The 57,228-nt window shown below is 71.2% G+C and carries 54 protein-coding genes (1 of these 54 running past the window's edge); 34 read left to right on the top strand and 20 right to left on the bottom strand.

The window, feature by feature from the left end; translation table 11 throughout:
• Positions 1–41: 41 nt before the first annotated feature.
• Genes FHR82_RS39380 through FHR82_RS39360 form a run of 5 tightly spaced genes read right to left on the bottom strand, consistent with a single transcriptional unit; the run spans position 42 to position 6,018 of the window.
• Entirely contained in the window at positions 42–1,418 is a 1,377-nt protein-coding gene (locus tag FHR82_RS39380) for a cellulose binding domain-containing protein (protein WP_184815735.1), read from the bottom strand.
• Between the two features lie 51 nt (positions 1,419–1,469).
• The gene (locus FHR82_RS39375; RefSeq protein ID WP_184815734.1) at positions 1,470–2,966 is read right to left on the bottom strand and encodes a beta-N-acetylhexosaminidase; all 1,497 of its coding nucleotides are present in this window, start codon (positions 2,964–2,966) and stop codon (positions 1,470–1,472) included.
• Between the two features lie 15 nt (positions 2,967–2,981).
• The gene (locus FHR82_RS39370; RefSeq protein WP_184815733.1) at positions 2,982–3,803 is read right to left on the bottom strand and encodes a carbohydrate ABC transporter permease; all 822 of its coding nucleotides are present in this window, start codon (positions 3,801–3,803) and stop codon (positions 2,982–2,984) included.
• Entirely contained in the window at positions 3,800–4,756 is a 957-nt protein-coding gene (locus tag FHR82_RS39365; protein WP_221464842.1) for a carbohydrate ABC transporter permease, read from the bottom strand. The genes FHR82_RS39370 and FHR82_RS39365 overlap by 4 nt, the downstream gene beginning before the upstream one ends.
• A gap of 2 nt (positions 4,757–4,758) precedes the next feature.
• Positions 4,759–6,018 carry an extracellular solute-binding protein gene (locus FHR82_RS39360; RefSeq protein WP_221464841.1) on the bottom strand — a complete coding sequence of 420 codons (1,260 nt, stop codon included), beginning with the start codon at positions 6,016–6,018 and terminating at the stop codon, positions 4,759–4,761.
• Between the two features lie 179 nt (positions 6,019–6,197).
• On the opposite strand from FHR82_RS39360, the gene FHR82_RS39355 reads away from it, so the two are divergent.
• A complete protein-coding gene (locus FHR82_RS39355) occupies positions 6,198–7,019 on the top strand; it encodes a GntR family transcriptional regulator (protein ID WP_184815732.1) in 822 nt (273 codons plus the stop codon).
• 325 nt (positions 7,020–7,344) lie between these two features.
• Entirely contained in the window at positions 7,345–8,217 is an 873-nt protein-coding gene (locus FHR82_RS39350) for an alpha/beta fold hydrolase (protein WP_184815731.1), read from the top strand.
• Positions 8,218–8,223: 6 nt separating this feature from the next.
• Here the strand turns inward: FHR82_RS39350 and glpK (FHR82_RS39345) are convergent, their stop codons facing one another.
• Together glpK (FHR82_RS39345) and FHR82_RS39340 are read right to left on the bottom strand one after the other, a co-directional pair.
• Entirely contained in the window at positions 8,224–9,753 is a 1,530-nt protein-coding gene (gene glpK, locus FHR82_RS39345; protein ID WP_184815730.1) for a glycerol kinase GlpK, read from the bottom strand.
• A 39-nt stretch (positions 9,754–9,792) separates the two neighbouring features.
• Positions 9,793–10,557 (bottom strand): IclR family transcriptional regulator, encoded by a 765-nt coding sequence (locus FHR82_RS39340; RefSeq protein ID WP_184815729.1) that lies wholly within the window; start codon positions 10,555–10,557, stop codon positions 9,793–9,795.
• A gap of 333 nt (positions 10,558–10,890) precedes the next feature.
• Here FHR82_RS39340 and FHR82_RS39335 point away from each other — a divergent pair, with 333 nt between their 5' ends.
• From FHR82_RS39335 to FHR82_RS39325, 3 genes are read left to right on the top strand one after another with little or no spacing between them, the layout of a single operon-like run.
• The gene (locus tag FHR82_RS39335) at positions 10,891–11,682 is read left to right on the top strand and encodes an MIP/aquaporin family protein (protein ID WP_311771487.1); all 792 of its coding nucleotides are present in this window, start codon (positions 10,891–10,893) and stop codon (positions 11,680–11,682) included.
• A 14-nt stretch (positions 11,683–11,696) separates the two neighbouring features.
• Positions 11,697–13,211: a glycerol kinase GlpK gene (gene glpK / locus FHR82_RS39330; RefSeq protein WP_184815727.1), complete on the top strand. Its 1,515-nt coding sequence runs from the start codon at positions 11,697–11,699 to the stop codon at positions 13,209–13,211.
• A gap of 19 nt (positions 13,212–13,230) precedes the next feature.
• On the top strand, positions 13,231–14,892 hold the full coding sequence (locus tag FHR82_RS39325; protein ID WP_184815726.1) for a glycerol-3-phosphate dehydrogenase/oxidase: 1,662 nt from the start codon (positions 13,231–13,233) through the stop codon (positions 14,890–14,892).
• 10 nt (positions 14,893–14,902) lie between these two features.
• Here the strand turns inward: FHR82_RS39325 and FHR82_RS39320 are convergent, their stop codons facing one another.
• Positions 14,903–15,580 carry a GntR family transcriptional regulator gene (locus tag FHR82_RS39320; protein ID WP_225943822.1) on the bottom strand — a complete coding sequence of 226 codons (678 nt, stop codon included), beginning with the start codon at positions 15,578–15,580 and terminating at the stop codon, positions 14,903–14,905.
• Positions 15,581–15,675: 95 nt separating this feature from the next.
• Between FHR82_RS39320 and FHR82_RS39315 the strand changes: the two genes are divergently transcribed.
• From FHR82_RS39315 to FHR82_RS39300, 4 genes are read left to right on the top strand one after another with little or no spacing between them, the layout of a single operon-like run.
• Positions 15,676–16,938: an MFS transporter gene (locus FHR82_RS39315; protein WP_184815724.1), complete on the top strand. Its 1,263-nt coding sequence runs from the start codon at positions 15,676–15,678 to the stop codon at positions 16,936–16,938.
• A complete protein-coding gene (locus FHR82_RS39310; protein ID WP_184815723.1) occupies positions 16,935–17,873 on the top strand; it encodes a phosphoglycerate dehydrogenase in 939 nt (312 codons plus the stop codon). The genes FHR82_RS39315 and FHR82_RS39310 overlap by 4 nt, the downstream gene beginning before the upstream one ends.
• Entirely contained in the window at positions 17,870–19,255 is a 1,386-nt protein-coding gene (locus FHR82_RS39305) for an acyclic terpene utilization AtuA family protein (protein WP_311771486.1), read from the top strand. The genes FHR82_RS39310 and FHR82_RS39305 overlap by 4 nt, the downstream gene beginning before the upstream one ends.
• Positions 19,248–19,607, top strand: a complete 360-nt coding sequence (locus tag FHR82_RS39300) for a DUF4387 domain-containing protein (RefSeq protein WP_184815722.1) — start codon at positions 19,248–19,250, stop codon at positions 19,605–19,607. The genes FHR82_RS39305 and FHR82_RS39300 overlap by 8 nt, the downstream gene beginning before the upstream one ends.
• On the opposite strand, the gene FHR82_RS39295 is transcribed toward FHR82_RS39300, so the two are convergent.
• Positions 19,577–20,749, bottom strand: coding sequence for a PQQ-dependent sugar dehydrogenase (locus tag FHR82_RS39295; RefSeq protein WP_184815721.1), 1,173 nt, complete (start codon positions 20,747–20,749; stop codon positions 19,577–19,579). The genes FHR82_RS39300 and FHR82_RS39295 overlap by 31 nt on opposite strands.
• Before the next feature lie 224 nt (positions 20,750–20,973).
• Here FHR82_RS39295 and FHR82_RS39290 point away from each other — a divergent pair, with 224 nt between their 5' ends.
• The 11 genes from FHR82_RS39290 (at position 20,974) to FHR82_RS39240 (ending at position 30,666) form a co-directional block, all read left to right on the top strand.
• On the top strand, positions 20,974–21,117 hold the full coding sequence (locus FHR82_RS39290) for a hypothetical protein (protein ID WP_184815720.1): 144 nt from the start codon (positions 20,974–20,976) through the stop codon (positions 21,115–21,117).
• A complete protein-coding gene (locus tag FHR82_RS39285; protein ID WP_184815719.1) occupies positions 21,117–21,917 on the top strand; it encodes an N-acetylmuramoyl-L-alanine amidase in 801 nt (266 codons plus the stop codon). The genes FHR82_RS39290 and FHR82_RS39285 overlap by 1 nt, the downstream gene beginning before the upstream one ends.
• Positions 21,918–22,005: 88 nt before the next feature.
• Entirely contained in the window at positions 22,006–24,198 is a 2,193-nt protein-coding gene (locus FHR82_RS39280) for a helix-turn-helix domain-containing protein (protein ID WP_184815718.1), read from the top strand.
• A gap of 80 nt (positions 24,199–24,278) precedes the next feature.
• A complete protein-coding gene (locus tag FHR82_RS39275) occupies positions 24,279–25,364 on the top strand; it encodes a PPE domain-containing protein (RefSeq protein WP_184815717.1) in 1,086 nt (361 codons plus the stop codon).
• Positions 25,354–25,695, top strand: a complete 342-nt coding sequence (locus tag FHR82_RS39270; protein ID WP_184815716.1) for a hypothetical protein — start codon at positions 25,354–25,356, stop codon at positions 25,693–25,695. The genes FHR82_RS39275 and FHR82_RS39270 overlap by 11 nt, the downstream gene beginning before the upstream one ends.
• On the top strand, positions 25,692–26,429 hold the full coding sequence (locus tag FHR82_RS39265) for an ESX secretion-associated protein EspG (RefSeq protein WP_184815715.1): 738 nt from the start codon (positions 25,692–25,694) through the stop codon (positions 26,427–26,429). Before FHR82_RS39270 ends, FHR82_RS39265 begins: the two co-directional genes overlap by 4 nt.
• Entirely contained in the window at positions 26,419–26,817 is a 399-nt protein-coding gene (locus tag FHR82_RS39260; protein WP_184815714.1) for a YbaB/EbfC family nucleoid-associated protein, read from the top strand. Before FHR82_RS39265 ends, FHR82_RS39260 begins: the two co-directional genes overlap by 11 nt.
• On the top strand, positions 26,814–27,119 hold the full coding sequence (locus FHR82_RS39255; protein WP_184815713.1) for a WXG100 family type VII secretion target: 306 nt from the start codon (positions 26,814–26,816) through the stop codon (positions 27,117–27,119). Before FHR82_RS39260 ends, FHR82_RS39255 begins: the two co-directional genes overlap by 4 nt.
• Positions 27,116–28,495, top strand: coding sequence for a WXG100 family type VII secretion target (locus FHR82_RS39250; RefSeq protein ID WP_184815712.1), 1,380 nt, complete (start codon positions 27,116–27,118; stop codon positions 28,493–28,495). Before FHR82_RS39255 ends, FHR82_RS39250 begins: the two co-directional genes overlap by 4 nt.
• Positions 28,496–28,623: 128 nt before the next feature.
• Complete coding sequence (locus FHR82_RS39245) at positions 28,624–30,027, top strand: hypothetical protein (protein WP_221464840.1); 1,404 nt, start codon at positions 28,624–28,626, stop codon at positions 30,025–30,027.
• A 264-nt stretch (positions 30,028–30,291) separates the two neighbouring features.
• The gene (locus FHR82_RS39240; RefSeq protein WP_184815711.1) at positions 30,292–30,666 is read left to right on the top strand and encodes a hypothetical protein; all 375 of its coding nucleotides are present in this window, start codon (positions 30,292–30,294) and stop codon (positions 30,664–30,666) included.
• Positions 30,667–30,931: 265 nt separating this feature from the next.
• Here the strand turns inward: FHR82_RS39240 and FHR82_RS39235 are convergent, their stop codons facing one another.
• Positions 30,932–31,228: a hypothetical protein gene (locus FHR82_RS39235; protein WP_184815710.1), complete on the bottom strand. Its 297-nt coding sequence runs from the start codon at positions 31,226–31,228 to the stop codon at positions 30,932–30,934.
• Between the two features lie 157 nt (positions 31,229–31,385).
• Here FHR82_RS39235 and FHR82_RS39230 point away from each other — a divergent pair, with 157 nt between their 5' ends.
• From FHR82_RS39230 to FHR82_RS39215, 4 genes are all read left to right on the top strand, one after another.
• The gene (locus FHR82_RS39230) at positions 31,386–32,459 is read left to right on the top strand and encodes a FecCD family ABC transporter permease (RefSeq protein WP_184815709.1); all 1,074 of its coding nucleotides are present in this window, start codon (positions 31,386–31,388) and stop codon (positions 32,457–32,459) included.
• Position 32,460: 1 nt separating this feature from the next.
• Positions 32,461–33,261 (top strand): ABC transporter ATP-binding protein, encoded by an 801-nt coding sequence (locus tag FHR82_RS39225; RefSeq protein WP_184815708.1) that lies wholly within the window; start codon positions 32,461–32,463, stop codon positions 33,259–33,261.
• Complete coding sequence (locus FHR82_RS39220; RefSeq protein WP_184815707.1) at positions 33,245–34,225, top strand: ABC transporter substrate-binding protein; 981 nt, start codon at positions 33,245–33,247, stop codon at positions 34,223–34,225. Before FHR82_RS39225 ends, FHR82_RS39220 begins: the two co-directional genes overlap by 17 nt.
• 346 nt (positions 34,226–34,571) lie before the next feature.
• Positions 34,572–35,075 (top strand): SMI1/KNR4 family protein, encoded by a 504-nt coding sequence (locus tag FHR82_RS39215; RefSeq protein ID WP_184815706.1) that lies wholly within the window; start codon positions 34,572–34,574, stop codon positions 35,073–35,075.
• 48 nt (positions 35,076–35,123) lie between these two features.
• On the opposite strand, the gene FHR82_RS39210 is transcribed toward FHR82_RS39215, so the two are convergent.
• A complete protein-coding gene (locus tag FHR82_RS39210) occupies positions 35,124–36,374 on the bottom strand; it encodes an MFS transporter (RefSeq protein ID WP_184815705.1) in 1,251 nt (416 codons plus the stop codon).
• Between the two features lie 175 nt (positions 36,375–36,549).
• On the opposite strand from FHR82_RS39210, the gene FHR82_RS46935 reads away from it, so the two are divergent.
• Genes FHR82_RS46935 through FHR82_RS39195 form a run of 3 tightly spaced genes read left to right on the top strand, consistent with a single transcriptional unit; the run spans position 36,550 to position 39,249 of the window.
• Positions 36,550–37,341 carry a Rossmann-like domain-containing protein gene (locus FHR82_RS46935; RefSeq protein WP_184815704.1) on the top strand — a complete coding sequence of 264 codons (792 nt, stop codon included), beginning with the start codon at positions 36,550–36,552 and terminating at the stop codon, positions 37,339–37,341.
• 8 nt (positions 37,342–37,349) lie between these two features.
• Complete coding sequence (locus FHR82_RS39200) at positions 37,350–38,339, top strand: GHMP family kinase ATP-binding protein (protein ID WP_184815703.1); 990 nt, start codon at positions 37,350–37,352, stop codon at positions 38,337–38,339.
• Positions 38,251–39,249, top strand: a complete 999-nt coding sequence (locus FHR82_RS39195) for a pyridoxal-phosphate dependent enzyme (RefSeq protein ID WP_184815702.1) — start codon at positions 38,251–38,253, stop codon at positions 39,247–39,249. Before FHR82_RS39200 ends, FHR82_RS39195 begins: the two co-directional genes overlap by 89 nt.
• On the opposite strand, the gene FHR82_RS39190 is transcribed toward FHR82_RS39195, so the two are convergent.
• The gene (locus FHR82_RS39190; protein WP_184815701.1) at positions 39,250–40,029 is read right to left on the bottom strand and encodes a class I SAM-dependent methyltransferase; all 780 of its coding nucleotides are present in this window, start codon (positions 40,027–40,029) and stop codon (positions 39,250–39,252) included.
• A gap of 75 nt (positions 40,030–40,104) precedes the next feature.
• Here FHR82_RS39190 and FHR82_RS39185 point away from each other — a divergent pair, with 75 nt between their 5' ends.
• On the top strand, positions 40,105–40,443 hold the full coding sequence (locus FHR82_RS39185; RefSeq protein WP_221464839.1) for a hypothetical protein: 339 nt from the start codon (positions 40,105–40,107) through the stop codon (positions 40,441–40,443).
• Between the two features lie 10 nt (positions 40,444–40,453).
• Here the strand turns inward: FHR82_RS39185 and FHR82_RS39180 are convergent, their stop codons facing one another.
• Both FHR82_RS39180 and FHR82_RS39175 read right to left on the bottom strand, forming a co-directional pair.
• Positions 40,454–40,633, bottom strand: coding sequence for a hypothetical protein (locus FHR82_RS39180; RefSeq protein ID WP_184815700.1), 180 nt, complete (start codon positions 40,631–40,633; stop codon positions 40,454–40,456).
• Between the two features lie 366 nt (positions 40,634–40,999).
• The gene (locus tag FHR82_RS39175) at positions 41,000–41,356 is read right to left on the bottom strand and encodes a hypothetical protein (RefSeq protein WP_184815699.1); all 357 of its coding nucleotides are present in this window, start codon (positions 41,354–41,356) and stop codon (positions 41,000–41,002) included.
• Between the two features lie 107 nt (positions 41,357–41,463).
• Between FHR82_RS39175 and FHR82_RS39170 the strand changes: the two genes are divergently transcribed.
• Positions 41,464–42,108, top strand: coding sequence for a TetR/AcrR family transcriptional regulator (locus tag FHR82_RS39170; protein ID WP_184815698.1), 645 nt, complete (start codon positions 41,464–41,466; stop codon positions 42,106–42,108).
• A 26-nt stretch (positions 42,109–42,134) separates the two neighbouring features.
• Here FHR82_RS39170 and FHR82_RS39165 read toward each other — a convergent pair whose 3' ends face one another.
• The 3 genes from FHR82_RS39165 to FHR82_RS39155 form a co-directional block, all read right to left on the bottom strand.
• Positions 42,135–43,016 carry a Vgb family protein gene (locus FHR82_RS39165; protein WP_184815697.1) on the bottom strand — a complete coding sequence of 294 codons (882 nt, stop codon included), beginning with the start codon at positions 43,014–43,016 and terminating at the stop codon, positions 42,135–42,137.
• A gap of 79 nt (positions 43,017–43,095) precedes the next feature.
• Positions 43,096–43,629, bottom strand: coding sequence for a hypothetical protein (locus tag FHR82_RS39160; RefSeq protein WP_184815696.1), 534 nt, complete (start codon positions 43,627–43,629; stop codon positions 43,096–43,098).
• Positions 43,630–43,673: 44 nt separating this feature from the next.
• On the bottom strand, positions 43,674–46,934 hold the full coding sequence (locus FHR82_RS39155; RefSeq protein WP_184815695.1) for an AfsR/SARP family transcriptional regulator: 3,261 nt from the start codon (positions 46,932–46,934) through the stop codon (positions 43,674–43,676).
• Positions 46,935–47,292: 358 nt separating this feature from the next.
• Between FHR82_RS39155 and FHR82_RS47825 the strand changes: the two genes are divergently transcribed.
• The 5 genes from FHR82_RS47825 (at position 47,293) to FHR82_RS39130 (ending at position 53,144) form a co-directional block, all read left to right on the top strand.
• Entirely contained in the window at positions 47,293–48,378 is a 1,086-nt protein-coding gene (locus tag FHR82_RS47825; protein ID WP_184815694.1) for a SagB family peptide dehydrogenase, read from the top strand.
• Positions 48,379–48,414: 36 nt separating this feature from the next.
• On the top strand, positions 48,415–49,680 hold the full coding sequence (locus FHR82_RS39145; RefSeq protein ID WP_184815693.1) for an MFS transporter: 1,266 nt from the start codon (positions 48,415–48,417) through the stop codon (positions 49,678–49,680).
• A 92-nt stretch (positions 49,681–49,772) separates the two neighbouring features.
• Positions 49,773–50,912 carry a GGDEF domain-containing protein gene (locus FHR82_RS39140; protein ID WP_184815692.1) on the top strand — a complete coding sequence of 380 codons (1,140 nt, stop codon included), beginning with the start codon at positions 49,773–49,775 and terminating at the stop codon, positions 50,910–50,912.
• Positions 50,913–50,930: 18 nt separating this feature from the next.
• Positions 50,931–52,082: a GGDEF domain-containing protein gene (locus tag FHR82_RS39135; protein ID WP_184815691.1), complete on the top strand. Its 1,152-nt coding sequence runs from the start codon at positions 50,931–50,933 to the stop codon at positions 52,080–52,082.
• A gap of 222 nt (positions 52,083–52,304) precedes the next feature.
• A complete protein-coding gene (locus FHR82_RS39130; RefSeq protein WP_184815690.1) occupies positions 52,305–53,144 on the top strand; it encodes a DUF1684 domain-containing protein in 840 nt (279 codons plus the stop codon).
• Positions 53,145–53,154: 10 nt separating this feature from the next.
• Here FHR82_RS39130 and FHR82_RS39125 read toward each other — a convergent pair whose 3' ends face one another.
• The 3 genes from FHR82_RS39125 to FHR82_RS39115 form a co-directional block, all read right to left on the bottom strand.
• Positions 53,155–55,095: an aldo/keto reductase gene (locus FHR82_RS39125; protein WP_184815689.1), complete on the bottom strand. Its 1,941-nt coding sequence runs from the start codon at positions 55,093–55,095 to the stop codon at positions 53,155–53,157.
• A 388-nt stretch (positions 55,096–55,483) separates the two neighbouring features.
• Positions 55,484–56,728, bottom strand: coding sequence for a hypothetical protein (locus FHR82_RS39120; RefSeq protein ID WP_184815688.1), 1,245 nt, complete (start codon positions 56,726–56,728; stop codon positions 55,484–55,486).
• A 213-nt stretch (positions 56,729–56,941) separates the two neighbouring features.
• A protein-coding gene (locus tag FHR82_RS39115; RefSeq protein ID WP_184815687.1) for an SDR family NAD(P)-dependent oxidoreductase crosses the window boundary here: on the bottom strand, positions 56,942–57,228 show its final stretch. 466 nt of this gene lie beyond the right edge of the window; only the last 287 of its 753 coding nucleotides appear in the window; its start codon lies beyond the right edge, outside the window; it ends in the stop codon at positions 56,942–56,944.

The following is a 57,228-nucleotide window of genomic DNA, read 5'->3' as shown; positions in this document are numbered from 1 at the left end:
CCCGTGTGACACCGGAAAGGCCGGTGCCACACGGGTTGTGCTCAGCGCACGGAGTCGGCGTGCTCGACGCCCGAGGACCGGTATCCGGCGACCCGGGAGTTCACCTGGGCCGGGCTCACCACCTCGTTCTCGGCGAAGTACACCCAGTCGACCCGTTCCTGGTAGGCCCGGTCGCCGGGCTGGCCGACGAGGCCCCCGGAGATGAACCACAGGTTGAAGTTGATCGACATCGGCGTCTCCGGGTAGTACCGGTCACCGTGGTCGGCGAACAGGTTCCCGTCGACGTAGTACTTCACGCGCCCGTTCGCGACCTGGATCACCAGGTCGTGCCAGCCGCTGAAGCTGGTGCGCTGCTCGGTGTGGATGTTGTCGGCGACCCACGGCTCGTTCTGGTAGGTCTCCCACGTGGTCGAGTACAGGATGTTGGCAGGCTCGCCCCAGCCGCCGTTGGGCAGGTACTCGAAGTCGAGCTCCCCGTAGTCCGGGTCCATCGGGGCGTTCAGCGGGGTGATGGTGAAGAACGTCTGCACCACGTGGTCCCCGTCGATGCCCCGCACCGGCGCGTCGGTGAAGAACACCCGTGCGGCGTAGGTGCCCTGGAAGAACTTGCGCTGGTGGTACATCTCGGTCTGCCGCGCGCTCGACCCGTTGTTGGACGACTCGAGCTGCATGACCTTGCCCCCGCTCACCGTCGGGAAGGTGACCAGGGCCGGGTCCCACACCGCGCCCGGCACGCCGGGGCCGCCGCCGCCGGAGCGGACGGTCCACCCGCGCTGGGCGATCCGCGCGTCGCTCGACGAGGTGTAGGAGAAGTCGTCGAACAGGACCTCGCCGGTCGGGTCCGGCGGGTCGGGTGGCTCCTCGTCGTCACCGGGGCTGGTGCCCCAGATGGTCGTCCCTCCACGTTGGACGGTCACTGTGGACGAAGGGGCGTACGCCGTGCGGCTGGTGAACGAGTAGTCGTCGGTCTGGGTGATCGGGCCCCAGTTGGCGCGGTAGAAGCGCAGCTGCATGTCGCCGGTGCTCTGGCCCGGCGAGAGCGATCCCGCGCCGGAGGTGAAGCCGACCTCCAGGTAGCGGTCCGCCTTGGCCACCGGGGTGCCGAGCGGTTTGAAGGTGCCGGTGATGTTGCCGCAGCCGCGTACCGCCCACGAGCACGCGAAGCGGTAGCCGACGTCCGGGGTCTCGCCGCGGAAGTAGTACCGAAGCGTCACCTCGGAGAGCGGGACGGTGGTCGTGCCGGTGTTGGTGATGGTGAACCACGGCTCCACCTGGTCGGTGGTGGCGCCGGTGGCGCTGGTCCGGTAGTTGGCGGTCAGCGCGTCCGCGGCGGCGGAGGCCGGCGCCTGGACGAACGTGACGAGTGCGGCCGCCGCCGCGACGGCGGCGAGGACCCTTCTGGACCTTGTTCTGGACACTGCTCCTCCTGTACGTGCAGGGTGCGTACCGGGTGGGGGCTGCCTCCTCTCTCAGCTCGTCGTGGTCAGGGACGTGTGGGCGACGGACAGTGCCGCCAGCCGGGGTTCGTGCGCCGCCATCGCCGCGCGGAACGCCGTCCAGTCGGGGACGGCCGACCACAGCGCGTCGGCCAGTGCGCAGAGCCGGGGGAAGGCCAGGTACTCGACGTCCTCGGCGCGCGGCGCCTGCTCCGTCCACAGTTGACACTGGCTGCCGAGCACGGCCGGGTCGGCAGGCACCCGCTGGTGGTACACGTCCGACATGGTCACCACGCCGCCCGGCTGGCCGGGCCGTTCGCGCGCGTCCGTCGACTGTGGATAGTCGAGGTAGGTCGACCGGTACGGGGTGAGCACGACCCGGTGGCCGCGCGCGAGCGGGCCGTCGGCGCTGTCCTGCCACGGCATCACGACCACGCGGGGATCGAGCGGGGGACCGTCGCCGTCCCAGCACACCGGTACCCGGCCGTTGGCGAGGAGGAACTCGCCGACGCGGCCGAGGAACCAGGACCGCAGCGCCTGCGGCCCGGCGAGTCCCTCCTCGGCGACGCGTGCCAGTGCGGCCGGGCTGGCGGCCCACTCGGTCCACGGCACCTCGTCGCCGCCGATGTGCACGTGCTCGCCGGGGAAGACGTCCATCACCTCGCCGAGCACCGTGCGGCAGAACTCCATGGTCTCCTCGGTGACCCCGAACACCGACTCGGAGATGCCCCACCCGGTCCACACCGGCAGCCGCCGGCCCGGCTGGCTGCCCAGGTGCGGGTAGGCGGCGAGCGCGGCGCGGGCGTGCCCCGGCATCTCGATCTCCGGCACGACCCGCACCCCGCGTTCCGCCGCGTAGTCCACCAGTCCGCGCAGCTCCGCGGTCGTGTACGCGCCGCCGTGCGGGACGCCGTCGAACCGGTCACTGCCCGCCGGGCCGAGCTGTGTCTCCGACCGCAGGCCACCGATCTCGGTCAGCGCCGGGAAGGCGGCGACCGGCATCCGCCAGCCCTGGTCGTCGGTCAGGTGCAGGTGCAGGACGGAGAGCTTGTGCAGTGCGAGCAGGTCGACGAACCGGCGGAGGTACCGCACCGGCTGGAAGTGCCGTGCGACGTCGAGCATCGCGCCGCGCCACGGCAGCCGGGGCGAGTCGGTGACGTCGACGCACGGCAGGGCCCACGGGACACCGCTCACCGGTGTGTCGCCCAGCGCCTCGGCGGGCAGCAGCTGCCGGATCGTCTGCACGCCGTGCCGCAGCCCGGCGAGGCGGCGGGCGCGCAGCACCACCGCCTGCTCGCCGACGGTCAGCGCGTACCCCTCGTCGCCGAGCCCGACCAGCTGGTCGTCGAGCGCGAACAACACGGTCCCGGTGGGGGACAGGGGGAGTGGCAGCCCGGTGGCGGGGCGCAGGTACCGCCGCAGCAGCCGGGCGGCGGGTTCGGCACCCGGGGTGGCGCGGAACGCGGTGTCCTGGTCGAACACGAAGCGGCCCGCGCGCTGGATGAGACGGGCAGGTCTTGGCAGGATCACGAGAACGCCTCCGGTTCAGCCCTTGACCGCGCCGCCGGTGATGCCGGCGGTCACCTTTCCCTGCAGGACGAGGAAGATCGCCAGCACGGGCAGCATGAACAGGGTCGACGCGGCCATCGTCGCGCCCCAGTCGGTGCCGAACGTGTTGCTGAACGAGGACAGCCAGACCGGCAGGGTGCGGTCGTCCTGGTCCTTGATGATCAGCAGGTTGGCGAAGGCGAACTCGTTCCACGCGGTGATGAACCCGAACAGCGAGGTGGCCAGCAGTCCTGGTGCGAGCAGGGGCAGCACCACCCGCCGGAACGCCGCAGGCCGGTCGCACCCGTCCACCTGGGCCGCCTCCTCCAGCTCGACCGGCACGGCCGCGAGGAAGTTCCGCAGGGTGACGATCGTGAACGGCAGCGTGATCATGAAGTACACGAGCGTCAGCATCAGCAAGGTGTCGAGCATCCCCGTGTCGCGCGCGATGACGTACATCGGGATCAGCAGCGCCTCCCACGGCGTCATCTGCGCGATGAACACCATCAGGATGAAGCCGCGCCTGCCCTTCCAGCGCAGCCGCGCCACCGCGTAGGCCGCGAGCAGCGCCACCACCAGGGACAGCAGGACCGCGCCGCCAGCCACCAGCAGGCTGTTGCGCCAGAACGACCAGAAGCCCTGTGCGTGCACGGCCGTGCCGAAGTGCTCGAAGGTCAGCGCGGACGGCCAGAACGTCGGTGTCTCCGCCTGGATGTCCCGCGCCGGTTTGAACGCGGTCAGCACCATCCAGTACACCGGGAACACCGACACCACGAACACGAGCAGTGCCAGCAGGTTGCGGGTCAGCCGGCCGGTCATGTCGCGGCCTCCTCGCGGAACATGCGCCGGAAGTAGAACAGCAGCGCGAGCCCCAGCAGCAGCACCATGAGCATGGAGACCACGGCACCGAGGTCGTAGCGGTGCAGGGACTGCGCGATCTGGTACGCGTAGACCGGCAGTGTGGTCGTCGCCCGCCCCGGACCGCCTTCGCTGATCACCCAGATCTGCACGAACGCCTTGCCGACCCAGATCACCTCGAGACACGTGACGAGGCCGAACATCGGTGCCAGCACGGGGAACGTGATCGAGCGGAAGGACCGGAACCCGCCCGCGCCGTCGATGCGCGCCGCCTCGTACAGCTCGTGGGGGACCGTGGTCATCGCCGCGTACAGCGTCAGCGCGGCGAACGGCACCGACTGCCACACGATCAGCACCACGAGGATCGCGAAGGTCTGCGGTCCGTCCGCGAACCAGGTGTGGCCCCGGAACTGCTCGAAGCCCAGCGACACCAGCGCCCAGTTCACCACCCCGAGCTGGGACTGGAACATCCACTGGAACACCGTGGTCGCGGCGATCATCGGGGTGGCCCAGGTGAGCACCAGCCCGCCCAGCACGAGCAGCCGCATCACCCGGTCCAGCCGCACCACCAGCAGGGCGACGAGGGTGGACAGCACCATGATCAGCCCGACGTTGATCGCGGTGAACACGCCGGTGCGGCGGGCGACCGACCAGAACTCCGGGTCGCCGAGCACCGCGGTGTAGTTGGCGAACCCCGCGAAGCCCGCGCCGCCGCGGATCAGCTCGGCCATCCCGAACTGCTGGAACGAGATGATCACGTTGCGCAGCAACGGGTACACCAGCAGGTAGGCGGTCGCCAGCAGGGTCGGCGCGATCAGCAGGTACGGCCAGAGGACCCGGCGGCGACCGCCCGGCGCGGCGACCACGCGGCTGCTGGTCGGCCGTCGCGCCGGGGGCGCCTCGGTGAGCACCACGGCTACTGGGCGGTGTTGAGCGCCGCGGTGATCACCGCGTCCGCGTCGGCGGCCGCGGCCTTCGGGTCGGTGCCGGTGAGCACCTTGGTCAGGAACTCCTTGATCGGGTTGCGGGCCTCGACGGCCGTCCAGTTCGGCGAGTTCGGCGTGGCGTGGCCGTTGGCGGCACCCTCGGCCATCGCGGCGGCGCCGGGGTCGTCCTCGACGGCGGCGGCGAGCGAGGTCCGGTTCGGCACGTAGTTCATGGTGCGGGCCAGCTCGGTCTGCCAGCGTTCACCCGCCAGCTCCTTCACCACCGCGTAGGCGCCGTCCTGCCGGGGGGACGCCATCGGCACGATCAGGTCGGAGCCGCCGGTGAACACCGCACCCGGCTCGTCCGCGGTCTTGCCGGGGATGGGGAAGAAGCCGAGCTTGCCGTCGAGCTCCGGGTTGGCCGTCGTGACGAGCTTCGCCGCACCGGGCACGGCGATCAGCTGCGCGACGTCGCCGCGGGCGAACACGTCGGTCTGCTGCGGCTTGGCCTCGTCGGAGTCCCTCGGTCCCTTGCCCAGCGCCTGCAACTGCCGGTAGAAGTCCGCGCCCGCCAGCGCCTCCGGGGTGTTGAGCGCGCCCGCCCACCGGTCCCCGTCGCGCACGGCGAGGTCGCCGCCCTCGTCCCAGACGAAGCCCGCGAGCACGTACCAGTTCTGGCCGGGCAGGTAGATGCCCTGCGTGCCGCCCTGGTTGAGCGCGGCCGTCGCGGTGAGCCACTCGGCGCGGGTGGTCGGTGGCTGGATGCCCTTGGCCTCGAAGAGATCCGTGCGGTAGATGACCACCCGGTTGGCCGCGTAGAACGGGATGCCGTACTGGCGGTCGTCGACCGCGCCCGGCTCGGCGAGCCCGGGCAGCCAGTCCTCGCCGCCCAGCTCCCCGACCTTGTCGGACAGGTCGGTGACCCCTCCACTCGCCGCGTACTGCGCCACCTGCGTGTTGCCGACCTCGATCACGTCCGGCGGGTCGGTGCTCGCGAGTGCGCCGGTGACCTTCTCCGTGATGCCGTCCCACTCCTGGATCTGGACGGTCAGCGTGTACTCGGGGTGGTCCCGTTCGAACGCCGCCTCGAAGTCGGCCACGTACTCGTCGGTCGCGGTGTCCTTCATCAGCCACACGGTCAGGTTCTGCGGCTCGCCCGGAGTGGCGCCGGGGTCGTCGGAGCCGCATGCGGCGAGGGCGGGAATGGCCAGGGCCATGGCGAGCAGGGCAGTGGCGGTGCGGTGCGGCACGGGTCACCTCACGGGTGCTCAGGATATGACCAATTGGTAAGGTCCGGCGGTCTGGACCAAAATGGCATAGACCAATCTGGAAGTCAACAAGCAGGTAGAAGCCGATATTTAGGAAGAGTTTCACGACGGACTGGTCAAGTCGGTGAGCTGTCCTCTGGTTCGGTTGTCATACTGTCGGCATGGCCGGAGCGATCCTCAAGCGCGAGCGAGTGCGCGACTACCTGCTCGAGATGATCGAGACGCACCCGCCGGGCGCGCCGCTGCCCGCGGAGCGGATCCTCTGCCAGCGCCTGTCGGTGTCCCGGCCGACGCTGCGCTCCGCGGTCGACGAACTGGTCAACAACGGCATGCTCGTCCGCCAGCACGGGCGCGGCACGTTCGTCGCGCCTGCCAAGATCACCCAGGAGATGGTGTCGGACGACCGCACGATGGTGCTGCCGCAGGCGGCGGGCGTGTGGACGAGCAAGGTGCTGGAGTTCGCCACGATCGCCGCGGGCGCGCGCGTGGGCAGGCGGCTGGGGATCTCACCCGCGGCGGAGATCTTCTACGTCGCGCGGCAGCGGTTCGTCGACGGCACGCCGATGGCCATCGAGTACCTGCACGTCCCGGTGGCGGCGGCGCCGCGACTGTCGCTGGCGGACCTGGAGTCCGGCTGCCTGTACGAGCGGTTGAAGGACCACGGCGTGCAGGTGCACGACGCGATCCAGTCGGTGGAACCCACGGTCACCAACGACGTCGAGTCCCAACTGCTCGGGGTGCCGGTGCTCTCGCCCGCGCTCCTGTTCGAACGTCTCACCAACGACGACGCGGGCCGCACCGTCGAGTACGTGCACTCCCTCTACCGCGGCGACCGCTACCGGATCGTGTCCCGGCTCGCCCTCGGCCCGACCGCCACCACGTCCGGCTCGGCCACCGCGGACGCCCACCACCCGGGCATCCCGCCGGGCGACCTCACCGCCAGGGGGCCGGTCCGGTCGGCCACGGTCGGTGACATCCAGTGAAACAACGGAAATCCTGCGTGATCATGGACTGTGCCGGGTACCCGTGAGCACGGGAAGCTCGGGACACTGGGATCAGCCATGAACACTCACACCTTGCACAACTTCGGGAGCTACAACACCGTCGCCCGGCGACGGCAGGTCCGCGCCGCACGCAGGCGCGTGGCCGCCACTCGCGCCAGGATGGCGAAACGGTACACACCTCCAGGGTCCACATCGGACACTCCGGCCGTCGGCGCCGCGTCGCACTGACGTCTCGGCCTGACCTGTCGACCGGGTGCCGCCGCTCGCGTAGGGTCTGGGGAGCCCACGACCCGGAGAGGCGGCCATGGCGAGAGAGACCCACACCCTGCGCACCGACGGCGCCGACATCGTCTACGACGTCCACGGCCCGTTGCCTGCGCAGGACGGCCGTCCACCACTGTTCATGCTCGGCCAGCCGATGGACGCCAGCGGGTTCACCACGCTCATCTCGCACCTGCCCGACCGCACGGTCGTGACCTACGACCCGCGTGGTCTCGGTCGCAGCACCCGCAGCGACGGCCGGACCGACAACACGCCCTCGGTGCAGGCCGAGGACGTGCACGCCGTCATCGAGGCGCTCGGCGCCGGACCGGTCGAGATGTTCGGGAGCAGCGGCGGCGCGGTCACCGCGCTCGCGCTCGTCGCCGCGCACCCCGGCGACGTGACGACGCTGGTCGCGCACGAGCCGCCGATCATCCCCGTACTGCCGGACGCCGAGGCGGCGGCGCGCGCACGGGCCGGGTTCCGGGACGCCTACAACGCCAAGGGCTGGGGCGCGGGCATGGCGGCGTTCATGGGCATGACCGCGTGGCAGGGCGAGTTCACCGACGCCTACTTCGCGCAGCCCGCACCGGACCCGGCCGCGTTCGGGATGCCCACCGAGGACGACGGCAAGCGCGACGACCCGCTGCTGTCCGACGCGTCCTGGGCCGTGAGCGACTACCAGCCGGACGTGGCGGCACTGACCGCGGCGCCGACCCGCGTCGTCATCGCCGTCGGGGAGGAGACCGGCGACACCTTCACCGGGCGCACGGCCGTCGCCACCGCCGCGCTGCTCGGGCAGGAGGCGACCGTCTTCCCCAGCCATCACGGCGGGTTCCTCGGTGCCGAGTTCGGTTACGCGGGCAAGCCCCCCGAGTTCGCGGAACGGCTGCGCGAGGTCCTCGACGCAGGCTGACCCGGGTCAGAACTGTCCACTGTCGACGGTATGGCGCGGCGTGGCCCAGCCGAAGGTGAGCTCGACGGCCCGCTTCCAGTTGGCGTACTCCTCGTCCCGGTGCCGTGGGTCCATCTGCGGGGTCCACCGCGCCGCGAGATGCCAGTTCCGGCGGAGCCCGGCCAGGTCAGGCCAGTACCCGACCGCGAGCCCCGCCGCGTAGGCGGCGCCGAGGGACACCGTTTCGGCGACCATCGGCCGCATCACCGACACGTCGAGCACGTCGGCGATGATCTGCATCAGGAGGTGGTCGGCGGTCATCCCGCCGTCGACCCGCAGCACGCCGGCCCGCTCGCCGAGGTCGGCGTTCATCGCGTCGACGACCTCGCGGGTCTGCCACGCCGTCGCCTCCAGCACCGCGCGGGCCAGGTGCCCCTTGGTGATGTAGGACGTCAGGCCCACGATCAGGCCGCGTGCCTCGCTGTGCCAGTGCGGCGCGAACAACCCGGAGAACGCGGGCACGATGTAGCAGCCGCCGTTGTCCTTCACGGTCCTCGCGAGCGTCTCGATCTCGGGAGCGGAGTGGATGAGCCCCAGGTTGTCGCGGAACCACTGGACCAGTGACCCCGTGACGGCGATCGAGCCCTCCAGCGCGTAGGTCACCGGTTCGCCGCCGAGCTGGTAGCCGATCGTGGTGAGCAGCCCGTGTTCGGAGCGGATCAGCTTGGTGCCGGTGTTCATCAGCAGGAAGCTGCCGGTGCCGTAGGTGCACTTGGTCTCGCCCTCGGCGAAGCACGTCTGCCCGAACAGCGCGGCGTGCTGGTCGCCGAGCGCGGCCGCGATCTCGATGCCCGGCACGACCCGCGTGGTGCGGCCGTGGATCTCCGTCGTGGGACGGATCTCCGGCAGCATCCGGCGCGGGATGTCGAAGAAGGACAGCAGCTCGGGGTCCCACTGCTGCGTCATGATGTTCATCAGCATGGTCCGCGACGCGTTGGTCACGTCCGTGACGTGCAGCCCGCCGTTGACGCCGCCGGTGAGGTTCCAGATCAGCCAGGTGTCCATGGTGCCGAACAGGACGTCGCCGCGTTCCGCCCGGTCCCGCAGGTCCGGCACGTCGTCCAGCAGCCAGCGCAGGCTCGGCGCGGAGAAGTAGGTCGCGAGCGGCAGCCCGCACCGGTCCCTCACCTCGTCGGCGCCGGGGCGGGACGCCATCTCGGCCACCAGTTCCTCCGTGCGGATGTCCTCCCAGACGATCGCCCTGCCGACGGGTGCGCCGGTGTGCCGGTCCCACACCACGAACGTCTCGCGCTGGTTGGTGATGCCGAGCGCGACCACCTGGTCGGCGCCGATGCCCGCGTCGCGCAACGCCTGCGGCATGATCCGGTCGACGTTGCGCCAGATCTCCACGGCGTCCTGCTCGACCCAGCCCGGCCGGGGGGAGTACCGGCGGTGCTCCCGCTGGGCCACCGAGACGAGCCGGGCGTTGCTGTCGAAGACGATGCACCGGGTCGAGGTGGTGCCCTGGTCGATCGCCATCACAAACCGTTGCGCCATTGCTCTTTCGTCCTTGGTCCGGGTCTGGTTGTCCGGGTCTCAGTTGTCGGTGGCGAGCGAGCGGGACACGGCCTCCGCCGCGTGGCACACGTGGTCCACCAGCGCCTGTCTCGGCCGGTTCGCGGTCTGGCAGATCCGGTCCACCGCACCGGAGATCCCGATCGCCCCGACGACGAGACCCCCCGGCATGCGGATCGGGGCCGCGATGCCCGCCTCGCCCGGCATGTACTCCTCTGCCTCGCTCGCCCACCCCGCCGCACGCACCTCGGCGAGAACCCGTTCCAGCGCCGAGGGGCGGACGATCGTGCGGCGCGTGAGCGAGGTCAGCTCGGCGCGGCGGATCGTCGCGAGGAGCCCCGCGTCGTAGGCGAGGAGCACCTTGCCGAGCGCGGTCGCGTGCAGCGGCAGCATGCCGCCGATGCCGAGGGTCTGCATGGTGTCGTCCGGCCGGAACACGTGGTGCACGACGAGCACGGCCCCGTCGAGGTGCATGCCGATCCGGACCTCGTGGCCACTGCGGGCGGCGAGCGTGTCCGCCCAGTTGATCGACCGGGAGCGCAGCTCGTTCGCGTCCAGGTAGCTGGTGCCGAGGTGCAGCAACGCGGCGCCGAGCCGGTAGCGGCCGGTACTCTGGTCCTGCTCGACGAACTCGACCCGCTGCAACGTGCGCAGGATGCCGTGCGCGGTGCCCTTGGCCAGGCCGAGCGCGGCCGCGATCTCGGCCAGCCCGTGGTGGCCCGAACCGCGCGCCAGCAGCCGCAGCATCGCCGCGGCACGCTCGATCGACTGAATCGGACCCGGCACGCCCGGAACCTACCTAAATCGGTCGTCGTCGGCAATGTCGAACGCGTGCCAGGAGGGTGACCACCGGTCACCGGCCCTGCATCGCCAAAGTTGGTCGCCAGTTCACAGTGGATCGCCAGCACCGTTCGACAATGCCGACCGATCGCCGTTGAGGTCACACGCCCCCGCCCATAACTTCCCGGTACCCACGTGTCGGTCCGACACGCGAGCACTCCGAGCACAGTTCAAAAGTCCGGCCGACCTCCGTTCACCACGTCCCTCGCCCTGGCAAGGCGCGGTCCGTCGGCCTGTTTCGAACTGTGCTCGTCTGTTCAACGGCGAATGGAGGAAACCGTGTCTCTCGGAGAGGTGTTCGTCAGTGAAATGCTCGGTACCGGCACGCTGATACTGCTCGGTGCGGGCGTGGTGGCGAACGTGCTGCTGGCCAAGTCCAAGGGCAAGGACGGTGGCTGGTTACTCATCAACTTCGGCTGGGGGCTCGCGGTCTTCGCGGGTGTGTTCGTCGCCTACAAGTCGGGCGCGCACCTCAACCCCGCCGTGACGCTCGGCATCCTCGCGTCGGGTGCCGACACCTACGCGCCGGACGTCTCGATCTCGGTCGGCTCCACGCTGGTGTACTTCGCCGGGGAGTTCCTCGGCGCGTTCCTCGGTGCCTGCGCGGCGTTCCTGACCTACCGCAAGCACTTCGAGGCCGAGGAGGACGAGGGCAAGAAGCTCGCCGTGTTCTCCACCGGGCCGGAGATCCGCAGCCCCGGCTGGAACGTCGTCACCGAGATCTTCGGCACCTTCGTGCTGGTGTTCGTGGTGCTGGCGTTCGGCAACACCCCGCACCAGCTCGGCCCGCTCGCGGTCGCGCTGCTGGTGGTCGGCATCGGCGCCTCGCTCGGCGGCCCGACCGGGTACGCCATCAACCCAGCCCGCGACCTCGGCCCGCGCATCGCGCACGCCCTGCTGCCCGTGCAGCACAAGGCGACGGTCGCGGTCGGCGTCGGCGGTCCCGGCACCGCGCGTACGGCGGGGCCGCGGCCCCGCAAGGACTCCGACTGGGGTTACGCGTGGGTGCCGGTCGTCGGCCCGGTCATCGGCGGTGTGATCGCCGGTCTGCTCTCCCAGGTCGTGTTCTGAAAGGACTTGCCGCAATGACCCAGTACGTTCTCGCCGTCGACCAGGGCACGACCAGCACGCGGGCGATCGTCTTCGATCACTCCGGCTCGATCGTCTCGGTCGGGCAGAAGGAACACCAGCAGATCTTCCCGAAGGCCGGGTGGGTCGAGCACGACCCGAAGGAGATCAGCGAGAACACCCGGTTCGTCATCGGGCAGGCGCTGGCCAAGGCCGACCTGAACCTCGGCGACCTCGCCGCCGTCGGCATCACCAACCAGCGCGAGACGGCGGTCGTGTGGGACCGGCACACCGGTGAGCCGGTGTACAACGCCATCGTCTGGCAGGACACCCGAACCCAGGCCATCGTCGAGGAGCTCGGCGCGCTCGGCGGCGGCGGGGACCGGTACAAGGCGAAGGTCGGGCTGCCGCTCGCGACCTACTTCTCGGGGCCGAAGATCCGCTGGATCCTCGACAACGTCGAGGGCGCGCGCCGCCGCGCCGAGGACGGCGACCTGTTGTTCGGCAACACCGACACGTGGACGCTGTGGAACCTCACCGGCGGACCGAACGGCGGCGTGCACGCCACCGACGTGACCAACGCGTCGCGGACCATGCTGATGGACCTGGACACCCTGTCGTGGGACGCGGAGATCGCGAAGGAGATGGGCGTCCCGCTCACGATGCTGCCGGAGATCCGCTCCTCGTCGGAGCAGTACGGCGTCGGCGGTCCCGGTGTGCTCAAAGGCGTGCCGATCGCGGGCATCCTCGGCGACCAGCAGGCGGCCACCTTCGGGCAGGTCTGCTACGAGCCCGGCACCGCGAAGAACACCTACGGCACCGGCAACTTCATGCTGCTGAACACCGGTGAGGAGAAGGTCGCGAGCGAGAACGGCCTGCTCACCACCGTGTGCTACAAGATCGGCGAACAGCAGCCGGTCTACGCGCTCGAGGGTTCCATCGCGATCACCGGCGCGCTGGTGCAGTGGCTGCGGGACAACCTCAGGATCATCGGCTCGGCCGCGGAGATCGAGACGCTCGCCAGGTCGGTGGAGGACAACGGCGGCGCGTACTTCGTGCCGGCGTTCTCCGGGTTGTTCGCGCCGTACTGGCGGGCCGATGCCCGCGGTGCGCTGGTCGGGCTCACCCGGTTCGTCGACCGCGGCCACCTCGCCCGCGCGGTGCTGGAGGCCACCGCCTTCCAGACCCGCGAGGTGCTCGACGCGATGAACGCCGACTCCGGCGTGGCGCTCACCGAGCTGAAGGTCGACGGCGGCATGGTCGCCAACGAGCTGCTCATGCAGTTCCAGGCCGACATCCTCGACGTGCCCGTGGTCCGGCCGAAGGTCGCCGAGACCACCGCGCTCGGCGCCGCCTACGCGGCCGGTCTCGCGGTCGGCTACTGGAAGGACCAGGACGAGCTGCGCGCCAACTGGGCCGAGGACAAGCGGTGGACACCGGCACTCGACTCGGGTGAGCGGGAGCGGGTCTACCGGAACTGGAAGAAGGCCGTCACCAAGTCCTTCGACTGGGTCGACGCGGACGTGGACTAGACAAAGGGAGAGGTGCCGGATGTCGGCGAAGCTGGACCTCGCGTACCGGGACGCGTCGCTGCGCGCCCTCGCCGGGACCGAGTTCGACGTGCTCGTCGTGGGCGGTGGCGTGGTGGGTGCGGGTGCCGCACTCGACGCGGCGTCCCGCGGCCTGTCCGTCGCGCTGGTCGAGGCGAGGGACTGGGCGGCAGGCACGTCGAGCCGGTCCAGCAAGCTCATCCACGGCGGGTTGCGCTACCTGGAGCAGCGTGACTTCGGGCTGGTGCGCGAGGCGCTCAAGGAACGCGGCCTGCTGCTGAACCGCCTCGCGCCGCACCTGGTGCGGCCGGTGCCGTTCCTGTACCCGCTGACGCACCGGGTGTGGGAACGCGCCTACGTCGGGGCGGGTGTGCTGCTCTACGACAGCATCGGTGGCGCACGTGCCATGCCGATGCACCGGCACCTCTCCCGGCGCGGCGCGCTCGAACTGGCGCCCGCGCTGCGACCGGATGCGCTCACGGGCGCCGTCCGCTACTACGACGCACAGGTGGACGACGCGCGCCTGGTGATGATGATCGCGCGCACGGCCGCGCAGCACGGGGCGACCGTGCTGACACGCGTCGAGGCGACCGAGGTCCTCCGGGACCGCGGCCGGCTGACCGGGGTTCGCGTGCGCGACCTGCTCTCGGGAGGCGAGCAGGTCGTGCACGCGCGGCGGGTGATCAGTGCCGCCGGCGTGTGGACCGACGAGGTCCGCGGGCTCGATCACGCGAAGGCGCCCTTCCACGTGCGCATGTCCAAGGGTGTGCACCTGCTCGTGCCCCGCGACCGGCTGCGGCTCGACGTCGGGCTGATCACGCGTACCGAGAAGAGCGTGCTGTTCGTCATCCCGTGGGACCGGCACTGGATCATCGGCACCACCGACACACCGTGGGACCACGACCCCGACCACCCGGCCGCCACCCGTGCGGACGTCGACTACCTGCTGGCACACGTCAACAGCGTGCTGCGGACACCGTTGACGGTCGACGACGTGGTGGGTGTCTACGCGGGACTCCGCCCGCTGCTCGACGGCTCCGGCGACGACACCACGAAGCTGTCCCGGGAACACGCGGTGGCCGAACCAGCGCCCGGCTTCTTCGTCGTGGCTGGCGGGAAGTACACGACGTACCGGGTCATGGCCGCCGACGTGGTCGACGCGGCGACGAGGGGCCTCGGCGTGGCGCCGTCGCTGACCAGGCACCTGCCGATCCACGGCGCCGTCGGGTACCGCGAGCTGGTGGCGTCCCGCCACGATCTGGCGCCCGGTCTGCCGGTGGCCACCGTCGAACGCCTGCTGGGCAGATACGGCTCGGCGATCACCGACCTGCTGGCGATGATCGCCCGCGAGCCGGGGCTCGCCGCCCCGCTCACCGGCGCGGGGGAGTACCTGGCGGCGGAGATCGTCTACGCGGTGACCCACGAAGGTGCCCTGGATCTGGAGGACGTGCTGGCCCGGCGCACCCGCATCGCCATCGAGTACCCGGACCGGGGGCTGGCGGCGGCCGAGGCGGCCGCCGACCTGGTGGGGGAGCACCTCGGCTGGGACCTGTCCGCGCGGCAGGCGGCTCTGGAGACCTACCGCGAGCAGGCGAGTGCCGAACTGGCTGCGCGCGAGGCGCTGGACGACGCGTCGGCCGTGGCCCGGCTGGTCGCCACCTGACCGCGCGGAGTCAGCTGGACAGCAGTTCCGCCAGGCCGCCCCTGGCGTCGTTCATGACGATGGACTCGGCGGCCGCGGCGTCGGCGTCGCGGAGTGCGCGGACCAGTTCGCGGTGGCTGGCGTAGCGGTCGAGGCCGAAGCGGTCGTTGGCCGCGACGTGTTCGAGCAGTCTGGTGCGGCGTTCGGCGCGGGAGAAGACGCGGGTCTGGTCCAGCAGGCGGACCAGCACCGGGTTGTTGGCGCAGGTGTTCACGGCGTCGTTGAACCGCTGCATGGTGTCCAGCAGCTTGCCGACCTGGCGGTCGACGGGCTCGCCGTCCGCGTGCCGTTTCCGCACGACGATCAGCAGGTCGTCGGCCTCGTCGAGGATCGTGTCCAGTTCGTCCAGCTGGGCCGGGGTGGCGTGGCGGGCGGCGAAGCGGGCGACCAGGCCGCGCAGGGCGATCTCCACCTCCGCCAGCTCCTGGATCGCCGTGTCACCCATCGTCGCGACGACCACCGTGCGCGGGCCAGTGCGTTCGATGAGCCCGTCCTGCTCCAGCCGCCGGATCGCTTCCCGGACCGGGGTGGGGCTGACGGCGAAGCGCTCGGCCAGGCCCCGTTCGGTGATCTTCTCCCCCTGGCGGAGCTCACCCGCGGCGATGGCTTCCTTCGCGGCCCGGTAGGTGCGGTCGGCGAGTGTCTCCATGCCCGTGATCATATGGCACCTGCCTATGCAACTGTTGACAGTGTTGCTATAGCATAACTAACCTCCGGCGAAAGCGACGGCGCTGGAGGGCAACGATGACCGCAGTGGAACCGCCCCTCGTCCGGGCGCGGGGGCGTCACATCACCTTCTACGTCGCCCTCGCCGCGTTCGCGCAGGAGTCGACCTGGAACTTCTACGACGCCCAGGTGCCACCGCTGCTCCGCGAGTACCTGAGCAGTGCCGCGCTGATCGGCCTGCTGATGGGCATGGACAACGTGCTCGGCATCTTCGTCCAGCCCTGGATGGGCAACCGCTCGGACAACACCCGCACCCGCTGGGGCCGCCGCATCCCGTACCTCGCGGTCGGGATGCCGGTCGCCGCGCTGCTGTTCGCCACCGTCCCGCTCGCGTCGAGCCTGCCCGTCCTGATCGCGTTGATGTTCGTGTACACGTTGGTGGCCAACAGCTTCAAGCCGGTGGGGGAGTCGCTGCTGCCCGACTACATCCGCCCGGAACGCCGCAGCCGCGCGAACGCCGTCGTCAAGATCGCCATCGCGCTCACGGTCATCGTCTCCGCGCTGATCAGCAGCTTCCTCGTCGACGACTACCCGGTCGTGTCGTTCTGGATCCCGTCGGCGCTGATGATCGTCTCGGCCGCGGTGCTCGTGGCGCGGGTGCGGGACAGCTCCTCGCCCGCCTACCAGGCGGCACTCGCGGAGGAGGCGGTCGAGGCCGCGCCCGCCTCGCGCATGCGGGACGTGCTGCGGGACATCGTCCGGGACGCCGACCGCACGAGGGTGCTGGTGATCCTCGCGATCTTCCTGTTCGGCTGCGCCTGGTTCGCGTCGCGGTCGCTGATCACCACGTACGGCATGGAGTCGCTCGGACTGTCCCGTGGGGACGCCGGCGGGCTCACCCTGCTCAGCGGGGTGGCCTACCTGCTCGCCGCGTTCCCGCTGGCACTGCTCTCCGAACGGGTCGGCCGGCTGCGGGTGATGGCGGCCGGCATGACGTTGTTCGTCGTGTCGATGGTCGCGGGCACGCTCGCGCACTCTCCGGCCGCGACGGTGGTGGCGCTGTGCGGGGGAGCCGTCGGCGCCGCCGGGTTCATGATCAACGGAGCGGTGCTCCTCTGGAACCTGGCCCCGTCGAGCCGGGTGCTGGGCACCTACTCCGGGCTGTACACGGTCGGCTGGTACAGCGGCGGTTTCGCGGGCCCGGCGGTGGTCGGCGGCATGGTCGACCTCACCAGCTGGGACCTCATGCTGGTGGAAGCGGCGCTGATCGCCGTGCTCGCCGTGGTGGTCGTGCTGCGGATCATCGCCCTGCGGCGCACCACCTCCGGCGCCGCCCTGTGAACCGCGCCGCCGGCACCGTCCTGGTCACCACCGACTACCGCGACGACGAGGCCGACGCGGTGCTCACCGCGGCGGGACTGCGGGTCCGCCGCCGGAACGGCCACGACCTCGTCGAGGCACTGCGCGGAGTCACCGGCGCGATCGTCGCCCACGACCCGCTGACCGCCGGGGTGCTGGCGCGCGCCCCGGCACTGCGGGCGGTCGTGCGGTCCGGTGTCGGGTACGACGCCGTCGACGTCGACGCGGCCGCACGGCTCGGCATCCAGGTCAGCAACCTGCCGGGGATCAACAGCAACGCGGTCGCCGAGTACACCGTCGGCCTGCTGCTCGCCGCCGCGCGGCGCCTGGTCGAGTCGGCCACCGGGGTGTCCACAGGGGACTGGCCGAGGGAGAGCGGACAGGAACTGCGGGGCGCGACGCTCGGGCTCGTCGGGTTCGGCCCGGCCGCCCGTGCCGTCGCCCCACTGGCCACCGCGTTCGGGATGACGGTCCTCTGCGCCACCAACCACCCCGCCGGGTCCACTGTGGAGTTCGTCGACCTGCCGACGCTGCTGCGCGAGTCCGACTACGTGTCCCTGCACACCGCGCTGACCCCGGGGAACCACCACCTGATCGACGCCGCCGCGCTGGCACTGATGAAACCCACGGCGATCCTGGTCAACACCGCCCGTGGCGCGCTCGTCGACGAGGAGGCACTCGCGACCGCGGTCGCCACCGGACGGCTCGCCGGCGCCGCCCTCGACGTCGTGGCCACCGAACCGTTGCCGCCCGCCAGCCCGTTGCGCGGGGTCGACGGCATCACCGTCTACTCGCACCTCGCCGGGCAGACCGCGCAGGCCCGGCACGCCACCGCCCTCGCCGCCGCACACGAACTGCTGGCCGCCCTGCGCGGCGAACCACGATTTCCGGTCAACCACCCCAAGGAGAAGCAGTGAACGACACCGCGGTACGGGTGCTCGTGCCCACCGGCATGATCGGCGCCGGGTTCACCCCCGAGACGGTGGCCCGCGGGCTCGAACTGGGCGCCGACGTCATCGCCGTCGACGGCGGCTCCACCGACTCCGGCCCGTACTACCTCGGGTCCGGCACGCCCAAGACCTCCGCCGCGGCCGTCGCCCGCGACATGCGGATCCTCCTGCGCGCGGCGGCGCAGGCAGGGATCCCGCTCATCGTCGGGTCGTGCGGCACCAGCGGCGCGGACAGCGGGGTCGACTGGCTCGCGGGCATCACGGACGGAATCCTCGCCGAGGAGGACCTCCGTCTGACCGTCGCGACCATCCACAGCGAGCAGGAACCCGCGTACCTCAAGGAACGCCTCGGGCAGAACGCCATCCACCCGCTCCCGCCGCACGGACCGCTGGACGCCGCGACCATCGACGGTTGCGCGCGCATCGTCGGCATGATGGGCCACGAACCCATCGAGGCCGCGCTGCGGGCGGGTGCCGACGTCGTCCTGGCGGGCCGCGCCACCGACACCGCCGTCGCGGCCGCGTTCCCGCTGATGAAGGGGCTGCCCGCCGGACCGGTGTGGCACGCGTCGAAGATCGTGGAGTGCGGCGGCCAGTGCACCACGAACCCGCGTTCCGGTGGCGTGCTCGCCACGATCGACCACGACGGCTTCACCATCGAGCCCCTCGACCCCACCGCCGCGTGCACACCGGCGTCCGTGGCCGCGCACATGCTGTACGAGACGGCCGACCCGTTCCGCATGCGTGAACCGGCAGGCACCCTCGACGTCACCCACGCGACCTACGAGGCACTGAGCGACCGGATCGTGCGCGTGACGGACTCGGTGTTCGAACCGGCAGAGCAGCACACGATCAAGCTCGAGGGGGCCCGGATCAGCGGCTACGAGACGATGTCGTTCACCGGCATCCGCGACCCGCACATCCTCGCGAACATCGAGCACTGGGCCGCGCTGCTGGACAAGGTGCTCACCGACCGCGTGCACCAGACCCTCGGCCTCAGCGCCGGTCCGGACGGCGACTACGAGTTCGACATCCGGCTCTACGGCCACAACGCGATCCTGGCGGACCTCGACCCGGCGACCGGACCCGCCCGCGAGGTCGGCGTGCTGCTGCTGGTGCACGCCGCCGACCAGGCCACCGCCACCGCCGTCGCGAAGATCGCCAACCCGCTGATGCTGCACCTGCCCACGGTGGACATGGCGTACCTGCCGAGCCTCGCGTTCGCGACCTCGCCCGCCGAGACCGAGCGCGGCGCGGTGTACGAGTTCGTCCTCAACCACGTCGTCGACACCGACGACCCGACCGCCCTGTTCCGCACCGAGATCCGGAAGGCAGGCAACCGTGCCTGAGACCGTGCCCGAGACACTGCAGGACCTGGCGACCGAGGTCCGGTCGAAGAACGCCGGCCCGTTCTGGGTCACCATGGAACTGTTCATGCGCGACGAAGCGGCCTACGCCGTCGCCGCCGACCCGGGCTTCGTCAACGAGGAGGTCGTCGCGCGCCTGTACGGCGTGCCTGCCGCAGGCGTGCGGATGTTCCGCATCCCGTCGCTCAACGTCGTCAAGATCTCCTTCCCGCGCCCGGTCGCGCAGGGCAGCCTGCGCGACCGCGACATCCACGCCGGCCAGCACCACGTGCCGCTGGCCGTCCTCCCACTGCCCGCGCGTGCTCAGCTCACGCGGGTGAAGCCGACGCGGTAGAGCTTGCCCGGCGTCTCCGTCACCACGTAGAACTCGCCGCGGTGGTCGGTGCCGAAGGCGGTGACGTACTCCGGGAAGGTGCCGATCGCGGCGCCGGTGTGGGTGCCGTCCCGGCCTGCCCGCAGGCCGTACGCGGTCATGGCGCAGAAGTCGGCCGCCACGTAGGTGCCGCCGGCCAGGTCCGCGTAGCGCTGGCCGCGGTACACGGCGCCGCCGATGACCGCGCAGCCCTCGATGCCGGACCGGTAGTGGAAGACCGGTGCGGTGAGCTCGGCGGCCGGGTCGCAGCGCGTCTCGTCGAACACGACGGGTCCCTCCATGCAGGACCAGCCGAAGTTCACGCCGCCGTCGCGGCCGCCGATGTGGTCGATCTCCTCGTACCGGCCCTGACCGACGTCCGCGATCCACAGCGAACCGTCCGCCTTGTCGAACGAGAACTTCCACGGGTTGCGCAGGCCCCACGCCCAGATCTCCGGCCGCGCGCCGCTGACGCCGACGAACGGGTTGCTCCTCGGCACGCAGTACGGCAGGGCGCCGCAGGTGCGGCCGACGTCGATGCGCAGGATCTTGCCGAGCAGGGTGCCGAGGTGCTGACCGCTGCCGAACGGGTCGCCGCCGCTGCCACCGTCCCCGATGCCGAGGTACAGGTACCCGTCGGGGCCGAACGTCACGTGGCCGCCGTTGTGGTTGCCGAACTCGGCGTGTTCCTGGGTGAGCAGCACCTGCTCGGTGCCGGTGGTCAGCCGCACGCGCGACAGGGTCACCGCGCCGTCCGGGAGGCCGGTGTACGCGACGTAGACGTTCTTGGTCCGCCCGTAGTCCGGTGCGAGCGCCAGCAACCCGCGTTCGGCCTCCGAGTCGTTGATCCGGTCGGAGATGTCGAGGACGGGGGTGGGGGACAGGCCGGTGCGTGGGTCGTACACGCGGATCCGGCCCGGTTTCTCGGTGATCAGCAGGCGCCCGTCGGGGAGACCCGCGATCGAGGTCGGCTTCTCCAGGTCGGCCGCCACCTCCGTCGTGGTGACGCGCAGCTGGTCGAGCGGTACGCCGCGACCGCCCGCGCTCGCGGGTGCGGCCAGCCCGACCGCGGTGGTGATGGCCAGCAGGGGGATGGTGAACAGACGACTTCGCTGTCGAGACACGCGTGGCTCCCTCGCTCATTGGTCTAGACAACTCGTGTGACGATTGAACCATCCGCGGGGCGATGTGGGTAGTGGCCGACGTCTGCCCGCGTGCCGATCTCCCACCGGTAACGCGCCGAGAAACCCGGCCGGATATTCCCGCCGGGGTGTATCAGGACGCCCGACCACACGTCTTGTGTTCGTCACGGAGACCGCGCCGGATATCCATGGAAGGAGCGATCCGAATGACACACGAGAACATTCCCAACAAAGAGCACGACGACGGGCCGGAACACGACACCACCCTGCCGAACGCCGGGGACATCCCGACCTTCGACACGGCCAAGGGGTCCGACCTGCCCGCGCTCACCGGCGACCTGGAGGACTGATGCCTGTTCTTGTTGTCCAGCAAGGCCATTGCTTCCGCAGGACGGGGAAGACCGGCACCACCGGGGAGCAGGAGTACGCGGTCCGGGTCGCCGACGCCTGCGTCCGCCTGCTGGGTGGCCAGGCCGGGTGGAAGGTGAACAAGACCCTCGCGGACGAGAACGACTACCGCGGCGACGCGTTCGTCTCGATCCACTGCGACGGGTCCGACAATCCCACGGCACACGGCGCATCGGTCGGCTACCGCACCCGGGAGGGGCAGGCGTTCGCACACGCGTGGAAACGCGCGTACGAAGCCCGCGGCTGGACGCACGGATTCCGCGTCGACAACTACACGGACGCGCTGGCCGGGTATTACGGCGTGCGCAACGCGGTCGGGAAGGCAAACCGGCGCGCGTTCATCGCAGAGTGCGGTTTCCGCACCAACCGGGACGACCGCGCGCTCCTCGACGGACCGGGCGGACCCGAGCGGGTGGCCCTCGCGATCGGCGAGGCACTCGGCATCCCCGTCCCCGGTCTCCAAGTACCGAAAAGAAAGGCAGAAGACATGTCACTGCGACTCGTCAGGGGAAACAGCGCCCAGCAGGTGCCAGGGAAGACCTTCAAGTTCGGCGACCTCCGCTTCTACGTGGAGCAGGACCCCCGCCTGCCGAAGAAGGCCCAGCGCTGGTACACCAGGGACACCCCCGCGCAGCGGATCCTCGAGGAGAGCCAGGGCGGCGTGGACGTCGTCGAGCAGAAGGACCTGGACGCCATCCCGTTCGGCCCCGGCGGCGCGATCCCGCCGGACGTGCTCGGGTAGTCCTCGGGCGTCGGCCGGTTCCGGTCGGATCCGGCGGAGATGCACAACCCGCCCCCGGTGGCTGTCCGCACTGGCTAAGGTGCGGTACGTGACGATCCAGTTCAGTGTGCTGCTCCGGCAGTTGCGGCAGCAGGCGGGGTTGACGCAGGAGGAGCTGGCGGACCGCGCGGGTCTGTCGGTGCGGACCATTCGCCGGCTCGAGACCGGCGTGAGCGCCAACCCGCAGCTGGACACCGTGCGGTTGCTGGCCGACGCCCTCGGCCTCCAGCCGGACGAGCGGGCGCGGCTGCTGGCCGTCGCCGACGGGCAGGTGCCCTCGGAGCCGGCCGGTACCGAGGAGGTCCGGCCGGAGTCGCCGTTCGAGCGCAGGCTGGCGGAGGCCGCCGACGACCTCGCGCACGCGGTCGGTGCGCGCCTGGGCCGGGAAGAAGAACTGCGGCGGATCCAGGACCCGTTCCCGCTGCCGGTCCGCTGGGACCTCGCGCCCGACGGCGTGATGGACCACTGGGAGAACATCTGCCGGTCCGCCCCCGGCGAGTCCGCCGCCCCGCTGGACCTGGTGGGCCGCCTGCCCGACATCGCCCACGTGTACCGGCGGATCCCGTCCCGGCGGCTGGTGGTGCTCGGCCGGGCGGGCTCTGGCAAGTCGGTGCTGGCCGTGCGGTTCGTCCTCGACCTGTTGCGGACCCGCGTCCGAGGTGACGCCGTGCCGGTCGTCTTCAGCCTCGGGTCGTGGGACCCCACCGCCACCGGGTTCCGGGACTGGCTGGCCGGGCAGCTGGTCCGCGACCACCCCGGCCTCGCGGCGGCGGAAGGGGACAAGTCGAACCTGGCGACCGCGCTCGTCGAGGCAGGCCGCGTGGTGCCGGTGCTGGACGGGTTCGACGAGCTGGCGGCCGGGCTGCACCGGACGGCACTGGACGCGCTCAACGACACGACCCTGCCGCTGCTGCTGACCAGCCGCCCCGGCGAGTACGCGGCCGTGGCGGGCACCGACCCCCTGACCGCCGCGGCGGCGGTCCGCCTGATCGACCTCACCGTGGCCGACCTGGTCGACTACCTCCCGAGGACCACGCGCAAGGACTCCGGCGCCACCGCGTGGGACCCGGTCCTGAACGAGCTGCACGACCACCCGGGGCGCCCGGCGAGCGGCAACCTCCGCGCGGTGCTGACCACCCCGCTGATGGTCGGGCTCGCCCGCGCGATCTACAGCGACCCGGCGGGCCGGGACCCTGCCGAGCTGCTCGACACCGGCCGGTTCGGCAGCCAGTACGCGCTCGAGGACCACCTGCTCGGCAGCTTCATCCCCACGGTCTACCGGGACCGGCAGCCGCGCTGGGAACGCGAGCGGGTGCGGGGCTGGCTCTCCTACCTCGCCCGGCACCTCGACAAGCTCGACACCTCGGACCTCGCCTGGTGGCAGCTGGGCAGTTCGATGCGCCGCCGCTCGCGCATGGCCGTCGTCGGGCTGCTGGCCGGTCTCGTCGTCGGTGTGCTCACCGGGTCGATGATCTCGCTGGTGGGCGCGCTGGCCGGCGGGCCTGTCATGCTCGGTCTCGTCGCCGCGGTGGGCAACTGGCTCGGCTTCGGGCTGGCCCTCGGGCTCGCGCACGGCGCCGGGATCACCTTCGGCGGTGGCGCGTTCGAGCCGTCCCGCGTCCGGCTGCGCACCAGGGGTGGGTCCCGTCAGCTGCGGAGGCGGTTCGTCCCGAGACTCCTGATCGGGGTGGTCGGCGGGGCCGGTCTCGGGGTGGTGCTCGGGCTGGCGTGCGTGGCCCGGCTCGACCCGATGGGCCTGTTCGGGTTCGGCTTCTTCGGCGGGTTCGCGGCCGGCGCCGGGTTCGGCGCGCTCGTCGGCCTCACGTGGGGTCTGATGGCCGGGCTGGAAGCCCCGGTCGACCTCAGGTCGGTGGTCGGTCCCGCCGATCTCCTGCGCACCAACCGGTCGACCGTCGTGGCCGGGTTCGCGGGCTGCGGGCTCGTGCTCGCCGTCGCCCACCTGCTGGTCATCACGGTCGCCCTCGACTACGTGTGGCCCGCCGCGGTCCTGCTCGACCTCGTGCTCGGTCCGGTGATCGGGCTCGTGATAGGGCTCTGCCTGACCGCGTGGGGCCAGTGGGTGGTGTTCGCCAGGGTGTGGCTGCCGCTGACCGGACGCCTGCCGTGGCACGTGGCCGAGTTCCTCGAGGACGCCTGCCGCCGCGGCGTGCTGCGCCAGGTCGGCGCGGTCTACCAGTTCCGGCACGCCCGTCTCCACGCACACCTCCTCGACGTCGGCTGACCTGCGGTTTCCGCCACCGGACATAGATGTCCGGTGCGAGGTCCTGGCTTCGGGACCAGGCCGGCACCACTGTCTGTGACGTGTTCGAAACTGTCGAGGACCTGGTGAGCGCGGTGACCTCGGTGCTGAGTCCGGACGGGCCGCTCGGGACGCTCGCACAAACCCTGACCGACGCGCTGGACAGCGTGTGGGCGGAGTTCTTCGGTTCGCCGACCCCGCCGGGCGGCACGAACTGGAACGCCTACAGCCATGAACAACTGCACCGGATGCTGTGGGAGGGCGCGGACGTCGGCGACGTCGGCGCGGTCGCCGAGGAGTGGGGCCGGCACAGCACCGCGCTGACCGGCTACGCGGACGCGCTGCGCCGCGAGGCCGACGCGCTGCGGTCGAACTGGCAGGGCCGCGCGGCCGACCTCGCCGCGGACCGGCTCGCCGAGCTGTCCGACAAGATCTGGAACGTCGGCGCCCGGGCGAGCACGGTGCAGAAGGCGGCCGGTGACGCGGGTGACGCGCTGGCCGTCGCGCGCAACACCATGCCGCCACCTCCGCCGGACCCGATGACCCTGGCGACGAGCTCGGTCGGCGCCGGGCCGTTGCACCCGGTCGAGGCGATCCTGGTCGGCGGCGCGCGGATCTTCACCGCCGACGCCGTGGCGGGGGTGTCCAAGGCCGAGGCGGTGCGGGTGATGCAGCGCTACGAGTCGAGCCTGCGGAACAGCAGCCACCAGGTCGTGCCGGGACGGCCGGACGCCGCCACCCCGAGGACGTACGGGGCGGACGGTCTGGACGGGCCGGGAGGAGCGACGACCAGCGCGGCCGGGGTCACGGCAGGCGGGTCGTCCGGGACCGGCGGTGTGCCGTGGTCCCGGCTGGTCGGGGGCGGTGCAACGCCTGGCCCCGGCGGGATGGTCGGCGCCGGTCCGGGTTTCGCGCGCAGCGTGCTCGCCGCGGAGAGCGCCGCACTCGCCGACGCGGCGGCCAGGCGCGGAATGGGCCCCGGCGGCTTCATGCCCGCGATGGCTCCCCGGCACGCGGACGAGGAGCAGGACAAGGACTACCGCAGCAGCCTGCCCAACGTGGACAGCGGGCTCTTCACGGTGGACGAGCGGACCAGCACGCCGGTGATCGGCGGCGTGACAGACAGGGAGCACGACTTTGACCTCTGACCGGGACTCCAAGGACTTCGAGGTCCTCGCCGACGAGCTGACCGGGCAGGTCCGGTCGCTGGTCGACGTCGGCGACCAGACGAACGGCCTGGTGTCCTCCGCGGGCAGGCTGGCCGAGCACAGGCCGTTGCTCGGCACCGCGCCGCCCGCGCTGCACCTGGCGGCGCGGCTGCGGGAGGCGGCGGGCCCGGCCGGGCTGACCGGCGAGGTCAGCGCGGCCGACACCGAGCTGGCCAGCTACCACCGGGCGCTGCGGGCCACCGTGGACAGCTACCAGGACGGCGACCGCGAGGTCGCGTGGAAGTTCACCGAAGGGGAGACGGCGGGATGACCGCCGCGCCGGTGACCGGGACCCGGCCCGACGGTGTCCACTTCGGGCTCGTCGAGCTGGACCTGCTCGCCACGCACGCCGGTGCGCGGTTCCCGTTCCCGCTGCGGGTGGGGGAGTTCGGCCGGATCGCGGGGGAGCGGGAGGTGCTGCTGGCCGCGGCGGGCGTGACCCTGCGGGCCCGTGGCCTGGCGGGCGAGCGCGGACCGCTGGGCGTCGCGGCCGAGGTGGTCACGGCGTTGCGGGAGCACCGGGGCGCGGTCGACCTCGTGCTGACCGGCCAGGACGGGACGTTCGGTGTCGTGGCCATGGTCTACCGGTCCTGGGCGCTGATCTGCCGCCAGTCGATGACGGGCAACCCCGCGGTGAACGGGGTGCGGATCCGGCGGGTCGCGCAGAACGCGATGGCCGGGGAACTGCTCGGGATGGTGCCCGAGGTCGAGTCGGCGGTGGCCATGCCGATCACGCTCCCACCGGACGGCCGTGATCCCGGTGCGCTGGAACAGGTCGGCGTGCTGCTCCCCGAGCTGACCGGCACCGGGCAGCTCGGGGCGACCCGCCGCGACGGCGGCCGGACCGGCATCGAGCTGTCCTGGGTGGACGGACCGCGCGGCCGCGTACGGGTGAACCGCACGGACGACGGGTGGATCAGCGTCAACGCGTTGCGGCCCGTCGATCTGCGCCACGCGCTCGACAACTTGGTCATGATCGCCAGAAGGGAAGACGATGGATCCTGAACAGTGGCTCGCGCAGTACGACAAGCGGCTCACCGAGATCGCCAAGCGCGCCAAGGAGGCGGGCGAGCGCGTGCGGGAGGCCGGTGGGACGGCGTCCTCCCCCCGCGGCGAGGTCGAGGTGCGGGTCGGCGCCAGCGGCGTGCTCGAGGATCTCACCCTCACGCCCGACGCCCGCACCCTCGAGTCCCAGGACCTGGCGCGGCTCATCCTGGACACCACGCGCAAGGCGCGGCAGGCGGTCAGCGCCCGGATCGCGGGCATCTCCACCGCCTACCTCGGCGAGGGGCCCGCGCTGGACGTGATCAAGCAGCACCTGCCCGCGCCCGTGGCCGCGCGGACGGAACCCGATGACGACGACTACTTCGCCAACCCGGAGATCACGCGATGACCAACTTCGATGTGGACCCCGGCCAGCTGCACGGGCACGTCGGCGACCTCGACGACGTCGCCGACCAGCTGTCCGCCATCGGCGGGCGGCTGCCGAGCGGCCTGTCCGACCTCGCGCTCGGCCTGTTCGCCAACTTCCTCGCGACCGGCCTGCAGGGCGCCATGACCCACGTCGCGAACACGGTCACGGAGGCGTCGTCCTCGGTGGCCGAGATGAGCACCGGCATGGCCCGCACCGCCGTTGGCTACGAGTACACCGACGACACCAACGCGACCGACCTGACCCGGGAGTACCCCCGATGACCGACACGGACACCGCACGGATGGTCGTCGACCTGCGGGCGACGAACGACGCCGTGAACGCCAAGGGCTGGGTGGCGCCAGGGCTCGGCGTGCCCGGCGCACCGCTGGGCATGCTCGGCTCCTCGCTCAACCCGCTGACCGGGCTCGCCGCGGCAGGCCTGAGCTGGTTCATGCCGCTCGTGTCGTTCCTCGGCGAGCCGCTCACCCAGCTGCAGGGCGGGAACGGGTCGTCGGTCACGTCCGGCGCGCAGGACTTCGGTGACGCCGGGCAGGACATCGCAGGAGTGGCCGGTTCGTACCGGGAGTCGGCCGGCTCGCAGACCTCCGAATGGTCCGGCGCGGCCGCGTCGGACTACCGGGACGCCGCCGCACAGCACGGGGACGGCGTCGCGGGCCTCGGCGAGGCGAGCAACAACGTGGGCAGCGCGATCATCGGCGCCGGCCAGGTGGTGGCGCAGGCCATCGCGGAGGTCACCGAGCTGATCGCCGAGGCGGTCGCGCAGATCGTGCCGATCATGACGCAGGCCGTCGCGCGGGCGGGTGAGACGTTCGGCCAGAGCGTCGTGGAGGCCATCCCGCCCTGTGTGGGGATCGCCGTGGAGTACGCGTTGCGGATCGCCGCGAAGCTGGCGGCGCTCGTGGCCAGCGGCAACAACCTGCTCAAGCTCGTGCAGGGCGCGCTGGGTGTCGTGGACCTGATCAAGGCGGCGCTGACCACCATCAGCAAGCAGAGCGTCCAGGCCGACACGACATCGCCCGAGGCGGGTGGCGGTGGCGGTGGCGGTGCTGCCCAGCCGCGGGGCGGTGACCTCGCGAGCACGTTGGCCGCGGCGGACCCCGCCGGTGACACCGGATCGTCGTCCCCGGCCTCCGCCGGTGGCGGGGCGGGCGGCGGCGCAGGCAGTGGCTTCGGTGGCGGTGTGCCGACACCGGGTGGCCTGTCCACGCCGGGTGGCTCGAGCGGTCCGCCGGACGTCGGCACCCGGTCGTCCGGTGTGGTCCCGCAGGTTCCGTCGATCAACGGCACGGACGCGGCCCGGTTCTCGGGCGGGGTGGGCGGAGCCGGCGTGTCCTCCGGAGCCGTGCCGGGTGGCGGGGCGCAGCTGGGTGCCGTGCCGCTCGCGCCCGGCGCCCGCGTCGGCGGCGAACGTGGCGCGGACAGCGTCCGCCGGGAGGGCCAGACGACCCGTGCGCCGTCGTCGTCCCGGGGTGGCGGTATCGGTGGCGGTGGCGCGCCGGGTGTCATGCCGATGGGCGCCATGGGTGGCGGCCGGGTGAACGGCGAGGACAAGGAGCACGAGCGGCAGTACGTCATGCTCGAACAGCACGACGAGCTCTTCGAGGTCCCGCCGCAGGTCGACATCAACGAGAAGTGACGCGCCGTCCCCGTCCCGCTCCCTCGCCGGGACGGGGACGGCCTCCTCCCTTCGGCCGGTGACGTGATCATCGGATCCGACTAAGGTGGGGAGGTCCTGCCTGGAGGATCACGACGTCGGGGGTTGTGGTGAAGGGTCTACGAGGGCTGCTCCTCGCGCTGGTGCTGGTGGCGGCTTCGGTGGTGTGGCCGGGTTCCGGGAGTGCGGTCGCCGACACGTGGCGTCTGACCACGGCGCAGCGGCAGGCCTACCTGGCGCACTACGCACCGGTGATCCTGAAGCGCGGCGACGAGAACAACGGCCGCGAGGGCAGCGACTGGCTGTCCAACTACGACTTCGACCGCGACGGCGACTTCAGCGACAACCGGGCGAGCTGGCGCACGGTCGGCCAGTACGCCACGGCGGGCGCCAATCCCCACTGGCGGATCCGGCCCACGCTGTACACGGCGCTGATCGAGTACACGGAGAACGGGGTGAAGAACCTCGTACTGCTGTTCCACGTGTACAACGCGGCGGACAAGGACTTCGCGGAGATCCACGACTGGGAGCGCGTCGAGATCGTCCTGCGCGGTGTCACCGGCACGCCGGGGGCGGGGGAGACGGTCGGGCACGTGACCGTCACCAGCCACAAGGACCACGTCATGCGCCGCGGCACGGACAGCGCGGTGAACTTCATGCCGACGGCGACCGGCAGGCACCTGTTGCTGTGGCAAGCGGACCACAGCAACTTCGACCTGCCCGACATCAACCCGCACGGCCACGAACTGCGGTTCGCCACCACACCGTGGACGACCATCGCCGCGCGCATGGAAAGCACGAGCACGGCCGAGACGGACATCAACAACGACAACGAGAAGAACGTGCACTACGCGTTCGTCCCGGAGAACTCGGCGGCCGCGGTGGCGACGTGGCGGGCCCAGCCGATCACCCCGGCGACGGCGAACGCCTTGGCGAGCAAGGTGGACAACGGCACCGCCGTCCCCTGGCAGGCGACCAAACGCGTCACCTACGAACTGCAGGACCTCGCCGATGTCGTCCCGACGCACTGGCAGCACGCGAACTGGCAAACCCACTGGCTGGCCGACAAGTCGAGCGACGTGCTGCTGGAAAGCCCGGTGACCGCCGAGAACGGCGCGGCGGAGGTGAGCGCGGGCCTGCAGCGCTTCTACACCGCGTCCCGGGACAGCGCCGCGTCGGACCTGACGGACGGCCGCGAAGGCGTACTGCAGAAGGCGTGGTTCTACGGCGCGTACTCCGGTGAGGAGAACGCCGACGAGATCTCGGGCTCGGACGACTTCGGCGGGTACGCGGGCCTCGGCGTCGACAGCGCGGGCCGCAGCCGCGGCGCGGCGAGCGGCGATCCCGCGTCCCACAACACCTACTGGCGCCAGCACGACTTCTTCGTCCACACGGGCGCCGTCGACAGCGCGGACCACCGCGAGACCGGCACCTGGCTGCCTGGCGAGTGGTACACCCCGGCGAACGGCGGTTTCGACGGTCGCTGGGTTCAGCTCTTCGACGACCGCCTCTAGTGGATTGTCGCTGTTGACTCTTGGGGTACAGGTCCGGCGGGACGTCACACGTTATGAGATGACACGCGGGCTCAGACCAACGCATGCTGGGCGTCGACAACTGATGTCTACGGTCGAAGGAGTGCCATGTCTCGGTGGGGCAGGCGAGTCGCATCCGCGCTGGTTTCGGTGGTGGCATCTGTGGGGTTGATGACAGTCGCGGCGGCGCCCGCGGCAGCCGACACGGTCACTGCCAGGTACTATGCCTACTTGGGGACTGGGGGCATGTGGTATATCGATCCGCAGTTGACCGTTACAGCCCCGACCACGACGAATGTCGGCGCGACCGAGTCGATCGAGGCAAGTTTCAGAATGTTGTGGCCGCCCTCGTTCGACGAGATACCGGCCAACGAGTTCGACGCCTGGATGCACCTCCGGCTGCAAGGTGCCGAGAGCGGAACGTTGTCCATCCGTGAGATGACGCATCCGAGGCTGGTGCCGGGTGAGTGGGCGACCTTTTCCGGTAGTGCCGAGTATACGTACGGCAATGCGGGCACCGTGACCTACACACCGTCCTGTTTTTCTCCGCACTCGAGCCTCGTCTTTTGTCCGGTCGGCAACCAAAGCGTGCCGATCGCGGACACCACACAGGTTTCCTAGTGCTGTGACCGGGATGGTTCACCGGGGTGTCGTTGGCTGGTGATGCTCCTGGCCGTCCCCGCCTACTGACTCCTGGGTGTTGAGCGACACCGAAGGGCCCGCGGGCTGCGCCAGGAAGTCCCGCAGCACCAGCGCGTACTCCTCGTGGTCGACATCTCCGGGTCGATGGACCCGGAGATGTCGACCGTCGCGAACCCCGCCTCCTTCGTCGTGCCACCGATGACGACCCGGCCGACGTTCTGCCCGCCGAAGACGTCCTGGTGGATCAGCGGAGTTGAGGACGGCCAGCCGGGTGGCCGGGGTTGTTCCTGTGCTCCGCGACGTTCTCGGCGAGGTTCTCGCGCGCGGTCCGCACGATCCGGCGGACCACGGCGGGCTCGTCCCCGGCCGTCAGGCACCACTCACCGAGGAACGTCGGGAACGGGCTCAGCGTGCGGACACCGGGGTTCGGTTCGATCGCGAACTCCGCCAGGTCGACCGTGGCGCCGCCGAAGTCGAGGAAGACCTTCCGCGGCACCTCGTAGTCGCCGGTGCCGCGGGCAAGGCCGACCGCGGCGGCCATCGCGAGGGTGCGAGACGCATGACGAGAACGTCCCATTGGCCTCATGGGGTGCAGAGAGCCGATCGGTGCAGCGTCGTTCACCCGTCCGGCCCCGTGCGCGCGTCCGCAGGCGCACCGCGGGTTGATCACCCGGACGTGCCGGGTACAGTACTTGACAATGACAATCAATTCCAGATGGCTTGCCGGTCGACGCCGGGTCGGCGGCTCGGTGCGGGCGCTCGCGATCGCCCTGTCCGTCGTTCTGCTCGCCTCCGTGCTGGTGGCGATCGGGCTGGGGCCCGCGGTGATCGCGCCGGTGGAGACCGTGCGGTACCTGTGGGCCGCGGTGTCGGGCGGGGAGATCGGGCCGGACGAGGTGACCCGCTACCAGATCGTCTGGCAGATCCGGACGCCCAGGGTGCTGCTGGCCGCGGTCGTCGGCGCCGGGCTCGCGGCGGTCGGCGTCGTGGTGCAGGCGCTGGTGCGGAACGCCCTGGCGGACCCGTTCATCCTCGGCGTGTCGTCGGGTGCCTCGGTGGGCGCGGTCGCGGTCGGCGTCTCCGGCGGGCTGGCGGGACTGGGGATCTACGCGGTGTCGGCGGGCGCGTTCGCCGGTGCGCTGGGCGCCTCCGCGCTGGTGTACGTGGCGTCCCGCTCCGCGGCGGGGATCATGCCGTTGCGGCTGGTGCTGACCGGGGTCGCGATGGCGTTCGGGTTCCAGGCCGTGCTGAGCGTGATCATCTACTTCGCGCCGGACAGCGAGGCGACGAGCGCCGTGCTGTTCTGGACGATGGGCGGGTTCGGTGCCGCGACGTGGGGCGCGCTGCCGGTCGTCGCCGTGGTGGTGCTGGTCGCGCTCGCGGTGGTGCGCCGGTACAGCCGGGCGCTGGACGTGCTGTCGCTCGGTGACGAGACGGCGGGCAGCCTCGGTGTCGACGCCGCGGTGGTCCGAAGGGGACTGTTCGTGCTGACGGCGGTGGCGACCGGCGCGATGGTCGCGGTGAGCGGCGCGATCGGCTTCGTCGGGCTGGTGGTGCCGCACGTGGTGCGGATCCTGGTCGGCGCGGGGCACGCGCGGGTGCTGGTCGTCGCGCCGCTCGTGGGTGCGGTGCTCATGGTGTGGGTGGACCTGGTGTCGCGGACCGTGGTCGCGCCGCGCGAGCTGCCCCTTGGCGCGATCACGGCACTGGTGGGTGTACCGGTGTTCGTCGTCCTGATGCGGCGCCGCGGCTACCTGTTCGGAGGGCGCTGACATGCCGGGACTGCGGTTCGACGACCTGTCCGTGACCGTCGACCACCACACGATCGTCCGGGAGCTGCGGCTCGACGTGCCGGACGGTGCGGTCGTGGGTCTGGTGGGGCCCAACGGTTCCGGCAAGTCCACCGTGCTGCGCTGCGTGTACCGAGCACTCGCGCCGAGCGGGGGAGCGGTCCTGCTCGACAGCTCCGACCTGGCCACGATGAGCCTGCGCGACAGCGCGCGACGGATCGCCGCGCTCACCCAGGAGAACAGCGTCGACCTCGACTTCACCGTGGCGGAGGTCGTCGCGTTGGGACGCACCCCGCACCTGGCGGGCAACCAGCCGCTCGGGCCGCGCGACCGTGCCCTGTGCGACGAGGCGATGGCCCGGCTCGACGTGCTGCACCTCGCGGAGCGCAGCGTGCTGTCGCTGTCCGGCGGGGAACGGCAACGGGTCCTGATAGCCCGTGCGCTCGCGCAGGAACCCGAGGTGCTGGTGCTCGACGAGCCGACCAACCACCTCGACCTGCGCCACCAGGTCGAGCTGCTGAGCCTGTTGCGGGGCGCGGGCAGGACCGCGCTCGTCGTCGTGCACGACCTCAACCTCGCCGCCATCGCCTGCGACCGGCTCGGCGTGCTCTCCGGTGGCGCGCTCGTCGCGTCCGGGCCACCTGCCCACGTGCTCACCCCGGAACTCGTGCGGGCGGTGTTCGGCGTGGCCATGACCGTCGTCCACCACCCGGAAACCGGGGTGCCCCAGCTGCTCCACTCATTGTCCACTATGGAGGAAAGTCCCGATGGTCCCCGTTCGTAGACTCGCCGCGCTCGTCGTGGCCACGATCCCGCTCGCGGCCTGCGGTGCGCAGGTCGCCGAGAACCCCGGCACGCGGACCGTCACCGTGTCCCGGTGCGGCGAGGAGGTCGAGTACACCACGCCCCAGCGGGCGGTGGTGTACGAAGGCGGCAGCGCGGACAAGATGTTCGCACTCGGCCTGACCGACCACGTGCACGGTTACGTGATGCCACCCGCGAACCCGCCCGTCGAGGAGTCGCCGTGGGCGGCCGAGTACGCGAAGGTCGAGTTCCTTGGCGACGACCTGCTCAACAAGGAACTCGTCGTCGAGGCGAAGGCCGACTTCGTGGTCGCGGGCTGGCGTTCCGGGTTCTCCGACGAGCGCGGCATCACCCCGGAGATCCTGGACGGGCTCGGCATCCAGAGCTTCATGCACACGGAGTCCTGCTACAACTACCCGAACCACCCGGAGAAGGTCACCCCGTTCGAGGCCCTCTACACGGACCTGGAGCGGATGGGCCGGATCTTCGACGTCGAGTCCCGTGCGAAGGACGTCGTGGCGGACCTGAAGGACCGCGTCGAGAAGGTGCGAAGCGAAGCGCCCCAGGGCGACCCGGTGCCGGTGTTCCTGTACGACTCGGGCACCGACCAGCCGTTCACCGCGGGCAACCAGGTGCCACCGAACGAGATCATCGAGTTCGCGGGCGGCCGCAACATCTTCGCCGACCTCGACCAGCGCTGGACCCAGGTCGGCTGGGAACCGGTCGTACAGGCCAAGCCGGAGGTGATCATCATCCTCGACTACGGCGACCAGCCCGCCCAGGAGAAGATCGACTTCCTGAAGACCTCACCCACCACCGCGTCCCTCCCCGCGGTGGTGAACAACCGCTTCTACACCCTCGACTACAACGAGGGCATCAGCGGCCCCCGCAACGTGGACGGCCTGGAAGGCTTCGCCGAGTACCTACGGACCCTGCCGAGCTAGTCAGCGCTGTTCCACCCAGGCCGGACCGAGGAAAGCCGCCACACACACCACCCCCAAGACTGCCTGCCATCCCGTCGACCTGGCGAAGTGAGGTCGACGGGATGGCAGGCAGCCCACCGAAAAGAGTCCCTGCCAAAAGGGATGCCTCGTAACCCGGTGTCGGGCCGGATCTGCCGATCATTTCCGTACGGTGGTGGTGAGGAGATCGTGGACCGTCGTCCGGTCCAGGCCGGGCCGGGCATGGCATGATGCTTGAGTGCTGAATGATGCCGAATCCGCATGGCGTCAGGTTGTTTCCTGGCTGAGTGTTCATGCCCCTGGCACGGCCGCATGTCTACGACCACCCGTGAAGCGCACGGATCTGGAGTTGGTCTCCGCGTTGTTGAACCGGCCGTTGCCGTCGGATCTGGTCGCGTGGTGGCGGATGTCGTGTGGGGTGACGAACCATGTCGGCGGCATCCTGATACCGCCCAACTACGTGCCGTATGACATCGATCGCGTCATCGACACGCGCGAGTCCTTGCTGGAGACGTGGGTGGAGGGCGTGTCCGAACACGACATCGCCGCGTTGGTTGACGAACCTGCGGGTACGCCGGTCTCCGGGTGGCTGCCCGTCTGGCTACCCGTTGCGGGCGATGGCGGCGGGGGCGACTTGTTCGTCGATGTGCGCTCTGGTCCGTTGAGCGGATGCGTCATGCGGTGGGACAAAGTCGAAGCGGCCGAGTTCGAACCTCTGTGGCCCAGCATCTCTGTGATGCTCAGCGACATAGCCGACGCCCTCGAACACGGTGTCGAGATCGACGGGGTGAGAGCCGTGGTGGTGGAGGACCAGATGCTGGACTGGCATTGACCTCCAGAACTCGCACTGACAACGACAAGGTCGATTACGAGACATCACTCAGCCGGAAACACGGTCCTCACGCCTACCGAACTCACGAGTCGTAGGAGCGAACATCGCGGCGACGGGAACCACGAAGCACGCCGCCGCACACACGCCCAGCACAGCGGTGACCCCGAAAGCGTCGATGGCTGGCGCGATGAGTGCGAGCCCGAGCGGGGCGAGGCCGTACGACAGCAGGAAGTCCAATGACGACACCCGTGCGAGCTTGTCCGGGGCGACCTCGCGCTGGGTGGCGGTGAACCAGGGCACGTTGAACAGTTCGATGCCCAGTCCGGCGACGACGTACGCGGCGACGACCACCACCCAGTGCACGGGGAACAGCAACGCGAGCGGCGCGAACCCGTAGCAGGCGAGTGCGGCGAGCGCGGCCCACCCCTGCGCCCTCGGCCGCCACCGGGCGACCACGAGCGCGCCGAGCAGTGCGCCTGCCGTGTACGCGGTCAGCGCGGCGGCGAGTACCGCCTCGGTGTCGTAGCGGTCGCGGCTCACGAGCGGGAGCACCACGGCGGTGGCGGAGTAGCCGGTCGCGATCACGGCCGTGAGTGCGCACAGCCCGGCGAGGAACCACGGGTGCCGTCGCGCCTCCCGCACCCCGTCGGCGAACTCGCGGACGAAGGAGAAGGACCGTGCGTCGGTGGGTGCCGTGTGCCTGCCCCTCGGTGGTACCAGCGCGGCGAACAGCCAGACCACGCCGGTGCCCACCAGGAGCGCGGACGTGCTGAGGACCGTGGCGAGCAACGCCGTCAGCGCGGGCGCGGTGAGCGTGATGACCCGCACCGACAACGCCATGGCGGCGTTGGCGGTCTGCCTGCGCGCCGGCTCGACCACCTCGGCGACGAGCGCCTGGAACGCTGGCCTGCAGGCGCCCTGGCCGGCGCCGACCATCAGCGCGGCGACCGCCATCAGCGGTACCGACCGGTCGAGCCCGAACGCGATCACCGGCGCGCCTGCCGCCGCCGCCAGCCCGGCCCACAGCACCACGGCGCGGCGCGAGTGGCGGTCGGCGAGCACCCCGCTGACCGGCACCGCCAGCAGGAAACCGGCGGTCCGAGCCGCCAGCACCACACCGAGGCCCGCCGCGCTCAGTTCGCGGGTGAGCACCGCGAGTCCCAGCACGAAGGGCAGCGACCACGTCGCCAGCCCCGACGCCGTCGTGCCCAGCCACAGGCGGGCGAACCCCGGTTCGAGCAGGACCGATCGTCGCGGGGTGCGACGGGTGTGGTGGGTTGTTGTCTCGGCGTTGGTCATGAACGCACTCTAGACGATAATGGTTTTCATTTGTAGCATGGTGTGCGTCTGACCCCTGCCTCCGGAAGGTGTCCTCTGTGGACCTGCTGACCGACCAGCCGCCCCCGTCGTCGCGTGCCGAGCGGATCATCGCGCTCGGCACGCCGAAGGCCGACCCGCGTGGCGGCGGTGCCGGGTGACCGTCGACGACCTCATCGCCAGTGTCCGCGCGGGCGAACACGGCACCTCGCCCGCGGAACTGGTCGCGACCAGCGTGTTCTGGCTGCACCACGGCACCAGGCTCGCGGGCGGGAACACCACGTACCGCAACCAGTACGTCCTGGTCCGATGTGGACGGTCGTTCGGCGCCTGTGCGTTCGAGGCAGGCGAGATCGACCCGGACATCTGCCGCGACGCGTCCGGCGGTACCCTCGACGACCTGTTGCGTACCGGTCCGCTGCCGCTGCGGATCGCCGCGCTGGACGCCTACCTCGCCGCGACCCGGCCCCACCACGGGGAAGCGGTGGAGCTGCCCGCGGGCACCCCCGAGGAGCGGGCCCGCGCACGGGACGCCGCCATCGCCGACCTGCTCGACATCGCGCCGGGCGCGAAGGTCGCGCTCATCGGTGTCGTGAACCCGCTGGTGGCCGCCATCCGTGAGCGCGGCGGCGTCTGCCTGCCCTGCGACTTCAACCTCCGCGCGACGCAGTGGGGCGACGCCGTGGCACAGACCATGACCGAGGTGCTCGGTACCGCCGACGCCGTGGTGGCCACCGGCATGACGCTGGGCAACGGCACGTTCGACCAGATCGTCCACCGGTGCCGGGAACGGGATGTGCCGCTGGTCGTGTACGCGCAGAGCGGGAGCGCGGTCGCGCGTGCGTTCCTCGGCGCCGGGGTGACCGCGCTGTCCGCCGAACCCTTCCCGTTCTCCCAGTTCAGCGCCGAACCCACGCTGCTCCACCGCTACCGCGCGGCGGCGGCGTGAACGGCGGCATGAATGCTGGCAACGGCCAGGCTTCCGGTCACCACGGTGAGATCCTGCAGGGCGTCTTCCTGGACGCGTCAGGACGGCCGTGCCGCGGGCTGGTCACCCTGCCGATGCCAGGGCCGGGGGTGCGCGCCGAGTTCACGCCCCGGCCCGGTGACCAGGTCGTCGTGCATCCGGCGGACCGGGTGAAGGCCGCCCGCGCCGCGTCGCTCACGATCGCGGAGTGCGCAGGCCGGACCGGCCTGCCCAGGTGCGGCGGACAGCTGCGGCTCGACAGCGACATCCCGCTGGGACTGGGCATGGGATCGTCCACAGGGGACGTCATCGCCACTGTCCGCGCGGTCGCGGCGAGCTACGGGGTCGACCTGCCACCCGGAGCGCTGGCCCGCCTCGCCGTGGCGGCCGAGGACGCCAGCGACCCGATCATGCTCGCGGACCGGCCACTGTTGTTCGCGCACCGGGAAGGCCGCGTCCTGGAGGACCTCGGGGAGGCGCTGCCGCCCCTGGTCGTCGTCAGCTGCCTGACCGGTGGCGGACGGCCGGTGAACACGTTGGGGTTGCCCGCCTGCCACGACGACGAGGTGCGGTCCTACGAACGGCTCCGCGTCGTCCTGCGGCAGGCGATCGCCGACACCGATCTCGCCCTGCTCGGCCAGGTCAGCACCGAGAGCGCCCGGCACAACCAGCGCGTGCTGCCCAAGGAGGAGCTCACCGGACTGGAGGCCGTCGCCCGAGGGACCGGGTCGGCCGGGGTGCAGGTCGCGCACAGCGGGAACGTCGCAGGCCTGCTGTTCGACCCGGCCGCGGACGACCTCGACCGGCGCCTGTGGCACTGCGTGCGCGCACTGGGCAGCAGGAACATCCCCGTAGCCCGGATCTTCAGCACCGGCCGACCGGAAGGCGGACATGGACAGCCACATCGCCGACGCGATCAGCAGACCGGACCTCGTACACCTCGACGATCAGGACGGTGGGCTCGTCTGCCTGCGTTTTGAATCCATGAAGGTGGTCTCCGCGATGGCCGCCGTCCGGCACCTGCTCGACACCGGCGCGGTCCGTCCCGGCGACACCCTGCTGGACTCCTCCAGCGGCATCTACGCCTACGCGCTCGCGCTCGCCTGCCACCGGTACGGCATGCGCTGCCACATCGTCGGCTCCACCACGGTGGACGACACGCTGCGGGCACAGCTCGCGGTGCTCGGCGCGCACCTGGAGCAGATGGCGCCGTCCACGAGCCTGAAACTCGACCAGAGCCGCCGGGTCGAACGCATCGAGGAGATCCTCCGCGACCACCCCCGCTACCACTGGATGCGCCAGTACCACGACGACATCCACTACCTCGGCTACCGGGCCGTGGCGGACCGGATCGCCGACGAACTCGGCGACGGTCCGCTGACCGTCGTCGGCGGGGTCGGGTCCGGCGCGTCCACCGGCGCACTCGCCACGTACCTGCGCGGTCGGGTGCCGGACGTGGCGCTGGCCGGGGTGCAGCCCTTCGGCAGCGTCACGTTCGGCAGCCAGCACGTGTCCGACCCGGACATCATCATCGCGGGCATCGGCAGCTCGATCCCGTTCGACAACGTCGCCCACACGCTGTACGACACCATCCACTGGGTGGGTTTCACCGCCGCCCTCGCCGGGAGCGTCGACCTGCTGCGGGAGCACGCGGTGTTCGCGGGCCTGTCCACCGGTGCCGCGTACCTGGCCGCCCGCTGGGAACGCGCCCCGCACCGCACGACACTGTTCATCGCCGCCGACACGGGCCACCGCTACGCGGGCACGGTCTTCGCCCGCCACGAGGAAGCCCCGCCGATCGCGGCACTCACGCCGACCCGGGTGTCCGCTGTGGAGGAACTGGCGCTGCCGTGGTCGCGCATGGACTGGGGACGAGGAGACGCCCCGTAGTCAGGTCGCGGTGGTGCCGGTGCCGATCAGGGTCGTGGCGTCGAGTTCGGTGACGCCGTCGGCGCGGAGGGAAGCGAGGTAGTGCTCCCGCACGGTGTCGACGGTGCCGGGGTCGAGCTTGGCGAGCGCGCCGCGGTAACCGGAGCCGGTGACCACCAGCCACGCCACCTCCGGGGTCATGGTGAGGCGCATGTCGTGCGTCGTGACCGCCACCTCGGTCAGGCCGCGCTCGGTGAGCCAGGCGGCGTACGTGCCGGGCTGGTTGATCCGGTCGAACAGGGACCGCTCGCGTTCCTTGGGCGGTGCGGTGCCGGTCGCCGCGGCCACCGCCAGCCCGAGGTGCCGCCCGGCGGCCGCCATCGCGTCGCCGCGCCAGATGGTGAACACGACCCGGCCCGCGCGGCTGATGAGGTGCTCGGTGCCTGCCGTCATGTCGGGGAAGAAGAAGATGCCGAGCGCGGACTGCACCACGTCGTAGCCGCCGGTGTCCCACGTGGTCACGTCGGCCTGGTGCGCCCGCAGCTGTGGCAGCCCGGCCGACAGCCCGCGCAGCTCGTCGACCATCGGGCCCGACAGGTCGACCGCGTCCACCAGGCCGTCGGCGCCGACCGCCTCGGCCGCCGGGATCGCCGACGCACCGGTGCCGCAGCAGGCGTCGAGGACCCGCTCGCCGGGGCGGAGCCCGGCGGCGGCCACGGTCGCGACGCCGATGGGGCCCCACAGGTACTCGCCGAGTGCCGTGAAGTCGGCCGCGGCGGCGTCGAACGCGGAAGTCGTCATAAGCGTGACGATAATCGTTCTCAATTCAGGTTCCAAGTCCTTGCCCGGAGCCCGCGGATCGGTGAGGCTGACCTGGTGGACCACCTGGCACATCCCGTCGAGTGGCGACCGGCCGACGAGGCGGTGTTCGTCTACGCCGCGCGAGTGGACGGCGCGTGGTGGGTGTTGCGGCGCAACAGTTTCCCCGACCACCCGCTGTACACGCTGTTCGTGGACGGCGCCGTCGTCGGCGACGTGGAGGACCTCGGGACCAGGGCGCCTGCGTGGGACCTGGACGTCGCAGGCCGCCCCGCGCTGACCGGTGAGCAACGTGCCGAGGCCCTGTCGTCGTTGCGTGGGTTCGGCCCGTACGGCAGCGAGGTGGGTCGACCCTGCGACGGCGACTGGTGCTGCGCCAGGCGCGCCGGGACGTGAGGGATCGTGGTCATTCGAGTTCCGCGGGCCCGGCGCTGTCGCGCACGTCGTGGTCCATGCGGAGGAACTCGGTGATGCGGAGGATCTTCGGTGGGCGGGCCACCTCCTCCGGGAGGGCTTGGCACGCCTCGTCCCGTCCGACCAGGCGGGGAGCGGTGAGCGCCACGTCCCGGCTGTCGACCCGGAGCACTGCGGTCGTTCAGCTGTCCGGCTGTTGGTCCGGAGTTGCGAAGGCCCGCTGTCTCAGTCGCCGAGGAACCATAGGTACAGGTGCTGCCCGTCGAGGACCCTCCGCCCAAGCTCCATGAGTTCACGTGCGAACTCATCGGTGACCACGCCCGGCGGCAGCCGCGGGACCTCCTCCAGCAAAGTGGCCACCTGGCGGCTGTTCTGGTGCGCAGTGGCGGGTTCGTCGATACGTCGCTGGATCGGCTTCCCCTGGATGAGGTGTTGGCCGGGTCACCGGTGCGCAGCCGCGGCTACTGGAGGGGGCGACGGTGGGCAGAGGGCGCCGACACACATTTCCTCTGGCCCGTCCGGTGAAAGGGCAACCAGCCTACGATCGCAAAGATTCTGCCTGCGGGTCATAGCAGACGAGCCCGTGCTCGCGAGCCAGCGAAGCGGCGTACTCAGACACTTCCTCAGCCTTGCTGTAGGACATGAGCAGGTACACGATCGGCCCTGACGCCTCGTTGATGACTGGCGGCGACGCCCAAGCGCCACTGCCTACACCACTGCCGTCGTCAGGGTATCGGTCGATGAGCGCCTCGACGTAACCCACAATGCGCGGCGCTGGAGGCACAACGACATCATCCGACTCCAGATAGCGCTCATAGAACTCGTCGTAGACCGTACCCGCTTGGTGGTTGTCGCGTGGACGTTCACCGTCCCACACAGCAAGGTCATAGCTCACAGTCGAATCATCGCAGGTGGCAGTTCGGTCGCAGTCAGCAAGCATGGAGATCGAGCCAGCCGCCAGGCGATCCGTAAAGGCTTCCTTACAAGTGTGAGGTTGTCCACGTGTCACCACGAAAGCCGCTCAGCAAAGCCCGCGTTCTGGAAGCCGCTGTCCTGGTCGCGGACCGCGGCGGCGTCGAGGCCATCACGATGCGGCGGGTGGCGCAGGAACTGGGCGTGGAGGCGATGTCCCTCTACCACCACGTACCGAACAAGGACGCGATCCTCGACGCCGTGGTCGACGTGGTGTTCGCGGCGATCGAGCTACCCGAACCCGACGGCGGCGACTGGCGCGACGCGATCCGCGTGCGCGCGCACTCCGCGCGCGCCGTCCTGTCGCGGCACAGCTGGGCCCTCGGCCTCATGGACTCCCGCCGCAATCCGGGCCCGGCCACGCTCCGCCACCACAACGCCGTCCTCGGCGTCCTCCGGGAGGCGGGATTCACGGTCCCGATGGCCGTGCACGCCGTGTCGCTCATCGACAGCTACATCGGCGGGTTCGTCCTCCAGGAGGCAAACCTGCCGGTGGTGGCGAAGGGCGAGGTCGAGCAGGTGGCGGGCGGCATCCTCGAACACCTGCCGGAGGAGTTGCCCTACCTCAAGGAAGTGATCGTCGACCACGCCCTGCGGCCGGACTACGACCACGCGACCGAGTTCGGCTACGGCCTGGACCTGATCCTGGACGCACTCGAAGCCCGCAGGGGGTGAGCCAAGAGACTCGCCGCGTCCGGAGTTCAGTGCGCGCCGAGGCTCACCCGGGCCAGCGCCCCGGTTTCCAGTGCCGTCCACACCGCACCGTCCGGGCCGAGCGCGATGCCGTGCGGTTCCGAGCCTGCCGTGGGCAGGTCGTGCACCTCGATCGTGCCGTCGGCGGTGACCGAGCCGACGCGGTTGCCCGCCCACTCGGTGAACCACAGCGCGCCGTCGGTGCCCGGGGTGATGGCGTGCGGCCGCGCGGCACGGTCGGGCAGGGGGAACTCGGTGATCGCGCCGTCTGGGGTGACGCGTCCGACGAGACCCGCGGCGATCGCGACGTACCACAGCGCACCGTCCTGGCCGGTGGCGATGCCGACCGGCGCGGAGTCCGGTGTGGGCAGTGGGTGCACCGCGACCTGACCGTCCATGTCGATCCGCCCGATCGCGTTCGCCTGGTTCATGGTGAACCACATCGCGTCGTCGGGTCCTGCGGTGATCGCCGAGGGGAACGCGCCGGCCTGGGGGAACGGGAACTCGGTGATCCGGCCGTCCGTCGTGATCCGTCCGATGTGGCCGGTGGCGGTCGCGGTGAACCACAGTGCGCCGTCGGGGCCCGCGGCGATGCCGAACGGTCCGCACTCCGGCAGCCGGAACCCGGTGACCGCGCCGTCGGTGGTGATGCGGCCGATGCGGTGTGCGCGGTACTCGGTGAACCACAGCGCGCCGTCCGGCCCGGGCGTGATGATCGTCGGCCCGGACGCCGGGTCGAGCCGGTGGTTCGACGGCGTACCACCGGGGACCAGCCGACCAATTTGTCCACTGTGGACGAGCGTGTACCAGAGCGCGTCGTCCGGGCCCGCGGTGATCGCGTACGGCCCACCTCCCGGCACGGGGAACTCGTCGATCGACACCTGTGTCATGTGGTCACTGTGCCAGGGGGAGCGCTTGCCGCGCACCGCGATCAGCGCACCGGACCGGGTGCTGGCGGCGAGACCTCCGTCACGCCGAGGGCTGGAGGTACAGCCAGTCGCCGTCGGACTCGACGAAGGTGAGGGTCAGGTAGGCGTCGCCGGTCAGTGCGGGGGTGCGGTACGGGACGTCCTTCGTGCCCGGGGTGGCGCCGTCGACCGGGGACGTGAACTCGGCGCCCTCGAGGTGGTCGGCGAGTTCGTACACGCCGTCGCGGATCGTGGCCTGAACCTCGGTCAGCTCAGCGTCGCTCATGCCGGCAGCGTGCTCGCTCGCACAGGCCGCGTGGCCGATGCAGGTCAGCTCCAGCAGTTCGTCGCCAGAGCCGGTCTCGGCCGCCGCCGCGAACGACTCCGCCGCCGCCTGCGGGGAGCTGAGGTCGTAGCCGGAGTTGGGCGCGGCGGCCGTCTCGGCCGAGGCCGAGGCCGACGTCGAGGTGGGCGGGGGCGGGGCGGCCGGGTTCTGGTCGGTGCCGCCGCCGGAACACGCGGTCAGCGTGACCGCCGCCGCGGCGCCTGCGACCGCCCACGACCATGAGGAGCGCCGGCGGGTTGGGGACGTCATGACCATGGACACGTGGCCGGCGCGCGATCGGTTCTCGGGACCGGTCACGGGATTGTGGCGACGGCTCGTCTGATCGCGTCGATCTCCGGGGTCGCGGGGCCCTGGAAGACCTCGAGCGATGTCTGCCACTCGCGTTTGGCCTGCTCGGGCTGTCCCTGTGCGAGGAGGGCGAGGCCCTTGACGTGGAGCGCCCGCGCCTGCCCGTAGGGCGAGTTGACCTCCTGGTGGATGGTGATCGCGTTGACCGCGTGGCTCAGTGCCTGGTCGTGGTCGCCCGTCTCGTGGGTGACCCAGGCGAGGAGGATCTCCGCGTCGCCACGTAATCGCAGGAGTTCCCCGTCGCGGGCGAGGTCCACGGCGCGGTGCGCGTGCTCCCTGGCGTCGGCCAGCTGGCCTTCGGCCTTCGCGATCGACGCCAGCTGGAGCGTGGCCTCCACGTGCGCCTTCGTGTAGTCGAGCTTCTCGGACATCCGGAGCGCGGACTCGGCGTGGGAGCGGGCCTGCGCTGTCAGGTCCAGCTCGTGGTAGATGCCGGCGAGGGAGATCAGGGAGTCGGTGATGTCGTACTCGTCGCCGAGTTCTTCCGCGAGGGCAAGGGCTTTGGTCCCGTTCGCGATCGAGGCGCTGGTGTTCCCCGTCTTCGAGTAGGCGTGTGCCAGCCCGCGCAGGGCCTCCGACTCCGAGTGCTGGTCGCCGCCCTGGCGGTGGCATTCGAGCGCGGTGAGGTGCTGTGCGATGGCGGCCTCGAACTCGCCCCGGCGGATCATGATCATGCCGAGGGTGGCGTGCGCGGCGCCCTTGGTCGAGCTGCTGGACCTGCCCTCGATCAGGTCGAACGCGGACAGCACGTACTTCTTGGCCGCGTCGAGCTGGTCGCGCCACTCCTCGAGGACGCCGAAGTTCAGCAGCGCCAGCAACTGCAGGTCGATGAAGCCGTGCTGTTCGGCCATGCGCAGGGCCTCGCCGATCTCGTCGGCCGCCTCCCGCAGGTACCCCTGTGTCGCCAGCGCCTCCCCGAGGGCGATGCGCGCCCGGGCTTCCCCCTCCGTCAGCCCCAGCTCGAGGTGGTGGCCCAGCTCGGCCCTGATGTGGGGGAGCGCCCGCTGCATGTCCCGGATGCGCAGGTACACCGAGGAGAAGGCGTAGTGCATCGCGGCCATCGCACGGCGGTTGCCTGCACTCGCCGCCGCTTCCAGCGCGATCTCGAAGGCGCCGAGGGCCTCGATCCGGTACTCGCCGTGGGTCACGACGTACGCGCGCAGCGACTCGGACAGGTACCAGGCGATCTCGACCGGTCCGTACCGGGCGGTGTAGCGGATCGTCGCGATCAGACTGGGTGCCTCGTCGCTCATCCATCGCGCGGCGTTCGCCACCGTGGGCGCCGGTTCGGCCGCCGCGATGCTGGGATGGGTGCGCGCCAGCCGGATCCAGGTCGGGTACAGGGCGTCCGCGGCCACGTCGGCGGTGGTGACGTAGTAACTGTGCAGCCGTGCGAGGGCGGCGTGCAGGTCGGCCGGGTCGTCCTCGGTGACGCACCGGTCGTGGGCGTAGAGGCGCACGAGGTCGTGGAACCGGTAGTGCCGGGGTCTGCCGGGCTGGATGAGGCTGGCCGCGGTCAGCTCGCCGAGCGACTGCTCGGCCTGGGCCGGGGACACGTCGGCCACGTGTTGCGCGCAGCTGCGGCAGAAGTCGGGCCCCGGCACGAGGGCGAGCCGCCGGAACAGGCGTGCCGCGTCGGCGCTGAGCGTGCGGTAGGACAGGTCGAACACGGCACGCACCGTGGCGCGCGGGTCGTCGGCGATCGTCAGCGCCGCGAGGCGGTCGTGCTGTTCCAGCTCGGTGATGAAGTCGGGCAGCGGGCGCGCGTTGTGCAGGTAGGTGGTCGCCGCGACGCGCATGGCGAGCGGCAGGTACCCGCACAGCTCGACAAGCTTCCGGATCTCGGTGTCGTGCGGCTGCGGGGAGTGGGACCGGACGGAGAGAATCGAGCGGACGAGCTGTTCGGCGTCCCGGGCGGACAGCGGCGTCAGTGACAGCAGCCGCGCCCCGCTCAGGGCGGACAGGCTCGGCATCTGCGACCGGCTGGTGATCAGGACCGCCGATCCCGGTGCGGCCGGGATCAGGTCGGTCACCTGTTTGGCGTTGGCCGCGTTGTCCAGGACCAGCAGGATTCGCCGGTCGGCGACCAGGCTGCGGTAGGTGTTGGTGAGGTCCTCGAGGTCGGTCGGGACCTGGCTCGACGGCAGGCCCAGCGCGGGCAGGATGCGGCTCAGCACCCGCGCCGGGTTCAACGGCATGTGCTCGGAGTACCCGTGCAGGTCGATGAACAGCTGGCCGTCGGGGAACCGGGTGCGCACCTCGTGCGCGAGCCGGATGGCGAAGGCGCTCTTGCCGACCCCCGGCATGCCGCTGATCACCAGCACGGGTGCGCTCGCACCGGCAGGCGCGGTCAACGCGGCACGCGCCGCGGCCAGGTCCCCGGCGCGCCCGACGAAGTCGCCGATGTTGGCGGGCAGCTGCGCGGGGGTGAGGCGCACCAACGTCTGCGCGGACGCGACGCCCGGCGCGCTGCCGTTCGTGTCGTCGAGGGTGTCCGTGAGCACCCCGTGCTGGGTGCGTTCGAGCTCCGCACCTGGCGTGATGCCGAACTCGTCCGCCAGGTACGCGCGTGCCTGGCGGTAGGCCGCGAGCGCCTCCACCCGCTTGCCCGACCGGTAGAGCGCCACCATCAGCTGCGACCAGACACGTTCGCGATCGGGGTGGCGCACGGTCATCGCACGCAGATCGGTGACCAGCTCCGTGTGACGGCCGACGTCCAGGTAGCCGTCGGCGCGTTTCTCCACCGCCTGGCCGTACTCCTCGACGAGCGCGTGCACGGCACGCGACTTCGCCGCGCTCGGCGCGAGACTGGCGAGGGGTTCGTCGCCCCACAGCGCCACCGCCTGGTCGAGCCGGTCGAGCTGTTCGGCGCCGCGCAGGGTCTCGGCGTCCCGCAGCAGGCGCCGGAACCGCAGCAGGTCCACCGCGTCGTCGGGTGCGGTGAGGCGGAACCCGTTCGGCATGGCCTCGATCAGGTCGGTCGCCACCAGCGTGCGGCGCAGCCTGCGGACGTACGCCTTCGCGCTTTCCCATGCGTCGCTGGGAGGTTCACCGTCCCACAGCCAGTCGACGAGCTCGCCGATGGGCACGATGTGGTTCGTGCGCAGCAACAGGGCGGCCAGGACCACCTGCTGGCTGCCCGCGGGCACGGCCACGGGTTCGCCGGCACGTAGAACGACGATCGGTCCCAGGACACGGAATTCCATCGCAGGCACCTCGCCGTTGCCCTCTCCCCGTGTCTGTCGGTGACCGCGGCTACCCAGCGCACACGCGTGGCTGCCGCCCGTTCACCGCAGGATAATCCGAACCCGACGGATCCCGTTAAGAGTCCGGCAAACTCGTGACCATGCTGCCGTTTCGCGCGCGACGGATCGGTAATCTTCGTGCGGTACCCTGGTCGCCAGCCAGGTTCGGGATGAGGAGCACGCGATGAACACGTCCGCCATCGACACCGTCGTCACCGAGTTATCCGAGGAATACCAGGCCGCCGAGGTCCTGAACGCGTGGGCCGAGCGGCCCGCGGATGATGACTGACCGGCCATCGATGACCCAGCCGACCAGGACGTGCACGACCCACGCCTGCGCATCTCTTCCTGTGGCGCGCTGCTGTGGCACGCTGATCAGCTTGTCTGGTACGACACCCTGACCCACCGGCGCTTCGCCATCGGCGGAGAGGCCGATGTCGTGCTGCGCTGCTTCACCACCTGGACCCCGCTGAGCAGGCTGCGCGGGCACGCCCGCGACGACGACCACGCCGAGTTCCTCGTCGCCATCGCTGAACGGCTGCGCACGGCCCACGTGCTCGTCACGTGGAAGTCCGAACGGCACCGCGTCGAGGACGCCAACCAGGACGCGTGGAGCCGCTGGGGCAGGCTCGTCGCCCTGTTCCACAACGAAACCCGCAACCTGCGCGACCAGCCGTTCATCTCGACCGACGCGGACCAGGAGCGGCTGCGGGACCGTCTCGACCACGAACCGCCGCCCCCGGTCAGCCGTGAACTGGTGACCGCGCACCGGGTTCCCCTCGCCGGCACGGACCCGGACGCGGTGTCGTGGGCACGCACCGACTTCCTGGACGTCCTGTCCCACCGCCGCAGCACGCGCCGCTTCAGCGGTGAACCCGTGCCGTTCGAGGCGATCAGTGCGCTGCTGCGCCGGGCGGGCGGGATCACCGGGCTCGACGAGCCGACCCAGACCGCGTTCAAGACCTCCCCGTCCGGGGGCGGCAGGCACCCCACCGAGATCTACCTCCACGCGCACCGGGTGACCGGGCTCCGCGGCGGGCTCTACCACCTGAACACGAGGCGGGACGAGCTCGAGCTGATCGGGCCGCCGCAGCCGCCGGACGCCCTCGTGCGACTGCTGGGCGACCAGGCCTGGGTGGCGGACAGCGGATGCCTCGTCTTCTACACCAGCGTGCTCGCGCGCAGCACGTGGAAGTACTCGACGCCGCGCACGTACCGCATGCTGCACCTCGACGCGGGCCACCTCAGCCAGACCGTGTACCTGCTGGCGGCGGCACTGGGGCTCGGCGCCACCTTCACCGCGGCGATGAGGGACGAGACCGTGGAAGACTTGTTGGGGATTGACGCAGCGGATGAATTGGTGATGGGCTGTTCAGTTATTGGGACGCCAACTCGCGCGACATAAGTTGGTCACGGAGAGTAGTCACTGGGGGGCGCTGGGTTGCCGGGGGATGGCCAGCCACACCACGACCGCGTCACCTACGCGGACATCTTCGCCGTACCCGAGTTCCGGGCCCTGTTCACCAGTCGCGCGCTGTCGACCATCGGTGACTACATCGCGCGTGCCGCACTGGTCATCGCGGTGTTCGCCGAGACCGGGTCCACCGCGCTGATGGGCATCACCTTCGCGCTGACCACGCTGCCGGACCTCATCGGCGGACCGGTGCTGGCGGGCCTCGCGGACCGGTACCCGCGCCGCATCGTCATGGTGGTGACGGACTTCGGGCGCGCGGTGCTCCTTCTCGTGATGGCGATCCCCGGGATGCCGCTGCCCGCGCTGTGGGCGCTCCTCTTCCTGGTGCGGCTGGTGGACGCGCCGTTCAACAGCGCCTACATCTCGACGATGTCCGTTGTGCTGCCGGGGAAACGGCTCGTCAGGGGCACCGCGGTCACGCAGCTGGTCAACCACATCGCCTACACGGTGGGCTATGCCGCCGGTGGTGTGATCGTCGGGCTGACCGGGTTGTCCGTCGTCCTGGTGTTCAACGCGGCCACCTTCGCCCTGTCCGCGCTCGCGATCCTGGTGGGCGTGTCGGCCCGGCCAGCCACCGCCGCCGCGGACTCCCCGTCATCCTGGTTCGGTTCCACGCGGGCCGCGCTCCGCCACATCGCCGCCCACCCGCGGCTGTGGCTGACCATGCTGTTCACGCTGCCCATCGCCGCCACGCTCGCGAGCGAGACGCTCGCGGCGCCCTACGCGGCGCAGATCGGCCAGGGGCCCGCGGTCGCCGGGGTGCTGATGGGTTCTGGTCCGGCAGGCATCGTCATCGGGCTCTGGTTGCTGCCCATGCTCATCCCGGACCAGCGCGTCCGGCACGTCGTGGTCCTGTCGGTCCTGTGCTGCGCGCCGCTGGTGCTGTTCTTCGTCGTGCCAGGGGTGTTTCTCGCGAGCCTGCTGGTCGTGGTCTCCGGTATCGCCCTGTACTTCTGGATCCCGCTCGCGGCCGAGTTCACCCAAGCCGTCCCGGACGACATGCGCGGGCAGGCGGTGGGCCTGATGACGACGATGATGCGGGTCACCCAGGGCGTCGCGATCCTGATCTTCGGGCTCGTCGCGACGAACGCCCTGTCGTCCACGGTGATCGCGGCCTCCGGGCTCGTCGGCACGGCGATCGTGGCCGTCCTGTCCGTGGCGTGGGTCCGGGCGAGCAGGCCCTCCGTGCCCGCGATGGGCACCGTCCCGCCGCGCGGCGGCACCGTGCACTGAGGCCTCCGGCACCGTCATCACCTATGGCAATCGCCATGTCGCTGTCCGTCATGTGTCCGTGAACTGTCCGTCCTGGTAAAGAACCTGGTCACATGGGCACAGGGGGAGCGGGGGGCAAGACCCACGTCCAGGACATGACCGCGGCGCTCGCCGTCTTGTTCGGCAGCACGGTCTGCGGAGTCGTACTGGCGTGGCCGGCGGTGCCGTCTGTCTGGTGGGGGCCAGGACAGACGGCACTGCCGCTCGTACTTTGCGGGGTGGCGCTGGCGGAGTGGGTCCGTCGCCGCACCCGGGCCACCGGCGGCTCGGGGGTGTCGGCCGTCTCGGTGTGGGTCGTCGGCGCCGTGGTGACGTTGCCGCTGGCCGCGATGCTGGTCGTGTCGTCGGTGCTGCTCGCACACGACGTCCTGCGGGGGCCGCGCCGCGGACCGAGGGCCGGTCGCGTGCCGGCGGCTCTGGCCGGTGCGACACTCGCCTGGTTCGCCTCGTCGGCGACGAGCGGTGTGCTCGCGGCGGTGCTCGCCGGACTGGTCTACCTCGCGGTGACGGAACTGTTCGCGGTGTCGCGCGAGGGGCAGAACGCGGTCTCCTGCGCGGCGCTCGGCGTGCTGCTGGGGCTGTTCGCGCAGTTCTCGCCGTTGGCCGTGGCCCTCGTTCTCCTTCCGGTGGCGTACCTGCACCAGTCCGCGCGTGGTCGCGCGCTGCGCTACGCGGCGGCGCACGACCCGAAGACGCGGCTGTGGAACCACGCGGCGTGGCAGACGCTCAGCAGCGCCGCGCTCGCGAGCCCGAGGACCCGTGCGCGCTCGGCCGTGCTGATGGTCGACCTGGACCACTTCAAGCGGCTCAACGACACCTACGGCCACCACGCGGGCGACGACGTCCTCGTGGGCGTCGCGCGGGTGCTGCGGACCAGCACCCGCCGCACCGACATCGTCGCGCGGTTCGGCGGGGAGGAGTTCAGCATCCTGCTCCCCGGCGTCACCGAGGAGCAGGCACGCCAGGCGGCCGAACGCATCCGCGACCAGATCGCCGCGCTGACCGTGCCCACCACCGGCCTCGACGGCAGCCCGACCACGATCCGCGGCGTGACCGCGTCCATCGGCGTCGCGACGACCGGGCACGCGCACAGGAGCGTCGACGCGCTGCTGGTGAACGCCGACCGCTGGCTGTACGAGGCGAAGGAACAGGGCCGCAACCGCGTCTGCGGGCCCGCGCTCACCGCGGCCTGACACCGGGAGGGGATCCGGATGGACCACACGCCGGTATGGGTGTACGCGGGACGCCTGCTCGCGGTGGCCGGTGTCGTGGTTGTCGCCGGTGCGGCGCGGATCTTGCCCGCCGAGTCGACCGACTGGGCACTGGCGTGCACGATCCTCGTGGCGGCGATCGCACAGTTCGAGCTCACCCGCCGCCTGCACGCGGGCCGCGACGACGAGACCGGCGGCGGTGTCACCGCGGCATGGACGATGGCGGCCGCGATCGCGGTGCACCTGACGCTGGCCATCGCACTCGTACTGGTCCTGCACCTCTACCGCCTCCTCCGCGAGCGGCATGGCGGCGGCGACCTGTTCGACGCCTTCACCGGCAACGCCAGCGCGGTGATCGCGGCCCACTTCGCGGCGTCGCTCGGGGCGTGGGCGACGCCGAGCCCACAGGCCGACACCCGTGGGGTGATCGCGATCGCGGCGGCGGTGGCCGCGTGGCTGGTGGTCGACCACGCGGTGGGTCTCCTGCGCCGGCGCCCCTCGGGCGGCGCGGCGGACCTCGGCCTGGACGCGGCGCTGCTGGCCACCGGGGCCATCGTCGGCGCACTCGCGCCGAGCGGGTTCCTGGTCGTGTTCGCCGCGGTCCCGGTCGTCGTCATGTTGCACGGCGCCGCGTTCACCCGGCAGCTGGCGGACGAGGCGTCGGTGGACCAGAAGACCGGGCTGGCCACGGCGGCGCACTGGCAGGCGGGTGCCGACCACGCGTTCACCGAGGGCCGTGGCCCGATCGGGGTGCTGATGGTCGACCTGGACCACTTCAAGCGGCTCAACGACACCCACGGCCACCGCGCGGGCGACGACGTCCTCGCCGCGGTGGGTGGCTGCCTGCGCACCCAGCTGCGCGGCATCGACCTGGGCGGCCGCTTCGGCGGCGAGGAGTTCACGGTGCTCCTCCCCGGCGCGGACGTGGCCGACACGATGAGCGCGGCGGAACGCATCCGCACCACGATCTCCGCGCTGCACGTCACGACCGTCGACAAGCACGGCCGCCGCGTCGTGATCAGCGACGTGACGGCGTCCGTGGGCGTGGCGGTCCACCCGTACGACGGCGCCACGGCCGACGAGTGCCTGCGCGTCGCGGACAGCCACGTCTACCAAGCCAAGCAGCAGGGCCGGAACACGGTCGTCGGCTGACGATCCGGACGAGTGGACAGTCACGAGCGGACGGTCAGCGGCGGGCGGAGCCGACGGCGGGTCGCGGTCGGCACCACGATGCCGGGCGTGGCCGGTTCCGGGGGCGAGGAACGGCACGCACCGTTCCGCCCATGCGTGATCGAGCCGTCCCATGATGCGATCGACGTTGCCGTCGAGGCGTCCGTGGCAGCATGCTCGGAGGGGACACCGAGCGGAGGCCCGATGAGCCCGGACACCACATACGCCAGTTCCGCCCGTTTCGTGCACCGGTGGCAGCAGTGGAAGGTAGCCAGGGAGCGGGAGCTGGCCCACCCGTACGGATGGCTGGCGCTGGTGTCCCTGGACTGGCTGTCCTACACCCCCCAGGAGTACCCGGGTGTGCCGGGGAAGTGGTGGCAGGACAACGATGCCGCCTACGTGGACCCGGACGGTGCGGAGTTGGCGGCCGAGGGCGCACCGCTGACAGGTGTGCACCGGTTCGAGCTGGTGAACAGTGGCGCCGGAGCCCGGGTGGCCTTCGGTGACGTGGAGATCGAGGTCGCCCGCCGGTCCGGCTACCTCGTCCGGGTGCACGACCCGAGCGCGCCCGCGCTGGCGTTGTTCGCCGGTGTCCCGACCTACGACCCGGACCCGGGATGGGTGGTGCGAGGGCGGTTCGAGCCGTTCGAGCGGCCCCGCCCGGTGACGGTCGGCGCGGTGGTCGAGGGGCTCAGCCACGTCTATGCCAGTCCCGGTGTCGTGCGGTTCGAGCACGACGGCGTGACCCACACGCTCACCGCCTTCAACGGGCTGGGCGGTGACGGGTTGAGCATCCTGTTCACCGACGCCACCAGTGGCGTGACCACCTACGCCGCGAACCGGGCGCTGGACGTGGAAAGCCAGGACGACGGAGAGGTGCGGCTCGACTTCAACCGGGCGCGCAACCTGCCCTGCGCGTTCACCGACTTCGCCACCTGCCCGCTCCCGCCCCCGGGCAACCACCTGCCGTTCGCGGTCACCGCGGGTGAGCTCCTGCCCTACGAACGCAGGCGCGACACCCCGGCACCCCGGCAGGAGTCCTGAAACGAGCCGGTCACCCGTCGGCCAGCCACGCCACCTGTTCCGGCGTCAGTGCCACCTCGAGTGCCCGCAGCGAGCCGTGGGTCTCCGCGAGGGTGCGCGGGCCGATCAACGGGAACGTCGCGAACGGCTGGTGCAGCACGAACGCCAGCGCGACCGCCGTCGCCGGGACACCGAGGTCCGCCGCCAGCGCCCGCGCCCGCTCCCGGCGGCCGAAGTTCGCCGCACTGTGGTAGCAGCGCGCCACTTCCTCGTCGTCGTTGCCCGCGAAGAAGCCCCGCGCCTGGCTGGACCACGGCAGCAGCGCGAGGTCGTGGTCGCGGAGCCAGGACTGTGATGCCGCGTCGGTCGCGTGGACGCAGCCCGGCCACGGCACCGCGTACGCCTCGGCGAGGCTGAAGTGGTTGCTGAGCGCGGCGAAACCCGCCCTGCCGTGCTGCCGCGCGTACGCCAGCGCCTCGTCGACGCGGTCCAGGGTCCAGTTCGACACGCCGTAGGCGGTGACCCGGCCCGCCTCGCGTTCCTCCGCCAGCACGTCGACGAACTCGCCGACCGGCACGTCGAGGTTGTCGCGGTGCATCAGGTACAGGTCGACGTGGTCGGTGCCGAGGCGGTCCAGTGATTCGGCGAGCTGGCGGCGCAGCGACTCCGGGTCACAGTGCGGGGTGTGCGCGCCCTTGCCGACGACCACCACGTCGTCACGGACGCCGCGGCTGCGGATCCACTTGCCCAGCAAGGGTTCCAGCATGCCCTCGCCGTAGATCCACGCCGTGTCGAACGTGTTGCCGCCCTGCTCGGCGAAGTCGTCGAACATGACGGCCGCGTGGGTCAGGTCGCGCTGGTTGTCCACGCCCATCACCAGGCGCGACACCGGCTTGGCGATGCCCGGCAGCGTGCCGGTCGCCATCTGCCGCCGCGGGGTGCCCGGCAGGGGCGGCACCTCCCGCTCCATCGGGTAGGTCAGGCCGATGGCGTGCCGCCAGCTGTCGAGGACCGTCGCGTTCCCGAGGCTGTCGGCCAACGACATCACCGGCGACTCGCGCGCGGCGAGGTGTTCGGCGACCGAGTCGGCCTCCAGCGCGTACTGCGCCGCCGGTGGCGTCGTGACCTCCCGGGCCTCCTCGTCCGCCAGGTGCAGCACCACCCGGCCGGGCGCGCCGTCGGGCGGCAGCCACGGGTCGGGCACCTCGGCGTACCCCTCACTGCCGTAGACCCGCAGCGCGTCGTCGGCGGCGACCCGGACGCCCGTGGCGACCTGTGCGACCAGCCCGGCACCGAAGTCGAGCGTCGCCACCGCCCACTCGTCGACGCCGGTCGCGCCGATCCGGCCTGCCCCGGTCACCGCGACCGGGTCCGCGAACGGCAGCCCGCGCGCCGCACCCGCGACGAGGCGGGCCGCGGACACCGGGTAGCCGCCGACGTCGAGGATCCCGCCGCCTGCCAGCGACGGCGCGAACAGCCGCCCTGCCGGGTCCGGCGTCGCCGCGAAGGAGAAGGACGCCTGGACGTGCGCGACCGTGCCGAGCACGCCGTCGCGGACCAGGTCGGTGAGCAGCCGCATCTGGGGGTGGTGCCGGTACATGTACGCCTCCATCAGGAAGACGTCGTGCCTGTGGGCCGCCTCGACGGCGGCCATGGCGTGCGCCCAGGTGACCGCGAGCGGCTTCTCGCACAGGACGTGCTTGCCCGCCTCGGCGGCGCGGATGACCCACTCGGGGTGCGCGGGGTGCGGGGTCGCGAGGTAGACGGCGTCGACCTCGGGGTCGGCGAGCAACTCCTCGTACGAGCCGTAGGACCGCGCGGCGCCGAACTCGTCCGCGAACGCCGCCGCCCTCGCCGCGTCCCGGCTGCCGACGGCGACCAGGCGCCCGGTGCGGGAGAGCGGTAGCTGCCGGGCGAACGTGCGGGCGATGCCGCCGGGACCGAGGACGCCCCAGTTCAACTGGTCGATCATGGTGTCGATGCTAGTGCTGTGCCCGCTGACGTTGGCCGGGATTGGTTCGTGGTTTGTTCTCGCCGGGTGGGTTTGCCTCCGGCGGCTCCTCGCCGGAGGGGCAGGTCTCTGGGATGGCAGGCAGCCTCGGGTGTGGTGTGGGGCTTGCGCCCCCCGGCGTCTCCCGCACCCTCACGACGTCTGTTGTGCGTGAAAGGCGCTTTCACGGCATTGGCCACGCTGTGAAAGGCGCTTTTCAGGGCACTCAACGGCCTCAACGCGCCTTTCACGGCAAATCCAGCCCACCCCGGGTACGGCGATCACCGTCGGCTGGCCGAACCCGCCGCAGGACCCGGCAAACGTCGGTGTACACAGCACTAGCCGCGCTCCGGGACCGTCTGGTCCTTGCTCAGCGCAGGTCCGGGTTCGGCTTGTACGACAGCATCAGCCGGTACGGGTGGAGGTCCCAGGTCTGCACCGCCCACATGGTCAGCCTGCCGTCGACGCGGGCGTGGTCGGCGTCGCGGGTGCGGGCGAAGCCGGCCTTGTCCGGGGTGGGCAGCGGCGGCAAGGTGTCCCAGAACTGCGCGCCGACCGGCACCGGTGAGGTCTCCACGACGCACGTCGGGTTGGCCCGGTCGCCGTCGTGCACCTGCAGGCACATCAACACGAACTTGTCCGCGCCATCGGCGGTGGCGGCGGTGCGCACGAGCAGCATCTCGGCCCGTTCGCCCGCGGCGACGGACAGCTCGCCGATCCAGTCGAACGCCGCGACGATGTCCTCCGACGTGATGCTCGTGTACGCCGTCTCGTCGCTGACCGGCGTGACCCGCACGGGCGGCAGGTTCGGCGACAACGTGAGCACGCCCTCCGCCGGGTCGAGCCAGGCCGCCTCACACGACTCGCTCTGGGTCACCGGGCGCCGGTCCGTTGCGCCGTGGCCCAGCTGCGCGCGCACCGCACCGGGGTCCGGCAGCCGCCAGAACGTCATCGTCTCGTTGACCGTCCACAGTGGCAGGAACGGCCCGATCGGCAACCCGATGGACACCGACACCGGCGATCCGAACGGCGGCAGCGCGGCGAACTCCGGGGCCAGCTGGGCGGTGGCCAGCACGTGCCGCAGCCAGCGCCGGGCGCGGCTCAGCGGGTGGTCGGGCAGCCGCTCGTCGAACCGGGGGTCGTCGGCGCGGTGCCAGGGCAGCTTGGGCTGGGTCTGCGGCGCGTAGGGGTGCGGGGCGTAGAACGCGTCGGGGTTCCCGGTCTCGCTGATGACGTCGGAGAGCACCATCGCCTCGCGGACCCCGGTGGTGGGCCCTTCGATCAGGAGCAGCTGCACCACGGCGCTGGCGGTCGCCTTGGGCACGGTGACCGAGGCGATGAAGGCCTGCCCCGGCCGGTCCGGCAACGGCACCTTGACCACCTGCAACAGGGCGGGCGACCCGTCGAGGGACACCACGAACGCCTCGACGAGCCCACCGAAGTCGGCCGTCTGCACGGCCAGCTCGTAACGCAGGCGCGGCACGTCGTCCAGACCCGCGGGCAGGTTCGGCACCAGGTCGAAGAACTGCACGGACATGCGGTCCCCGGTGGCCGGGTCGGCCCAGCTCGCGTCGCCGTCGGGCTGGAAACCCGCCGTGTCTGGAATGATCGACATACCCCGACCCTAGCTTCGCGGCATCGCGGTCACCGACGCGGTGCGTCCACAAGGCACAGTTCACAGTGGAATCGCGCACATCGCCCGCACAATGCGGTTGTGTTCCGGCCTCCGACTCCAGTGAACGACTGTGGCGCTGTCGTTCCGCTGTTCGACATGTCCGAGTCGTGTTCTCCCGCCGGCACTCACCGAGGTGTGCAACAGCGGGGCACGTCAGCGCAGGTAGGACGCGCCGTTGACGTCCAGGACGGCGCCAGTCGACCAGCGGGCGGCCGGGGAGGCCAGGTAGACGACGGCGGCCGCGACCTCCTCCGGCCTGGCGACCCGGTTGTGCGGGCTCTGTGCGCGGATCGCGGCCCCGCTGTCGCCGGAGAGCCGGTCGGCGACCCGGTCGGTCTCGACGAAGCCGGGTGCCACCGAGGTCACCGAGATCCCGTGCGGGGCGAGGGCCACCGCCAGCGACTGGCCGAGCGCGTGCAGGCCTGCCTTGCTGGCGCCGT

It is taken from the genome of Actinophytocola algeriensis (genome assembly GCF_014203735.1).
GTDB lineage: Bacteria > Actinomycetota > Actinomycetes > Mycobacteriales > Pseudonocardiaceae > Actinophytocola > Actinophytocola algeriensis.
This window is presented reverse-complemented; position numbering and strand designations above follow the sequence as displayed.

Coding starts and splice junctions, on each gene's coding strand:
- FHR82_RS39370 (WP_184815733.1), bottom strand. CDS start 3,803: ATGACCGGCCGGCTGACCCGCAACCTGCTGGCACTGCTCGTGTTCGTG.
- FHR82_RS39355 (WP_184815732.1), top strand. CDS start 6,198: ATGGCCGGAGCGATCCTCAAGCGCGAGCGAGTGCGCGACTACCTGCTC.
- FHR82_RS39350 (WP_184815731.1), top strand. CDS start 7,345: ATGGCGAGAGAGACCCACACCCTGCGCACCGACGGCGCCGACATCGTC.
- glpK (WP_184815730.1), bottom strand. CDS start 9,753: ATGGCGCAACGGTTTGTGATGGCGATCGACCAGGGCACCACCTCGACC.
- glpK (WP_184815727.1), top strand. CDS start 11,697: ATGACCCAGTACGTTCTCGCCGTCGACCAGGGCACGACCAGCACGCGG.
- FHR82_RS39325 (WP_184815726.1), top strand. CDS start 13,231: ATGTCGGCGAAGCTGGACCTCGCGTACCGGGACGCGTCGCTGCGCGCC.
- FHR82_RS39320 (WP_225943822.1), bottom strand. CDS start 15,580: ATGGAGACACTCGCCGACCGCACCTACCGGGCCGCGAAGGAAGCCATC.
- FHR82_RS39315 (WP_184815724.1), top strand. CDS start 15,676: ATGACCGCAGTGGAACCGCCCCTCGTCCGGGCGCGGGGGCGTCACATC.
- FHR82_RS39290 (WP_184815720.1), top strand. CDS start 20,974: ATGACACACGAGAACATTCCCAACAAAGAGCACGACGACGGGCCGGAA.
- FHR82_RS39285 (WP_184815719.1), top strand. CDS start 21,117: ATGCCTGTTCTTGTTGTCCAGCAAGGCCATTGCTTCCGCAGGACGGGG.
- FHR82_RS39265 (WP_184815715.1), top strand. CDS start 25,692: ATGACCGCCGCGCCGGTGACCGGGACCCGGCCCGACGGTGTCCACTTC.
- FHR82_RS39260 (WP_184815714.1), top strand. CDS start 26,419: ATGGATCCTGAACAGTGGCTCGCGCAGTACGACAAGCGGCTCACCGAG.
- FHR82_RS39255 (WP_184815713.1), top strand. CDS start 26,814: ATGACCAACTTCGATGTGGACCCCGGCCAGCTGCACGGGCACGTCGGC.
- FHR82_RS39250 (WP_184815712.1), top strand. CDS start 27,116: ATGACCGACACGGACACCGCACGGATGGTCGTCGACCTGCGGGCGACG.
- FHR82_RS39240 (WP_184815711.1), top strand. CDS start 30,292: ATGTGGTATATCGATCCGCAGTTGACCGTTACAGCCCCGACCACGACG.
- FHR82_RS39235 (WP_184815710.1), bottom strand. CDS start 31,228: ATGGCCGCCGCGGTCGGCCTTGCCCGCGGCACCGGCGACTACGAGGTG.
- FHR82_RS39230 (WP_184815709.1), top strand. CDS start 31,386: ATGACAATCAATTCCAGATGGCTTGCCGGTCGACGCCGGGTCGGCGGC.
- FHR82_RS39225 (WP_184815708.1), top strand. CDS start 32,461: ATGCCGGGACTGCGGTTCGACGACCTGTCCGTGACCGTCGACCACCAC.
- FHR82_RS39220 (WP_184815707.1), top strand. CDS start 33,245: ATGGTCCCCGTTCGTAGACTCGCCGCGCTCGTCGTGGCCACGATCCCG.
- FHR82_RS39210 (WP_184815705.1), bottom strand. CDS start 36,374: ATGACCAACGCCGAGACAACAACCCACCACACCCGTCGCACCCCGCGA.
- FHR82_RS39200 (WP_184815703.1), top strand. CDS start 37,350: ATGAATGCTGGCAACGGCCAGGCTTCCGGTCACCACGGTGAGATCCTG.
- FHR82_RS39195 (WP_184815702.1), top strand. CDS start 38,251: ATGGACAGCCACATCGCCGACGCGATCAGCAGACCGGACCTCGTACAC.
- FHR82_RS39190 (WP_184815701.1), bottom strand. CDS start 40,029: ATGACGACTTCCGCGTTCGACGCCGCCGCGGCCGACTTCACGGCACTC.
- FHR82_RS39165 (WP_184815697.1), bottom strand. CDS start 43,016: ATGACACAGGTGTCGATCGACGAGTTCCCCGTGCCGGGAGGTGGGCCG.
- FHR82_RS39160 (WP_184815696.1), bottom strand. CDS start 43,629: ATGACGTCCCCAACCCGCCGGCGCTCCTCATGGTCGTGGGCGGTCGCA.
- FHR82_RS39155 (WP_184815695.1), bottom strand. CDS start 46,934: ATGGAATTCCGTGTCCTGGGACCGATCGTCGTTCTACGTGCCGGCGAA.
- FHR82_RS39140 (WP_184815692.1), top strand. CDS start 49,773: ATGGGCACAGGGGGAGCGGGGGGCAAGACCCACGTCCAGGACATGACC.
- FHR82_RS39135 (WP_184815691.1), top strand. CDS start 50,931: ATGGACCACACGCCGGTATGGGTGTACGCGGGACGCCTGCTCGCGGTG.
- FHR82_RS39130 (WP_184815690.1), top strand. CDS start 52,305: ATGAGCCCGGACACCACATACGCCAGTTCCGCCCGTTTCGTGCACCGG.
- FHR82_RS39125 (WP_184815689.1), bottom strand. CDS start 55,095: ATGATCGACCAGTTGAACTGGGGCGTCCTCGGTCCCGGCGGCATCGCC.
- FHR82_RS39120 (WP_184815688.1), bottom strand. CDS start 56,728: ATGTCGATCATTCCAGACACGGCGGGTTTCCAGCCCGACGGCGACGCG.